The sequence below is a fragment of the Streptomyces sp. NPDC021224 genome (genome assembly GCF_044332905.1).
Classification (GTDB): Bacteria; Actinomycetota; Actinomycetes; order Streptomycetales; family Streptomycetaceae; genus Actinacidiphila.
On record NZ_JBIRPW010000011.1, the window covers coordinates 156,086 to 212,684 of the forward strand.

Consider the following 56,599-nt stretch of genomic DNA (forward strand, 5'->3'; position numbering starts at 1 on the left):
GGGGGTTCCTGGGGGGGGGGCCCCCCGGGGTGGGGGGGGGGGGGGGGGGGGGGGTTTTTTGGGGGGGGGGGGGGGCCCCCCCCCCCCCCCCGGGGGGGGGGGCCCCCCCCCCCGCCCCTGGTGCGTACCCCGCGCGGCACGCGTCAGCTCCTACGCCGCGGAGCGGCCGCGCTCGCGGATGGCGAGTGCCATCAGGCCCGCCGCCAGGCACAGCACGCCGGCCACGGCGAAAACCACGTTCGTGGCGTGCACGAACACCGCCGCCGCCGCCGCGGCCCGGTCGCCGCCACCTCCTACGGTCACGGCGCCCCCGGCGCCTTCACGTACGACGATCGTGCTGTAGAGCGCGAACCCGAACGACGTCCCCAGTTGCTGCGCAAACCGCAGGGACCCCGTCGCGACCCCCAGGTCCGCCGGGTCCACCGAACTCTGCATGTACTGCAGGCCCAGGCCGAGCGACTGCCCGACGCCGATGCCGAGCACGAAGCACCCGGCGCCGATGAGCCAGTAGCTGGTGCCCGTCCCTATCCCGCCGAAGGCGATGAGGACCGCGGCCTCGAACGTGCCCGCCGCCACCAGCAGGTACTTGAACTTGCCCAGCGTGTTGACGATGAGCCTCGCGACCGGCACGGACGCCAGGACGCCCGCGGCCGTGCACGCCGTGAGCAGTCCGGCGTGGCCGGTGCTGAGGCCGCGGCCGACCTGCAGGTAGCCGTTGACGTAGAACAGGCCGCCCGCCACGCCCGTCCCCGCGACCAGGGAGACGGGCATCATCATCCGGAAGACGGGGTTGCGCAGCAGGGTCAGTGAGACGAGCGGTTCGGGTGCGACGAGGCTGCGCCACACGAAGCAGCTCGCGAGGAGTACCGCGCCCGCGGCCAGCGCGGTGACGACGCCCGACGTCCACGCGTAGCGGCTGCCGCCCCACTGGGCGACCAGCAGCGCGCACGCCCCGAAGCCGCCGAGCAGTGCGGCGCCGAGGAAGTCGACGCGGCGCCGTACCGGGCGGGCGGGCAGCCGCAGCACGAGGGCGAAGACCACGAACGCGACGGCGGCGACGGGCAGGTTGAGCAGGAAGACCCAGCGCCAGTTCAGGCTGTCGGAGATGAGGCCGCCGAGTGTCGGCCCGAGGGCGAGGCCGATGCCGAACATGACCGCCGCGCCGATGCCGACGGCGCTGGAGGGTTTGACGGTACGGTCCGGGTCGCTGTCGTCCCTGTCGTCGAAGAGGGTGCCGGTGACGACGAGGGTGATCGCGGTGAGTCCGCCCGCGCCGAGCCCCTGCACGGTGCGGGCGGCGATGAGTTCGGTGAGGGTGCGGGACAGGCCGCAGCCGAGCGAGCCGACGGTGAAGAGTCCGAGCGCGGTGAGCAGCAGCGGCTTGGCGCCGTACTCGTCGGCGAGCCTGCCGTACAGCGGTACGACGATGCAGTCCGCGAGGGCGTAGCACGAGGTCAGCCAGGGCAGTTCGGCGATGCCGTGGACCGGGTCGAGGTCGGCGACGGTCTTCCACGCCACGGCGGACACGATGTTGATGTCCAGGATCGCCAGCAGCAGCACGGTGATGGCGGCCGCGCCCACCAGCCTGACCTGGCGGGTGCTCATCAGCAGGACCGGCCCGTCGTGGACGGGGGCCCAGGTGTTCTTGTCTCCCATGCGATTTACACTAGGTGTAAAAATGCTCGGAGACAATCTATGCAGTGAGTGCAATAATCAACCCGGGCGAACATTGCCGGTAGGATCCGGCCATGGCTGACGAACTGGGGCTGCGGGAGCGCAAGAAGCTGCGGACGGGCGAGCACATCTCCGAGACGGCGGTCGCGCTCTTCCTGCGGGACGGCTTCGACGGGGTCTCCGTCGCCGATGTCGCCGCCGCCGCGGAGGTGTCGAAGAAGACGGTCTTCAACTACTTCCCGACCAAGGAGGACCTGGTCTTCCACCCGCTGCGCGACCACATCGACGAGCCCGCGCGCGTCGTCAGGTCCCGGCGGCCCGGCGAGTCGCCGGTGGCGGCGCTGCGGCGGCACTTCCTCGCGGGCCTGGCCGCCGGGGACCCCAGCACCGGGCTCGCCGACTACCCGGAGTTCCTGGCCTTCCAGCGCATGGTCATGGCCGCGCCCAGCCTGAAGCTGCGGCTGATGGAGCAGTGGATCCTGAGCGAGGACAGCCTCGCGGAGGCGCTCGCCGAGGTCCTCTTCGCCGGGGACGGGGGTGTCGCGGGCGACCCGTCCCGGGGCATCGTGCCGCGCGCGCTCGCCGGTCAGACCCTCGCGGTGCAGCGGGCCCTGACGGTACGCAACCTGGAGCGGATGCTCGCGCGGGAGCGGGACCCGGACGCCCTCGCGCAGGCCACCGCGGAGGCGGAACTGGCCTTCGGGCTGCTGGCGAAGGCCTTCCCCTGACCCGGTCGGCGGGCGGGTCCGCTCAGTCGGCGAGCGTGTCGAGCAGGGCGGCCAGCTCCGCCGGTCCCTCGACGTGGGCCAGGTGCCCCTGGCCGGGCAGTTCGTGGACCGCCGCGCCCGGTACGAGCGCCCGGACGTCCTCGAACGCCGTCCCGTACGGCGGCAGGCCACGGTTGCGCGCGCCGACGATCAGGTCGACGCGCTCCGCCCGCCCGCCCAGGGCCCGCGGCTCCTCGGCGTTCAGCGCGGCGACCTCGGCGTACAGCGGCTCGCTGAGCCGGCGCAGCAGCTCCCAGGTGGGGCGGTCCGCGCGCAGCGCCTCGACGTAGGACGCGGAGAAGCCGGAGATCCGCCGGTTGACGATCTCCACCGCGCGGTCCAGGTCACCCGCCGCGTCCGCGGCCTTCAGCTCCTCCAGGGCGTCCGCGCCGAACGGCCGGACCACCGGCTCGTACCCGATCAGCCGCCGCACCGGGCGTTCCTCGGCGGCCAGCAGTGCGACGAGCGCCCCGTAGCTCCAGCCGAAGACCGCCCCCGGCTCGCCGAGCGCGTCGAGGACGGCGGCCAGGTCGGCGACCTCGGTACGCAGCGAGTAGTCGCCGGTCAGCGGCCCGGACGGGGTGCGGCCGCGCCGGTTGACGATCGCAGTCGAGGGCCATGCGGTGAGCGCGCCCACCACGTCCCGCCAGCCGGCGGCGTCGCTCATCACGCCGGGGAGCACGAGCAGCGCGGGCGCGCCCGGCTCCCCGTACACGTCGACCGTGACCCAACTGCCGCCGGACACCGTGACCTTGTGCCGTATCGCGTGCTCCATGCGGCCATTGTGCTGCACCCCTGCCGTGGCCGTGACGGCGGGAGGGGCGTTGACGTGGGCCGAAGGAGTTGCGAAAGTTGTCGCAACATCGGCGTCGGGAGGGCGGCCAGCATGGGCAGCGGTACGGATGGCGGGGCGTTCGGCGGCACGGGCGGCGGCGCGTCCGCACCCCCGCGGGCCGCGTCGGCGCGCGCGGAGATGCAGGCGTACGCGCGGGACCTGGCGGAAGCGCTGCCGCCGTACGCGAGCCCCGGCGGGGCCAGGATCCGGCTCGGCGTCAACATCGCCCACCACCCCGACACCGCCGCCGACTTCGAGGGCTACGCCCGCCCCCTGTGGGGCCTGGCCCCGCTCGCCGCGGGCGGCGGCGACTTCGCGCACTGGGACCTGTGGGCGCGCGGCCTCGCCGCCGGCACCGACCCCGCCCACCCCGAGTACTGGGGCGAGCCGCGCGACATCGACCAGCGCACGGTGGAGTCCGCCGCGCTCGGCTTCGCCCTCGCCCTCGCGCCCGACAAGCTCTGGGACCCGCTCAGCGGCGCCGAGAAGGACCGCGCGGGCGCCTGGCTCGCCCGCTTCGTCGACGCCCGCACCCCGGACAACAACTGGAACTTCTTCCCCGTCATGGTCTCGCTCGGCCTGGACCGGGTCGGCTACGCCCACGACCGCGACGCCCGGCACGCCCGCCTCGACCGGCTGGAGACCTACGCGCTCGCCGACGGCTGGTACGCCGACGGCCCCACCCCGCAGCGCGACTACTACATCCCCTGGGCCATGCACTTCTACGGCCTCATCTACGCCACCCTCGCCGGTGACGAGGACGCCGACCGCGCCACCCGGTTCCGGCAGCGCGCGGGGGAGTTCGCCCAGGGCTTCCGGCACTGGTTCGCCGACGACGGCTCCGCCGTGCCCTACGGGCGCAGCCTCATCTACCGCTTCGCACAGGGCTCCTTCTGGGGCGCCCTCGCCCACTCCGGCTCCGACGCGCTGCCCGCGGGCGAGGTCAAGGGCCTGCTCATGCGGCATCTGCGCTGGTGGCGCGACCGTACGGAGAGCATCGCCCCTGACGGGCTGCTCAGCATCGGCTACGGCTACCCGCAGCCCGCCGTCGCCGAGCAGTACAACGGGCCCGCCTCGCCGTACTGGGCGATGAAGGCCTTCCTGCCGCTCGCGCTGCCCGCCACCGACGCCTTCTGGACCGCGGACGAGCAGCCGCTGCCGGACGATCTGCCCGGCACCCTCGTCCAGCCGCCCGCGGGCGCCGTCCTGTCCCGCTCCGGCGGTGACGTCACGCTGCTCAGCGGGCTCCAGCAGAACACCTGGGCGCGCGGCGGCCCCGCCAAGTACGCCAAGTTCGCCTACTCCACGCGCTTCGGCTTCAGCCTCCCCGCCGGTGACCTCGGGCTCGTCCACGGGGCGTACGACTCCGTCCTCGCCGTCAGCGACGACGACGGCGAGCCCGTCCACTTCCGCGTCCGCGAGACGTGCGAGGAGTTCGAGGCCTCCGCCGAGGACGGCACCGTCCGCAGCACCTGGCGCCCCTGGGCCGACGTCGAGATCACCACCTGGCTCACCGCCGCCGGACCCTGGCACCTGCGCACCCACCGCATCCGCACCGGGCGCGCCCTGCACACCGCGGAAGCGGGCTTCGCCGTCGACCGCGACGGTACGGGCACGCGCCGCGAGACCGCCGAGGGCCGCGCCCTCGCCGCCGGACCCACCGGCGACCTCAGCGCCCTCGCCGACCTGCCCGAACCGGGCACCGCACCGCGCGAGGGCCACGTCGTCGAAGCGCTCCCCGGCACCAACGTGCTGGCCCGCCGCACCGCGATCCCCACCCTGCTGGCCCACCTCCCGGCGGGCGAGCACTGGCTGCGCTGCGCCGTCCTGGGGGCCGGGCCCGGGCAGGCGTCGGCCTGGGAGGCCGAGCCGCCCGCCGCGCGGCACTGACCGTCACAGCGCGAGGGGGTGACCGGTCGTGGCGTCCACGTGGTCCGGCACCTCCTCGTGGCTGTCGCCGACCGTGAGCGTGCCGGTCGGCTCCAGCACCATGATCGACGCGCCCTCCGCCGAGGACGGGCAGTGCTCGACGCCCCGGGGCACGGTGAAGACCGACCCCCGGGGCAGCACCACCGTGCGCTCGCCCGCCTCCTCGCGCAGCGCGATGCTCAACTCCCCGTCCAGGACCAGGAAGAACTCGTCCGTGTCGTGGTGCGCGTGCCACACATGCACGCCCCGCACCTTCGCGACCCGCACGTCGTAGTCGTTGACCCGCGTCACGATCCGCGGGCTCCACATGTCGTCGAAGGAAGCGAGAGCGGCGGCCAGGGCGGTGGGTTCAGTCGTCATGCCGATCATCCTCGGGGAGCGCGAACCGCCGCGGCAGTGCTAGGAATCGCACATGCCGCAAGGATCCTCGCACCGGGTCGTCGTCCTGGTCGACGACAACTCCAACCCCTTCGAACTCAGCTGCGCGATCGAGATCTTCGGCCTGCCCAGACCCGAACTCGGCCGCAATCTCTACGACTTCACGCTGTGCGCCGCCCGGCCGCAGACCCGCATGCGGGACGGCTTCTTCACCCTCGGCGGTGTCGCCGGACTCGACGCCGCCGACACCGCGGACACGCTCATCGTCCCCAACCGGCCCGACGTCGAGGCGCCCCGCCCCGCGCCCGTACTCGACGCGATACGCCGCGCGCACGCGCGCGGAGCCCGGATCGTCGGCTTCTGCAGCGGCGCCTTCACCATGGCCGAAGCAGGCATCCTCGACGGGCGCCGCGCCACCGCGCACTGGCGCTGGGCGCACCTCTTCCGCGCCCGCTTCCCCGCGGTACGGCTCGAACCCGACGTGCTCTTCGTCGACGACGGCGACATCCTCACCGCGGCGGGGAGCGCCGCCGCGCTCGACCTCGGACTGCACGTCGTACGCCGCGACCACGGCGCGGAGATCGCCAACGCGGTGAGCCGGCGGCTCGTCTTCCCCGGCCACCGGGACGGCGGACAGCGCCAGTTTGTCGAACGCCCCGTGCCCGAACTGCGCGACCAGTCGCTCGGACCCGTCCTGGCGTGGGCCCTCGAACACCTCGACGCGCCGCTGACCGTCGCCGACATCGCCGGGCGCGCGGCCGTCAGCCCCGCGACGCTGCACCGCCGCTTCCGGGCGCAGCTCGGGACGACGCCGCTCGCCTGGCTCACCGGCGAGCGCGTCGCCCTCGCCTGCCGGCTCATCGAACGCGGCGAGCCCCGCCTCGACGTCGTCGCCCGCCGGGCCGGCCTCGGCACGGCCTCCCACCTCCGCGAGGTGCTCCGCCGGGTGACGGGACTCTCCCCCTCCGCGTACCGCTCCCGCTTCGGCGCGGCGTGAGGCCGCCCCGGGCTGCCCCTTGCGGTGGTCCGCGCGACCGTCCGCCGGTGGGTGGTTGCGCGCGCAGCAGTTCCCCGCGCCCCTGGTGTGTTGCCCTGCGCGGCATGGGCCAAGCGTTTCAGGGGCGCGGGGAACTGCGCGACAAGCCCCCACCGGGGGAAAGGCGATATGCCGCGCCAAGTGGCAATCACCTGGGGGCGCGGGGAACTGCGCGCTCAGCTCACCACCGGGGGATGGCCGCGCGGGCCACCGCAAGAGGCACCCCGGGGCGGAGGGGGCGGGGCCCGGAAGGGCCTGGTCGCGGCGGGCCGGGTGCGGGGACGGGCACGGCAACCGCTAGCGTCGGGGTATGAATGACTTCCGCGCCACCGGCGCCATCAGCGCCGGCCTCGCCACCGTCGCCGACGACGGCACCGTGCTCGACACCTGGTACCCCGCCCCGCAGCTCACCGCGGAGCCGGGCCCCGCGGGCACCACGCGGCTGACCGCGGACGAGGCCGCCGAGGCCCTGGGGAGCGCGGCGCCCGCCGCGCTGGGCCCCGACCCGCGCCGCGGCGTCGAGGTGATCGCCGTCCGTACCGTCATCGCGTCCACGGACGACAAGCCCCTCGACGCGCACGACGCGTACCTGCGGCTGCACCTGCTCAGCCACCGCCTGGTCCGCCCGAACCAGCAGAATCTCGAAGGGCTCTTCGGCGTCCTGGCCAACGTCGCCTGGACGTCGATCGGCCCGGTCCCGGTGCCGCGGCTGGAGGCGGCCCGCCTCGCCGCCCGCACCGAGGGCCTGCACCTGTCGGTGTACGGCGTGGACAAGTTCCCCCGGATGACGGACTACGTCGTCCCGTCCGGCGTGCGCATCGCCGACGCCGACCGGGTCCGCCTCGGCGCGCACCTCGCGTCCGGCACGACCGTGATGCACGAGGGCTTCTGCAACTTCAACGCGGGCACCCTCGGCTCGTCGATGGTGGAGGGCCGCATCTCGCAGGGCGTCGTGATCGGCGACGGCTCGGACATCGGCGGCGGCGCGTCCATCATGGGCACCCTGTCCGGCGGCGGCACGCAGATCGTCTCGGTCGGCGAGCGCTGCCTGCTGGGCGCCGAGTCGGGGCTGGGCATCGCGCTCGGCGACGACTGCGTGGTCGAGGCCGGCCTCTACGTCACCGCCGGTACCCGTCTGACGCTCCCGGACGGGGAGATCGTCAAGGCCGTCGAGCTGTCCGGCGCGGACAACCTCCTCTTCCGCCGCAACTCCACCACCGGCAAGGTCGAGGTCCTCCCGCGCACCGGCTCGTGGGGCGGCCTGAACGCGGTCCTGCACAGCCACAACTGACCCGCCCGCCGCGCCCGCGGCCCGGTCCCACCGCCCGCCGCCGGGCCGCGCCCGCGCGGCCGCACGGGGGTGGTGTTCCGGTTCGCGGGCGGGCCGGGGCGGTCCCACCCCCTAGGCTGAGGGGGAGCAGGGCGGTGCGGGTCGCCGCCGACGATGTGGCCGAACGCCGAAGGGGAGCCGTCCCGATGTCCGCAAGTCCTTTCGTCCTGCCGCCGGTGCGGCTGCTTCCCGCCGGTGATCTCGCCCGGTCGGCGCTGGACGTGCCGCTGCTGGCGCGGGCGCTGCGGCTGGCCCGGTGGGCCGGGTCCGAGCGGGCGGTGGACGCGATGGGGGAGCTGCTGGAAGCGGATCTCGTCGCCGCCGCCGAGGAGTTGGGGTTCTCCGCGGAGGATTCCGACGTGCTCGGTGAGACCGCGCAGGCGTGGGCCGCCGCCGTCGACTCCGGGCTGCTCGCCCTGGAGATCGAGGAGGAGGCCGAGGAGTCCACCCCGCAGGGTGAGGCCGCCGGGCGCGCGGTGCCGGGCGAGTCCTTCGAGGCCGTCGCCGCCGGTGAGGTGCAGGAGGTGCTGGACGCGTGGCTCGCGACCGCCGAGTCCGCGCTCGCCGAAGCCGCCGCCCCCGACCTGGAGAGCCTCTACGACGCCGAGGACGGTGAGCCGCCCGCCGACCGGCCCGACTGGGACCCGGAGGAGGAGGCCGACTTCCTCGACACGGCCCTCGCCAACCTCTACACCCTCGCCGCCCTCGACGACGGCACCGAATCCGTGCAGGGCGCCGTACCGCTGCCCGTCCTCGCCGCGTCGCTCGTCGTGCCCGACGAGATGGAGCAGCCCAGCGACGCCGTCCTCGAAGAGGTCACCGAGGTCATGCTGCGCCTCGACGACCACTTCCGGCTGCTCGCCCCGACCGGGCTCGTCGACTACCAGCCGCTCGACGACGCCCTCATCGAGGACGAGGACGAGCCCGGAATCCCCGAGTCCGGCGGTGACCTCGACCCCGACGAGATCTCCCGCTACGGGCTCGTCCGGCTCACCCCGCTCGGCGTCTACGGCCTGCGGCAGCTCCTGCTGGACGCCGGCGCGTCCGCCCCCGTCGTCGGCGACCTCGCCGAGGCCTCCGGCTCCGAACTCCTCGACGCGCTCGCGAGCTACCCCGACCAGCTCGCCCGGGCCGAGGCGGAGGGCTGGCTCGCCGACCGCAAGCCCGCCGAGGCGGCCCGCGAGCTGCTCGCCGCCGCCCGCGGCACGGACGAGGGCGGCCCCTCCCGGCGCCTCATGTGCCAGCAGACCCTCACGCTCGTCGGGGCCGGCGCCGAACCCGCGCTCCGCGAGGTCCTCGACGACCGCCAGCTCGGCGGGCTCGCCCGCGTGTGGCTCACCGAGAGCGGTGCGGGGGATGTGCCGGCGCCCGACCCGGAGATGGTGTACTGGCTCACCGTCGACACGCTGGCCGCGCAGCTCGCCGCGGGCGACGACCACGAGCTGCTCGCGGAGCTGGTCGCCGATCTCGTCGCCCGGCACGACGGCTTCTTCGACGCGGCCTGGCGCGTCGACCACCCCGCCGCGGCGGATGTCCTGGAGGCGATGGGGCAGTTGCACCCGGATCGCCGGGCGGCGAAGGCTGCGCGCAAAGCGGCGTTCAAGGCCCGCTCGCGCGAGGCCCACTGACCTCGCCCCGCGGGGCGCCGCCCCCTCCTCGGAGGATGAGCGTTCTCCGCCGCGCGGATGCGGAAGTCGCTGCGGCTGCGCCGCCGGGCAACCATCAGGGGCGCGGGGAACTGCGCGGCCCGCCCCCCACCGGCCGGTGGTCCGGATCGGACCGAAGAGACCCTTTGGGTCGGTATCCGACCCGCGCCCCCGGTGGGGGCTGGGGGCACCTCCCAGGCGAAGCTCTGGGGGAGCGCAGTTCCCCGCGCCCCTAAAAACGCTCGCCCCGCGGCGCGGTCGTGCCCTGAAACGCGTGACCAGCGGCGCAGCTGCGCCCTGGAAACGGGAGCCCGCTGCTGCCCCCGGCAGTAAACGCTCGCCCCGCAGCGCAGCCGTGCCCTGAAAATGCGTGCCCGAGGCGGAGGCCCCCCGGCGGGGGCGGCTCGGCCCGCGGCGTACGCGTGCCCTGAGGGCGGGTGCCCGCGGCGTACGCGTGCCCTGCGGGCGACGGCCCTGGACGGTAGCGCTGGCCCCACGCAGGGGGGACTTGAATCGGGCTTTGCGAATTCTTGGGGTCACCATGAAGCAGACCCCCACCGTACGCGCAGCGTTCATGCGGGGTTGGCCCCCGGCGGGAACCGTGGCGGCCGCAGGCAAGAGGACGCACGCGGCGCGCGGGTGCCGCGGAGGCGAGACAAGGGGATCACCGTGCCGCTCAGCCGCAGGGATTTCGTTCAGCGTTCGGCGTTCACCGGGGCCGGCATCGCCCTGGCGGGTGCCGTCGACGTACTGGCCACCGCTCCCGGCGCGCTCGCGTCGGACGCGCACGGCCACGACGGTCACCACGGCCACGGCCACGACCACGGGCACGCGCCCGAGCTGGGGTACGGGCCGCTGAAGTCCGACCCCGCGGGCCTGCTCGCGCTGCCCGCGGGCTTCTCGTACCGCGTCGTGACGCGTACGGGGACGACGACGCTGGACTCCGGCGAGACGACGCCGTCCAATCACGACGGCACCGCCGCCTTCGCGGGCAGCCGGGGTGCGACCCTGCTGGTCAACAACCACGAGATCGGCGGCCCGCTGGCGAAGGCGCCGTATCCCGTGCCGCATGCCGCGGACCTGGTGTACGACCCCGCGGCCGCGGGCGGCTGCACGGTCGTGGAGGTGCCCCAGCACTGGCGCGGTGACGAGGGCGGGCGTGGCAAGGGCCACGCGGACGCGGTCGGCGAATGGGTCGGCATCGCCGGCACGTCCACCAACTGCGCGGGCGGCGCGACCCCGTGGGGCACGTGGCTGACGTGCGAGGAGACCGAGGACCGGGCCGGTCAGAACGGCATGACCAAGGACCACGGCTACGTCTTCGAGGTCGATCCGCACGACCGGCACGCCAACCGTCACCCCAAGCCGATCCGGGCGCTGGGGCGTTACGCGCACGAGGCCGTCGTCGTCGATCCCAAGCGCGGCCACATGTATCTCACCGAGGACGCCGCCGGTCCCAACGGCCTGCTCTACCGCTGGACTCCGCCGCACGGCTTCCACCACGGCCGCGGCCGGCTCGCGACGCTCGGCGACACCGACGGCGTGCTCCAGGCCTTCCGCTGCTTCGACGCCAAGGGCCACTTCGTCGACGACCTGTCGCGGGCGACCGTGATCGGCACCCGCTACGGCGTGGACTGGGTGGACGTCCCGGACCGTGACGCGAAGACCACCTCGGTGCGCAAGCAGTTCACCGAGGGCCAGGTCACCCGCGCCCGCAAGCTGGAGGGCATGTGGTGGGCGGACGGCGGCACGTACGTCGTCTCGTCCTTCGCGCGCGAGGAGAGCCCGGTGCGGCACGACGGCGCCGTGTGGTTCTACGACCCGGCCCGCCGCACGCTCACCCTCAAGGTGCTGCTGGGCGTCAACACCGCGCCGGAGCAGGACGGGGCGTTCGACGGCCCGGACAACATCACCGTCTCGCCGTACGGCGGCCTGATCATCGCCGAGGACGGGGTGGGCGTGCAGCACCTGTTCGGCGCCCTCGACGACGGCCGGACCTACCCGCTGGCCCGCAACGAGCTGAACATCGGCACCGAGGAGGAGCCGGAGTTCAGCGAGTTCACCGGGGTGACCTTCTCGCCCGACGGCGGCACGCTCTTCGCCAACATCCAGACCCCCGGCATCATGGTCGCGATCACCGGCCCGTGGCGCCGCCGGCGCGCCCGGGGCTGACCGCGCCGAACGACCGACGGCCGCCCCGGAGTTCGCCGCCGGGGCGGCCGTTCGCGTGCCCGCCGCCGGGTCACGCCACGCCGCTGACCCGCCGCAGCATGTCGAGGAACTGCGCCCGTTCGGCGGGGGAAAGGGGTTCCAGCAGCCGGTCGTTGGCCTCCTGGCCGGCCACCGTGCAGGCGCGCAGGCGCTGTTCGCCCGCCGCGGTGAGGCGCACCGCGTTCTTGCGGCGGTCGGCCGGGTCGGGCGCGCGGACGACGAGGCCGGCCGCCTGGAGGTCGTTGAGGACGCCGACCACGTCCTTGGGGTCGAGGGCGACGGCCCGGCCCAGTTCGGCCTGGGCGACCGGTCCGAGGTCGGCGAGGGCCGACAGGACCACGTGGTGCCACATCTTCGTGTCGTGCTGCGCGAGCGCGTCCGCGACCAGTGCCCGTCCGCGGGCCGCCGCCCGTCCGAGCAGCCAGCTGGGGAGGCCGCGGATGCTGCTGGGGGCCTGCGGGTTCTCCGTCATGCCCGGCAGCATACGAGAAAACGTTGGACATCCCCACGGTTTTCTGGATACCGTTGGGACATCCAATGGATTTCACCGGTCACGACGGTCGTCACGACGGTCGTACACGACTGTCACCACGGGGGTCGATCGCGCATGCGGCGCATACGGTACGGACACGGCGGCGAGCAGGACGGCGGGCTCTTCCTGGAGGAGGTCCCGGTCCCGGTGCCCGCGCCCGGCGAACTGCTGGTCGAGGTCGCGGCGGTGGGCGTCACGCTCCCCGTCGTGCGCAAGGTGCGCGCGGGCGGCCCGCCGGTCCCGCTGGGCGGCGAGGTCGCGGGCGAGGTCGTCGGGGTGGGCGAGGGCGTGACCGCGTTCGCGCCCGGCGACCGCGTCACCGGCCTGTGCTTCGGCCACGGCTACGCCGACCAGGCGCTGCTCGACTCCGCGATGGCGGTGCGGATCCCGGACGGCGCCACCGCGCGCGACGCGGTCGCGCTGGTGCGCAGCGGGGTCGTGGCGCTCGGTGTGCTGGCGGCGGGGCGGGTCGCGGCGGGCGAATCGGTGCTGGTCACCGCGGCTGCGAGCGGGGTCGGCCATCTCGCCGTGCAGCTCGCCCGGTTGCGGGGTGCGCGGCGCGTCGTGGGGGCGGTGGGCGACCCGGCGAAGGCCGCTTTCGTCCGCTCGCTCGGCGCCGACGACGTGGTGGTCTACGGGGACGAGAGCTGGGGCGAGCCGTACGAGGCCGTACTCGACGCGGTCGGCGGGGAGTTGCTGGGGCCCGCGGTGCGCGCGCTCGCGCCCGGCGGGCGGCTCGTCGCGTACAGCTCGGGCGGCGGCACGATCGAGGCCTACGACCTGCTGGCGGGCGGCAAGTCGGCGATCGGCTTCCAGATCGCGCTCGTGGCGAGGACCCAGCCGGAGCGGTACGCGGGCTGGGTGCGGGAGTTGTGGCGGCTGTTCGCGGAAGGGGCGCTGCGGCCCGCTGTGCACGGGGAGTTCGCGCTCGCCGACGCGGCGCGGGCGCACGCGGTGATCGAGGCCCGGGGGAACCGCGGCAAGGTCGTGCTCGTGCCGTGAGGCTTCTGGGGTGTCACGGCCGCCCCGGGTACGCCGCCGGGGAGGCCGTGACGTGTCTGCCCCGTGTCAGCAGCCGTTCAGGATCGAGCTGAGCTTGGTCTTCTCGGCGCTGTCCACGGTGAGACCGTAGTAGTGCTTGACCTGCACCCACGCGCGCGCGTACGTGCACTGGAAGGACGCCTGCGGCAGCCACTCGGCCGGGTCGCGGTCGCCCTTGGAGCGGTTGGAGGACGCCGAGACGGCCAGCAGCTGCGGGCGCGTCACGTCGTTGGCGAAGGCCTGCCGCTGCGCGGTGGTCCAGGCCCAGGCGCCGGAGCCCCAGGCCTCGGCCAGCGGCACGAGGTGGTCGATGTCGAAGGAGGACGCGTTGGTCGTGGTCGCCCCGTCGTAGACGCTCGTCCAGGTGCCGGACGTCGCCTTGCAGGAGCTGTCGGTCGTCACACCGCTGCCGTCCCGCTTCAGGACGTACTCGCGGGTGTCGCAGGTGCCCGAGATGGTGATCCAGGTCGGGAAGAGGTCCCGGTCGTAGGTCGAGGCGTGCGTCTCGGCGGTGGCCGTCATCCCGGAGAGGTAACTGCGGGCGGTGGAGGCGGCGATGGGAGTGGGCAGGGCGGCCGAGGCGCTGCCGCTGCCGGCCAGCAGGGCGGTCGCGGCGAGCGCGGCGGTGGCGGCGGTGGCGGCTATGCGGCGGGCGAGGCGGTTAGCGGGCATGGCTGAGCGCTCCCGTGACTAGGGGGGTTGAGGGTGAGGGGGCGTACTCACACCAGCGTCCCGGCCCGGGGTCTATGCGGGTAGATGCTCAGCGGTAAAATTTAGGTGGCCATGACACTACGGGGGGTGTCCGGGCCCCGGCGCACAACCGGACGGTCCAGTTCCGTAAGTGGAATCGGACCGTCCGGTAGGTGTGGCGGCGCGTCAGGAGCGCCGGGGCGCGGGCGCGTTCGGCGGGGCTCGCCGGGGTGCGCGGGCGCCCTCGCGCCGCACGCCGGAGCGCTTGGGCGCGGGCCGCTCGGTGCGGAGCCTTTCGGCGCGGCCCCGCGTCCGTCAGAGCGCGGCGGCGCCCGGCTGGACGAGGGCCCGGGCGGTCTGCCCGTCCGCGAAGGTGCCCAGCGCCGTCATCTCCCACTCGCCCGAATACTGCCGGACGAGCTTGGCCATCAGCACGCCCGTGCGCGGCTCGCCGCCGGTCAGGTCGAAGCGGACCAGCTCCTCGCCGGTGGAGTCGTCCAGCAGCCGGCAGTACGCCTTGGCGACCTGGTCGAAGGTCTGCCCCGAGTAGGAGTTGACGGTGAAGACCAGGCCGGTCGCGTCCTGCGGGAGACGGCCGAGGTGGACGACGATCGTCTCGTCGTCGCCCGAGCCGTGGCCCGTCAGATTGTCGCCGGAGTGCTTGATCGCGCCCTTCTGGGCCTTCTTGTGCCCGAAGTAGCACGTCTCCAGGTGGTTGCGCTGCGGACCGTAGACGATGACCGACGCGTCCAGGTCGATCGCCGGGCCGCCGTAGGCGGGCTCCCAGCCGAGGCCCATCCGGACGGAGGAGAGCAGCGGCTTGCCCGCCTTGACGAGGGAGACCGTCTCGTTCTTGCGGAGGTTCACCCGGCCCTTGTCGAGGTTGATACGGCCGGGCGCGGCCGGCGGCGCGGGCGGCATCGCCGGGGGAGCGGACGGCGGGGGCGGCAGATGCGTGGCCGCCGGGCCTGCGGGCGGCGCCTGCGGTGCTTGCGGTGCTTGCGGTGCTTGCGTGGGGGGCTCCTCGACGCTCACGCCGAAGTCGGTGGCGATGCCCGCGAGCCCGTTCGCGTACCCCTGCCCCACGGCGCGCACCTTCCAGGCGCCGCCCCGGCGGTAGACCTCGACGACGACCAGGGCCGTCTCGGGCCCGAGCCCGGTGGGGGAGAAGGTGGCGATCACGGCGCCGTCGTCGGCGCCGCGCACGGTGGCGGTCGGCGTCGTCCCGGCGAAGGCGCCGCCGCCGTCGATGCTCGCCGTGACGACGATCTTCTCGATGCCGGCGGGCACCGCGCCGGTGTCCACGGTGATGGCGTCGGGCGCGCCGCCCCCGCCCGCGCGGTGCGTCACCCCCGGGCCGCCCTGCGGCTGGTTGTAGAAGACGAAGTCGTCGTCGGAGCGCACCTTGCCGTCGCCGGTGAGCAGCAGGCCCGAGACGTCCAGCCGCACCGGCGCGCTGACCTCGACGGTCACACGGGGCACGGACAGCGGCACATTCGAGCCGGGGGTCATTACGGTCATGCCCGCACTAACGCGTCAGCGGCCTTTGCGGTTCCATTACCCGCACCCGTCCGGGTACGACCCTCCCTACGCCGTGAGGCCGCCCCCTGCCGCCGCGCGGACGAACCCGGCGAACGCCTCCGCCGGGAAGAGCAGGGCCGGACCGTGCGGGTCCTTGCTGTCCCGGACCGCCCGGCTGCCGTCGGGGAGGACGGCGACCTCGACGCAGTCGCCGTTGTTGCCGGAGCAGGAGGACTTGACCCAGTCCAGTCCGATGCCCTCGCGCTCGCTCACGCCCCAGCGCCGAGGGCCCCGCGCTGGTCTTCCAGGCGTCGGCCTGGGCCGCGTTCGTCGCCGACGTCAAGGCGGGCCGTATCGCCGGAGGGGCACCTCGGCGCGGCGGGCCCGCCCGGTGTGGCGGAAAGCCCGCGCCCCGGTCCCGGGGGGTGGGAGCGGGGCGCGGGGATCAGGGGCCGGGTTGCCGGGTCAGTCCCACCAGCCCACGTCGTAGACGGTGTACCAGTCGCTGCCCGACTGGTAGGCGGGGACGTTGACGCCGACCATGCCCTCCTGCATGTTGTTGCAGTTCCAGTTGTAGACGTCGGTGTAGATGTAGAGCCGGACCTGGCCCTTCCACCACCAGCCGGTGAAGTGGTTGTCAGTGGTGGGTGTCGAGAAGCAGTGGCTGACGGTGTTGCCGTTCTGGTCCGGGCCCACGACGTACACCGAGTAGACCATGTGCTCGCTGTCGTAGAACCTGAGCTGCTGGCCGTTGGTCCCGGCGGACGCGGTCCCAGCACTGCTGACGACGGTGGCGGCCATGATTCCCAGCGTTACCGCGACGGAGGCTGCCCATGTGCCGAGGGATTTCCTTTTCATCGTGCTTCCCCATTTTTTTCTCGCCGGGGGCCGTGGTCGCCACGGCTGGCGCATGGCCGGCTCCCGGTTCCGGTCGGTCCCGAGCCTAGGGACGGGGGGATCTTGCAGGTGTGCCGCGCGTGCAGTGCTCCTTGACGATGCGTGCAGGGGCGGGTGACGGCGCGGCCACCCGCCGGGCCGTCACGCGCGGGGTGGGCCGGACTGCTCCGCCGCCGCGCGGTAGGCCTGCGGGGTCGTGCCGTACGCGGCGCGGAAGGCGCGGCTGAAGGCGGCCGCGTTGCCGAAGCCCCAGCGGGCGCCGATGACGTGGACGGGGTGGCGGCGCAGCTGGGGGCGGGCCAGGTCGGCGCGGCAGCGCTCCAGCCGGCGGCGGCGGATCGAGGCCGCGACGCCCTCGCCGCGCGGTCCGCGGGCGTGCTCCTGGAAGAGGGTGTAGAGGCCGCGCAGCGAGATGTGGTGGTGCTCGGCGATGACCCGCGGGGTCAGGTCCGGGTCCGCGAGGTTCTGCTCGATGAAGGCGTCGATCCGGCGGAGCAGGACGTGGGTCCTGGTGGCGGCGGGCGGTTCGGCCTCGGTGCCGAGCTGCTGGACCAGGCACGAGGTGGCCAGCTCCACCGCCATGCCGCCGAGCCGGTCCAGGTCCTGGGCGCGGACGTCGGGGGCGTTCCCGGCGACGGCGAGCAGGAACTGCGCGAGGACCGCGCCCATGCCCGCGTCACCGCCGACCCGGCGGGCCAGCAGCCGGTCGACCTGGCGGCCGGCCAGCGGCAGGTCCGCCTTGGGTATCTGGAGGACGAGCGCCTCGACGCCCGCGCCGTCCAGGCCCGAACGGGACTCGTAGGGCCGGGAGGTGTCCCACAGCACCATGTCCCCGGAACGCAGCTCTGCCTCACCGCCGCTCTGCGCGTACCAGGCCGAACCCCGGGTCACCAGGCCCAGTTGGTACTGCTCGGGGTCCCCGCGGCGGATCAGCGCGGGGGTGCGCCGGGAGTGGAGTGGCGAGAAAGCGAACCGGGACAGCTGTGCGGCGCCGAGGTCCAGGAACGCGCCCTCGGCGTGGAAGGCGGCAAGGTCGGGGGCGGAGAAGGCCGAGGGCATGAGGGAGTTGGAGATCGTCTCCACGAACCAGTCGAACCTGTCCGGCGCCGGCACGTCCACCGCCGTCACCCCGTGCCACATCCCCCGACCCCCGTCCTTCGCTTCCCCGTCCCGGGCGCGACACTGCCCGGACGACTACGCAGTCTGCCCGACGGGCCCGGGCTTTCCCCGGACCCACCGGGTGTGACCTGGCGCTCAGTTCAGCATGGCCTCCACCAGGTCGGCGGCCCGCGCGGTGCCGCCCTCGGCGCCGGCGGCGGCCCGCAACTCCCCGCTGCGGCGGGCCACTTCCGGGTCGGAGGTCAGGGCGAGCAGGGCGGAGCGCAGCGCGGGCGCGGTCGCGTCGGCGGTGTCGAGGCGGCGGGCGACGCCCAGTTCGACCAGGCGGTCGGCGTTCATGAACTGGTCGGCGGCCTGCGGTACGGCGATCATCGGGACACCCGCGAGCAGCCCCTCGCTGCACCCGCCCATGCCCGCGTGCGTGACGAACGCGTCCGCCTGCGCCAGGACGGCCCGCTGCGGGACCCAGGGGTGCACCTCGGTGTTCGCCGGGATCGGGCCGAGGGCGGACACGTCGGTGTGCCGGCCGACCGACAGGACGACGTGCCAGCCGGGCAGGTCGCCGTACGCGGCCAGGCACCGCCGGTAGAACTCCGGCTGCCGGGTGAACGCCGAGCCCAGCGACACCAGCAGGACGCGGGCCGCGCCCGCCGGGCGGGTCCAGGTGCCGGCGTCCTCCGCCGCGTCGAAGCACGGGCCGACGAAGGTCACCGCCCCGGTGTCGACCCGGTCGGCGTGCGGCTGCATCGCGCGGGTGATGAGCGCGAGCGCCCGTGCGGGGTGGCCGCAGAAGGCATCCACGTCGGCGGTGACCGCCCCGCACTCCGCGAGCCAGCGGGCGAACCGCTCCCGGTACGCGGCCGCGCCCGGCAGTTGCCGCAGGTGGACCGCGACGTCCTGCTCGTAGCCGTCCCAGCCGACGAACGTCGGCGACAGTTGCATCAGCGGCCGCCCCTGCGCCTCGGCGAGGGCGCGCGCGGCGTAGGCGCCGATGTCGTACAGGTAGAGGTCCGCCGGGTCGGCGTCGTAGAAGGCGCGCAGCCGGGGCAGCGCCTGCTCCGCGTCGTCGAGGAAGAGGGCCGCCGCGGCGATGGGGTCCTCGGGCCAGTTGTTGTCGGCGAAGGGCAGCACGGAGGGGCAGGACACCGGTTCGGCGCCGGTGGCGGCGACCAGGTCGGCCACGGCGGGGTCGTTGGCGTACGTCACGCGGTGGCCGCGTGCGACCAGCTCGCGGATGACGGCGAGGCTGGGCAGGACATGGCTGACGAGGGGGACACCGATCATCGCGACATGGGCGCGGCGACGGGACATGGATGATCAACTCGCTTCAGGTCTACGGCGGATGGGCACGGCACGCCCGCGCGCCGGCCCCTCGACCGGTCGTCCGGGAGCGGGCCGCGCGCATGCGGGTGTGCGACGGGGAGCCGGGGCGCTGCCCCGCCCCGCGTCAGCCGTAGAGCTGGTGCATGAAGAACATGCCCCGGAGCGTAACCGTGCTCCGGCGAGGGCGCACGCGGATTACCGGGGCGCGGCCGCCTCCAGCTCGGCGACGCTGCCCGACATGATCGTCCGGACGTGGGCGGTGATGTGGTCGAGGGGCCAGTCCCACCAGGCCACCGCGAGCAGCCGGGCGACGTCGTCCGCCGGGTGGCGGGTGCGCAGGAGGCGGGCCGGGTTGCCGCCGACGATGCCGTAGTCGGGGACGTCGGCGGTGACGACGGCGCCGGTCGCGACGATCGCGCCGTGGCCGATGCGCACCCCGGGCATCACCGTGGCGCCGTGGCCGAACCAGACGTCGTTGCCGACGACGGTGTCGCCGCGCGAGGGCAGGCCGGTGAGCAGGTCGAAGTGCTCGGCCCACGAGCCGCCCATGGTGGGGAAGGGGAAGGTCGAGGGGCCGTCCATCCGGTGGTTGGCGCCGTTCATGATGAACCGCACTCCCGTGCCGAGCGCGCAGAACCTGCCGATGACGAGCTTCTCCGGCCCGTAGTGGTAGAGGACGTTGCGGGTCTCGAACGCGGTCGGGTCGTCCGGGTCGTCGTAGTACGAGAACTCCCCGACCTCGATCAGCGGGGATGTCACCAGCGGTTTGAGCAGCACCACCCGCGGCTGTTCCGGCATCGGGTGGAGGACGGTCGGGTCGGCGGGTACGGGCAGGGGCACGGTGTTTCCTCGTCGTTCGGCTGCGGGGGTCCGCACCATGATCGCCAGGACGCGTGCCGCGCGACACCCGTTTACGGGGCCGCCGGGTCCGCGGGGCGGGGGAGTAGCGTGGGTCAGATGCACACCTTGCAACCTGCGGCGTCAGTTGTGTGGGATCCGGGCGGCGGTCAGGGGGTGCGGCAGCTCGGCGAGTTGGGGCTGGCGCTCGTGCTCTCGACGCTCATCGGGCTGGAGCGGGCGGTCCAGCAGAAGAGCGCGGGGCTGCGCACGCACACCCTGGTCGGTGTCGGGGCCGCGCTCTTCATGGAGGTCTCGCAGCACGGCTTCGGCACCGTGCTGGGCCACGACGGCGTGGTGCTGGACCCGTCGCGGATCGCCGCGCAGGTCGTCAGCGGGATCGGCTTCATCGGCGGCGGGCTGATCTTCGTACGCCGGGACGCCGTACGGGGGCTGACGACCGCGGCGACCATCTGGCTGACCGCCGCCATCGGCATGGCCTGCGGTGGCGGCCTGGTGCTGCTCGCGGTCGCGGCGACCGCCGCGCACTTCCTGGTGGTGCGGGTCTTCCCGCTGGTCACCGCGCGCTTCCCGGCGGTCGCCGGACCCGGGCAGACGGACTTGCGCATCTCCTACCAGGTCGGCACCGGTGTGCTCGCGCGCATCCTGGAGCGGTGCACGCAGGCCGGTTTCCGGGTCGTGGAGGTGCGCGTCGACCGGGCGCCGTGGGCCGACCGGGAGGACGGGCGGGGCGGCGCGGGCGCGGCGGAGGTCGCGCTGTCGGTGGAGGGCACGGGTGACGTCCCGTTGCTGGTGACGGAGCTGTCCGAGATGCCGGGCGTCGTCGGGGTGTCCTCGCCCGCCGAGGACTCCGACTACTGACGCCCCCCCGGGGGCTCAGTACGGCCAGATGGGCGGCTCGGTGCAGAAGGCGCCGCCCAGGTGGGCGTGCGCCGGGTCGTCCGGGTCCAGCTCGCCCTGCTCGGCGATCAGCCGCGCGGCGAAGACCTCGGAGTCGTCCTGCGGCTCGTAGCCGAGGGCGCGGGCAGGGGCGAGGTCCCACCACAGGCGGGTGTTGGCGGAGCTGCCGTAGACGACGGTGTGGCCGTTGACGTCGGCGGTCAGGGCGGCGTGCAGCAGGCGGGCGCCGTCGGCGGGGCTCATCCACACCGACAGGGCCCGTACGGTGGCGGGTTCGGGGAAGCACGAGCCGATGCGGATCGAGACGGTCTCGATGCCGTGCCGGTCGGCGTAGAGCTGGGCCAGGTCCTCGCCGAAGCACTTGGACAGGCCGTAGAAGGTGTCGGGGCGGCGCGGGGTGCCGATCGGGATGAGCGGGTCGTCGCCCTGCGGGCGCGGGGTGTAGCCGACCGCGTGGTTGCTGGAGGCGAAGACGACGCGGCGCACGCCCTCGGCGCGGGCGGCCTCGTAGAGGTTGTAGGTGCCCTCGATGTTGGCCTTGAGGATCTTGTCGAAGGTGGACTCCAGCGAGATGCCCGCCAGGTGCACGATCGCGTCCACCCCGCGGACGGCCTCGCGCAGCGCCTCGGTGTCGGCGAGGTCGGCGGTGATCGCGCCGGGCTCGCCCTCGACCGGCAGCATGTCCAGGAGCCGCAGCTGGTAGCCGTAGGAGGGGAGCAGGCCCCGCATGAGGGTGCCGAGGCCGCCGGCGGCGCCGGTGAGCAGAATGGTGCGGGGAGCGGTCATGGCGGGTCTCTCCTCGGTCTCACCGGCCGCTGGGGCCTGGGGGTGCGCGGGTGGTACGGGGGCGGTGCGGTGCGGTCCGCGGGGGTGCCGCGGGCGGCCCCGGACGGCGCCCGGCGAGTATATCCGTGGCCCTGGTTCATGGATATGGACATCGATCAGGCTGCCCCGGACCCTTCTGACCTGCGTCCGTCGGCTTGACCCGCGCACGGATGCTCGCTTAGCGTGGCAGCGTTCACGAATATGGACGTGAATCAGATGAGCGCACAGATCCGGACCTTCAGGGGGACCAGATGACCGCACCCTCACTCGCCGAGCGTCTCGACGGCCTGCTGTTCTTCCCCGTGACGGCCTTCGGTCCGGACGGCGCCCTGGACCTCGACGCCTTCCGGGCCCATGTCCGCGCGGGGGTGGACGCCGGTGCGGCGGCCGTCTTCGCCTGCTGCGGCACGGGCGAGTTCCACGCGCTCACCCCCGCCGAGTTCGGCGCGTGCGTGGCCGCCGCCGTCGAGGCGGCCGGCGGGCGCGTCCCGGTCCTCGCGGGCGCGGGGTACGGCACCGCGCTCGCCGCCGAGTACGCCGCCCTCGCCGAAGCCGCCGGCGCCGACGGGCTGCTGGCCATGCCGCCGTACCTGGTCGTCCCCGACCAGGAGGGCCTGCTGCGGCACTACACCGCGCTCGCCGCCGCCACGAGCCTGGACGTCATCGTCTACCAGCGCGACAACGCCGTCTTCACCCCCGGCACGGTCGTCGAACTCGCCAAGGTGCCCAACATCATCGGCCTCAAGGACGGTTACGGCGACCTCGACCTGATGCAGCGCATCATCAGCGCGGTGCGCACCGAACTGCCCGCAAGCGGCTTCCGCTACTTCAACGGCCTGCCCACCGCCGAACTCACCGGCCCGGCCTACCGCGGCCTCGGCGTCACCCTCTACTCCTCGGCCGTCTTCGCCTTCTCGCCGGAGATCGCGCTGGCCTTCCACCGCGCCCTCACCACCGGCGACGACGCCACCGTCGACAGGCTCGTGGACGGCTTCTACCGCCCGCTGGTCGACCTGCGCAGCAAGGGCCGCGGCTACGCCGTCTCGCTCGTCAAGGCCGGGGTGCGGCTGCGCGGCCTGGACGTCGGCGAGGTCCGCCCGCCGCTGAGCGAACCCGCGCCCGCGCACATCAAGGAACTGGCCGAACTCATCGAGCGCGGCACCGCGCTGCTCGGGGAGCGCTGACATGCGTGCCTCCGCCTTCGTCTACCCCTGGGACGTCAACGGCGACCCCGCCGCCGCCGAGCGCATCGCCGGACTCGGCGTCGCCCAGGTGACCCTCGCCGCCGCCTACCACTCCACCCGCGCGCTCACCCCGCGCCACCCGCGGCACCGGGTCGTCACCGCCGAGCACGCCGCCGTGCTCTACCCGCCCGACGAACGCCGCTGGCAGGACCGCGAACCGCGGCCCTACCCGGCCGGTGCGTGGGCGCCCGGCGACGCGTGGGGGAGCGCCGCCGAGGCGCTGCGCGCGGCGGGCCTGGAGGTGCACACCTGGGTCGTGCTCGCGCACAACTCCCGGCTGGGCGCCGAGCACCCGGACACCTCCGTCGTCAACGCCTACGGCGACCGCTACCCGTGGGCGCCCTGCATCGCGCAGCCCGCCGTCCGCGGCTACCTGCTCGACCTCGCCGCCGAGGCCGCGGTACGCCCCGGCGCCGCGGGCACCGAACTGGAGTCGCTCGGCTGGTACGGGCTCGCGCACCTGCACGCCCACGACAAGATCGGCGGGGTGCCGCTCGCCGACGCCGGGCAGTACCTGATGTCGCTGTGCTTCTGCCCCGCCTGCCGCGCCGGTTACGCCGGACTCGGCGCCGACCCGGACGAACTCGCCGCCGCCGTAAGGGCCGCGCTCGCCCCCGTGTGGGCCGGGGAGGCGGACGGCGCCGCCGGGATCGAGGCGCTGCTCGGCCCGCGGTGGACCGAGCTGACGCTGAACTGGCGTACCCGGACCGCCGGTTCGCTCCAGGAGCAGGCCGTGGCCGCGGTACGGGCCGCCGCCGCGCCCGGCTTCCAGGTGCTGCTGCACGCCGACCCGGTGCCGTACCGCTGCGGCGCCAACGCCGGGGTGGACGTCCCGCGGATCCTGGCCCAGGCGGACGGCCTCGTGCTGCCCTGTCCGGGCGGCCCGGCGGGCGCCGCGGGGCGGGCGGCGGTGCTCGCGCCCGTCGCCGCGGAAGCCGGGACGGACACGGTGGTGGCCGCCAACTTCACGATGGTGTCCGGCATGGGCGGCAGCCCCGGCACGCTGGCCGCCGACGCGGCGCACGCCGCCGAGCTGGGCGCGACCCAACTGCGGCTCTATCACGCGGGGCTGGCGAGCCAGGCGGATCTGGCGGCGGCCCGCGCCGCCCTGCACACGGGTTGATCGTGTGCAGGGCGGGGGATGACCGGGGAGCGGCGATCATGGGGGTACCGCCGCGCCCCGGAGCTTCTCCTGAGGGGGAAGCGTGCTGGGCCGTGCACCCCCAAGTCGCCGCCGGGGCGCGGGAGGTTGCCGTGGATCGGCAAAATATTTCCGGCAGATTTCCCCGCACCGCGGTTGCGCCGTCCGCGCCCTCGCGCAAGTGCCGCCACAGGTGCCGAACACCCCCGAAACGCCCGCGGCCGGGTGCCCGCAGCGGTCAGAATCCGCCGCCGACGGTCACCGGACCGCCCGACGCGTAGCCGACGGTGGCGGTGTAGCGGTCGCCGTCCGTACCGCCCTGCCCGGGGTCGTGGGTGAACTGCCCGGCGAAGGTGTACGTGTCCGCCGGGAGGGTCTGGCCCGCCGCGAGCGTCCAGCGGTAGACGATGACGTCCGCCTCCGTCGACACCTTGACGCTCACCTGCGTGGCGTCGGTCCACGACGCCGAGTACGTCTCGCCGTTGACCCGGGCGATCCGCAGCTCCACGGTCAGCGAGGTGATGGGCTTCTGCGACGTCAGCGTCACGTCGCTCTCCGTCCAGTACGAGTCGCTGTTCGACCCGAGCACACCGTTGGACTGGAGCGGCCCGCTGCCCTGCGGCAGGCCGGTGCCCCCCGTCGAGGGCGCGCCGGAGGAGTGCGGGGGTGAGCCCGGAACGCTCGGCGGCGGTGCCTGGAGCGGGGGCGAGACGGTCGCGCCGTGGCCCGAAGTGCTGTGCGGTCCGGGTGACTTGTGATGCGTGGGGGCCGTGGTGGGGTGCCGCTGGACGGGCACCCGGTGCTCGCCGCCGGTGGCACCCGGGGCGGTCGGGGAGGGGCGTCCGGTGTCGGCGCTGTCCGACGTCACCGAGGAGTGGCCCGGCTGGCTGGCGCCGGTGACGGCGCCCACCGCGAGGCCGCCGATGCCGATCGCGCCCGCCACGGCCGCGGTCACCGCGGTGACCCGCATCCACGGCGCCGCCGTCGGCCGGTCGTGGCCGCGCGCCGCGGACTCGGGCACGTCGTTGCCGGTGCCGTCGGCGGCCATCGCGTGCTCGACGCGGGCCAGCATGCGTTCCCTGTCGGGCCGGTGGGCGTGCGCGGCCTCCCGCAGCCGCTCCGGCAGATCGGTCATCACAGTCCCCGTCCCGTACGAGTACGAGTACGAGCCACATGACCCGCCGCACCCAGCAGTTGTGCCCCCGGACCCATGTCGCCCGGGGAGCCGCCCGCCGCGCCGACCGGGGTGTCCGGCCGTGCGGTGCGCGGCATCCGCGCCGGGCCCGCGGGACCGCTCGCGGCCGCCGGATCCGGCCCCTGCACCGTACCGGCTTCGGGTGGCCGGGGTTGCAGCAGCCTTTCCAACTCCGCGATGCCGCGGGACGTCTGGCTCTTGACGGTGCCCACCGAGATGCCCAGCGCGTCGGCGGTGTCCCGCTCCGACAGGTCGAACGCGTGCCGCAGCACCACGCACGCCCGCTTGCGGAACGGCAGCCGCTGCAAGGCCTCCCGCAGGTCCAGCACCGCCGGAAGGTCGGGCCCGTCGGTGCGTTCGGGCCGCTGCGACCAGAAGAGGGCCACCCGGCGCCGCTCGCGCACCGCGCTGCGGATCCGGGAGCGGGCGAGGTTCGCCACCACACCGCGCGCGTACGCCACCGGGTGCTCGGTCGTCCTGACCCGGTCCCAGCGGCGCCACAGGGCCACCAGCGCGTCCGCCGCGAGGTCGTCGGCGGCATCCGCCTCGCCCGTCAACAGGTGTGCCAGCCGGGAGAGTTCGGCGTAGTGCCGTTCGAAGAACGCGTGGAACGCGGCGGAATCGTCGTCGACGGCAGTGCCCACGGTCACCTCTTCCTGCCCGGACCTCCCCGCCACGGCGCGGCGAGAGCGTAGCAGCGGGAAGAGGCTCTGGGCAGAGGTTGGGAATCATCGATTCCCGGCGGTAACCGCTGGTGAACGCGGGGTGATGGAGCGTGCGCGGGGCGCTGCCGGAGGCCTGTGCCTCCGGCAGCCCGGACCGGTCAGACCGGCACGCGCTCGCAGCGCTGGACGCGGGTCACCAGGTGCAGCTCGAACTCGCCGGAGGCCGTCTCCGGGCGGGACCTGAGGTAGTCCAGGATCCGGGCGGTGGCCGCCTCCCGCCGGGCCGGTTCCATCACCAGCAGATGCGAGTGCGTCGCGGCGGTCGCGGTCAGCGTCTCGGCGGTGCGCACCATCACGTGCGGGAAGTCGGCGTCCTCGGCGGGGGAGAAGGCCGGGTGAGGGTCTATCCGCCGCCCCGGGCTCTTCTTCCAGCCGAGGAAGGACACCTGGCTCGGCGAGATCTCGCCGAGGCCCGCGATCCAGCCGACCCGGTCGTCGTCGGCGTTGGACAGCGTCGCCAGCACCCCGCCGGGCCGCAGCACCCGGGCGATCTCGGGCAGCGCGCGCTCCTGGTCGAACCAGTGGATGGCCTGGCCCACGACCACCGCGTCCACCGAACCGTCCGCCAGCGGTATCCGCTCCGCCGAGCCGGACAGCGCCGTGGCCCGCGGCAGCCGCTCGCGCAGCGCGCCCAGCATCCCCTCGTCCGGCTCCACCGCGGTGACCCGGTGGCCGAGCGCGAGCGCCTCGCGGGTCAGCTTGCCGGTGCCCGCGGCGAGGTCCAGCACGTCCAGCGGGCCACCGCCGCGCCGGGCCAGCACGGGCGCGAGGGCCCAGGTGACGGCCTCGGACGGGTAGCCGGGGCGGTGTTCGTCGTAGTCGGCGGCGACGGCGCCGAAGGAGGAGGCGCGCCGGGCGACCCACTCCCTGGTCTCGGCGTCCCCCTCGGGCGCCCCGAAGTCGCGTCCCGCGGCGCTGCTGTCGTTCCCGTTCGTCATGATCCCCATGTTCACGACCCTACGACTGCCGGGCGGGGCCGTGTCCGGGGGATCCGGGGCGTTCCCACGAAGGGGGCACCCTTGACGAGCGGGGTTTCGGGCCCGGTCCCGGGCGGCGGGGGAGGTCAGAGGCGGCGGGTGGCCAGCAGCAGCCGGTCGCGCGCGTCGAAGAGCGCGTCCTTGATCAGCTGTTCGTGCGTCGCCGTGAGCCGCGCCACCGGCACCGAGCAGCTGACCGCGTCCCGCGCCGGGGTGCGGTAGGGCACCGCGATGCCGAAGCAGCGCAGGCCCAGCGTGTTCTCCTCGCGGTCCACCGCGAAGCCCTGCTCGCGGATGACCGCCAGCTCCTCGATGAGCTTCTCGCGGTCGGTGTGGGTGTGCTCGGTGAGCGGCTCCAGCGTCTCCGGCAGCAGCCCGCGTACCTGCTCGTCGGTGTACGTCGCGAGCAGCGCCTTGCCGAGCGAGGTGGAGTGCGCGGGCAGCCGGCGGCCGACCCGGGTGAAGGGCCGCAGGTAGTGCTGGGACTGCCGGGTGGCGAGGTAGACGACGCTGGTGCCGTCCAGGCGGGCCATGTGGATGGTCTCGCTGGTGTCGTCCGACAGCCGGTCCAGGGTGGGCCGGGCGGCGGCCACGACCTCGTCGCCGTCGATGTAGGACGTGCCGACCAGCAGCGCGCGCACGCCGATGCCGTAGCGGGTGCCCGTCGCGTCGGTCTCGATCCAGCCCAGGTCCACGAGGGTGCGCAGCAGCATGTAGAGGCTGGACTTCGGGTAGCCGACCGACTCCTGCACGGAGGCGAGGCTGTGCATGCCGGGCCGCCCCGCGAAGAACTCCAGCAGCTCCACCGTGCGGACCGCGGACTTGACCTGGGAACCGGCTCCCTCGGCAGCAGCCATGCGCTCGACCCCTCTTGTTCGGCCGGGAGCGACGGACGTAGGCTCCCCTTGCAGGTTCACATCTAAAGACGCTGTTCAGTATAGAGAACAACGTACTGGTGCAGCAGTGTCGTGCGGTACGGAAATGTGGAGGTTATTCCGGTGGCAGTACCAGTCTGGAGCGTCGACCCGCGGAGCGGGAAGCAGCGCGAGCAGGTCGCCGTCGAGGCCACGGCCGAGGACGTGGACGCCGCCGTACGCGCCGCCGCCGCCGCGATCCCGGCGCTCGCCGACCGAAGCGTACGCTCCCGGCTGCTGCGTGCCGCCGCCGGGGCGCTGGAGGAGGCGGGCGAGCGCGTCATCGCCGCCGCCGACGCCGAGACCGCCCTCGGCGTACCCCGCCTCACCGGCGAACTCGCCCGTACCGCCTTCCAGTTGCGGACGTTCGCGGACGTCGTCGACGAGGGCGCCTACCTCGACGTGATCATCGACACCCCCGACCCCGACGCCAAGCCCATCCCGCGGCCCGACCTGCGCCGGATGAAGATCCCGCTGGGCGTCGTCGCCGTCTACGCCGCCAGCAACTTCCCGCTCGCCTTCTCCGTGCCCGGCGGCGACACCGCGAGCGCGCTCGCCGCGGGCTGCCCCGTCGTCGTCAAGGCCCACCCCGACCACCCCGCGACCTCCGCGCTGTGCGCCGAGCTGCTGCGCGGCGCGGCCGTCTCCGTCGGACTGCCCGCCGACACCGTCGTCCTCGTGCACGGCTTCGCCGCCGGTGTCGAACTGGTCCGCCACCCGCTCGTCGCCGCCGCGGGCTTCACCGGCTCCGTGCCCGGCGGCCGCGCGCTGCACGACGCGGCCGCCGCCCGGCCGCGCCCCATCCCCTTCCACGGCGAACTCGGCAGCCTCAACCCGGTCGTCGTCACCGAGGCCGCCGCCGCCGAACGCGCCGAGCAGATCGGCACCGGGCTCGCCGGATCCTTCACGCTCGGCGTCGGCCAGTTCTGCACCAAGCCCGGCCTCGTCCTCGCCCCTGCCGGGGACGACGGCGACCGGCTGGTGGCCGCCCTCACCGGCGCCGCCCGCGAGGCCGCGGCCGGGGTGCTGCTCGACGGCCGGATGCGCACCAACTTCCTGGCCGGCGCCGCCGCCCGCGCCGCGCTGCCCGCCGTGACCGCGCCCGTCGCCCCCGGCGAGGACGGCGAACTCGGCGTACGCCCCGGCTTCGTGACCCTCGCCGCCGCCGAACTCGCCGTGCAGGGCGCCCACGACGTCCTGCTGGAGGAGTGCTTCGGACCGCTGACCGTCGTCGTACGGTACGGCTCCGCGGACGAGCTGGCCGCCGTGCTCGACCGGCTGCCCGGCAACCTCACCGCGACCGCCCACCTCGGCACCGCCGAGGCCGCCGAACAGGGCGGGGCCGCCGCCGCGCTGCTCACCCGGCTCAGCGCCCTCGCCGGACGCGTCCTCGTCAACGGCTGGCCGACCGGCGTCGCCGTCACCGCCGCCCAGCACCACGGCGGGCCCTACCCCGCCACGACCTCCACCTCCACCTCGGTCGGCGCCACCGCGATCGAACGCTGGCTGCGCCCGGTGGCGTACCAGGACACCCCGCAGGCCCTGCTGCCCGCCGAGCTGCGCGACGGCAACCCGCTGGGCGTCCCCCGCCGGGTGGACGGCGAGCGCGGCTGAGCGGGCCGCGGCGTACGGGCCGGGTCCGCGGGCGCGGACCCGGCCTGGTTGGATCGGGCCCATGAGCACCACGAACACTGCGCACGAACCCGCCCTGCGCCCCGCGACCCGGGCCGACCTGCCCGCCGTCCTCGCCCTCCTCGCCGGGGAGGACGGCGTCGTCGACCCGGCGACCGTCGAGGTCACCGACGCCTACGAGCGGGCCTTCGCCACGATCGAGGCCGACCCGCGCAACGAGATCCTGGTCCTCGTGGACGCCTCCGGCGACGTCATCGGCTGCCTCCAGCTCACCCGCATCCCCGGCCTCGGCAAGGGCGGCGCCGAGCGCGCCCTCATCGAGGCCGTCCGCATCCGCGCCGACCTGCGCGGCTCCGGCCTCGGCCGCGCCCTCGTCCGCCGCACCCTGGACCGCGCCCGCGCCCAGGGCTGCGCCCTGGCCCAGCTGACCAGCAACAAGTCCCGCACGGACGCCCACCGCTTCTACACCTCCCTCGGCTTCACCGCGAGCCACGAGGGCTTCAAGCTGCCGCTCTAGCCAGCACCCGCGGTGCCGGCCGCCGCGCTTTCCGCCTGCTCCAGCCAGTCGGTGTACCAGCGGGCGAAGGTGAGCGGCGCGCCCGCGCCGTCGAGAAGCGGGGCGAGGTCCACGTCGTCCACCCGGTCGTCGGACCACACCGTCCCGCGGTGCGGCCCGCAGACCACCAGCCACTCGCGGCGCGCGCAGCCCAGGTGGCAGATCGTGACGGCGCCCGCGGTACGCCCGGGGGCGAACATGACGGCCTCCCACCGCTCGTCCCACGCCTCGTAGGCGTCGTCGAAGTCCTCGATCTCCGCGAACTCCTCCTCCTCGGGCCGCTCGGCGAGCAGCGCGGCGACGGTGTCCGGGTCCGGGCCCCGCTCCGGGAAGGGCACGGCGAACGCCGACAGGTCGGCGAGGTCCGCGCCGTCCCCCTCCCAGCGCCAGCGGCCCTGGACGCGCCGGACCGGGAAGAGGCCGTACGCGGGCCCGGCGCCGCCCGCCCCGACGTGCAGCAGGAAGGAGCGGTAGTCCGCCGGGAGCCGTATCCCCGCCTGGGCCTCCAGCTCGGCGACCTCGTCCTCGGTGAGCGGATCCTCCAGGACCCACCCGTGCCCGCGCGCCCCGAACACCCCGCCGCCGTCCGGGCCGCCGCCCGCCGCCGCGACCCGCTCCCGTACACCCGCCCACACGTGATCCGTCATGCCCGGACCGTACGCGCGGGCACCGACAGCGGGCCGGTCAGGTCACCAGGAGGTAGGTGCGGTGGTGGCGGGGGTCCGCGGCCTCGTCGAGCAGGGCCAGGGCGAAGTCGGCGTACGTGACGCGGGCCGCCGGGTCGGTGTGCGGGCGGTGCTCGTAGCGGCCGGTGGGCTCGGGGGCGTCGTGGACGAAGTCGCCCGCGGGGGCGAGGTAGAGCCAGTCCAGCGCCGCCGCCTCGGCCCGCAGCGCGGCCAGGCCCGCCGCGTGGGCCGCGCAGAACGGGCGGAACTCGTCCGGGAACGCGGGGGAGTCCAGCCGGCTGGTGCCGTCCGCGCCGGGCAGCACGGCGGACAGGCCCACCGTGACCAGGCGGTCCACCCCGGCCTCGGCCAGGCCCGCGGCCAGCGCGCGGGCCGCGGCGGGGAAGAAGGCCCCGGGGTCGGTGCCCTCGCCGTACACGGCCGCGGTGTTGAGCGCCGCGTCGTGCCCGGCCGCGAGCGCCGCGACAGCCGCCGGGTCGGTGACGTCCCCCGCGGCGAGCCGTACGCCCCCGGCGGCGAGCGCCGGGTGGCGCGACGGGTCGCGGACGACCGCCGTGACGCGGTGGCCGCGGTGGCGCGCCACGGCGACGGCCTCCCGGCCGGCCCGGCCGCCGGCCCCGAAGACGATGTAGTTGCCCATGGGCGGAATACCTCCTGCGGTTGCTCCTGCTGGAGCCGAGGGTGGAGTGGTGCTGGGCGACGCGACTGCGTGCCCGGGAAAGGTAGCCGCGGGGCCGGTTACCTCCCGGGTACCGCCGGACCCGTACCGCCCGACCCGTATCGCGCCCGCCGCCCCGCCGCCCCGCCGCCCCGCGGCACCACCGCCCCGCGGCACCACCGCCCCGCCGTTCGCACCGAAGGAGACAGCCCACATGACGCACCGCCGCCCGCCGCTGCCCGCGGACCTCTTCGACGAGCTGTGCCCTTCCTCGCTGCTGCCCTTCCGCTTCGGCGACAAGTGGGGGCCCCTCGTGCTCTCCTGCCTGGAGGGTGGCCCGCGGCGCTTCTCCGAGCTGCGCGTGCCGCTGCGCCGCGTCACCCCCAAGGTGCTCACGCAGTCGCTGCGCGGCCTGGAGCGGGACGGCTTCGTCACCCGCACCGTGCACGCCGACCCGCGGCAGGGCGTGGACTACGCGCTGACACCGCTCGGCCGCAGCCTGCTGGAGCCGCTGTCCGCCGCGTGCGCGTGGGCGGCCGACCACTGGGACGAACTGCTCGACGCCCGCGAGCGCGGCACCGCGTCCGAGCCCGCCGCCGGGTGAACCGGCGCGCGGCGGGCGTCAGTCGCGAGGGCGCAGCGCCACCGCCGTCGCCACGGCCGCGGCCAGCACCAGGCCCGCCGCCACCAGCAGGCTCGTCCGCATCCCGGGCAGGAAGCGCGGACCGGCCACCAGCGAACCGAACAGCGCGACGCTGAGCGCCCCCGCGACCTGCCGGGCGGCGTTCAGGACACCGGCCGCCACGCCCGCCTGCGCGGCGGGCGCCGCGCCCATGACGGAGGCGGTCAGCGCCGGGACGGCCAGCGCGCCGCCGACACCGATCGGCATCATCACGAACGCCACCAGCAGTGTGGGCGTGCCCGTGCCCACCGGGAGCAGGGCCAGCAGGCCCGCGGCCATGACGAGCTGGCCGGTGACCATCGGCAGGCGGGGGCCGAAACGGTTGGTGACGCGGCCGGAGACGACGTTCACCGTCGAGATGAGGAGCGTCATCGGCAGGAACATCAGGCCCGCCGTGAGCGCCGACTCGCCGCGGACCACCTGGAAGTACAGCCCCAGCACGAAGAACATGCCGAAGAAGCCCACGCTCAGCGCCGCGCCCGACGCCACCGAGGCGGAGAGGGCGGCGCCGCGGAACAGCCCCAGCGGGACGACGGGGTGCGGGTGCCGGGTCTCGGCCCGTACGAAGGCCGCCCCCGCGGCGGCCGCCACGCCCCCCGCCACCCAGCCGCGCGTCCCGCCCTCGATCACCGCGTACGTCAGCGCGCCCAGCGCCAGCACGGCCGTGACCTGGCCGGGGACGTCGAGGGGCGCCGGGCGGCGCTCACTGCGGGCGCTGCGGGCCAGCACCAGGGTCACGACGGCGAAGGGCAGGTTGACGTAGAAGACGAACCGCCAGTCCAGGGACGTGGTGAGCACCCCGCCGACCACCGGGCCGAGCGCCACCGCCGTCGAACCGCCCGTCGCCCACACCGAGATGGCGCGGGTGCGCCGCACCGGGTCGGCGTAGGCCTGCCGGACCAGCGCCAGCGAGGACGGCAGTATCACCGCCGCCGCCGTGCCCTGCACCACGCGTGCGGCGACGAGCACCGCGAGCCCCGGCGCCAGGCCGCACGCCAGGGACGACAGCGCGAAGACCACGACGCCGCCGGTGAAGGCGCGGCCCGCGCCGATCCGGTCCGACAGGGCGCCGGTGGACAGCATCAGGGCGGCGAAGGCGAGGGTGTAGCCGTCGATGACCCACTGGAGCGCGGACAGCCCGCCGTGCAGGTCGTCTCCGATCGCCGGGAGGGCGACGTTGACCACGGAGGCGTCGAGGGTGATGAGGAAGAAGCCGAGCAGGGCGGCGGCGAGGATCCGCCCGGACGCGGTCGGCTCGGCGGCGCGGGTGGCCGCGGCGGGGGCCCGCTCCCCGGTGGTGGAGGGGAGGGGACGGGCCGTGCGGGAGGTCTGATCCGGTGACATGACCACCAGCCTCGCGGCGGGCCCGGCGTACAGTAACTGGCCAGAATGCCAAACGACCGGAGGTTCTGGCCATGCCCGCGCAGCCCGCACCGACCAGGCACCCCGCCCCGACCAGGCAGCCCGCGCGGCCCGCGCCGACCGCGGTCGCCGCCGAACTCGCCGTGCCCGCGCCGCCGTCGGCGGTACCGGCTGCCGTGCCCGCCCGGCCGCGGCGGGTCGTGGTGATCGCCGCGCCGCCCGTGTCGATGTTCAACCTCGCCGTGCCCGACATGCTCTTCGCCCGCGTCGAGACCGACGGCCGGCCCGGCTACGAGGTGGAGCTGTGCACGCCCGACCCGGGGGCCGTCGCGACCAACGGGCCCGCCGAGATCGTCATCCGCCGCGGGCTGGACGCACTGGAGGGGGCCGACACCGTCATCGTCGCCGGCACCGGCCTGCGCGAGGAGCCCGACCCGCGCATCCTCGCCGCGGTGCGGCGCGCCGCCGAGGCCGGCACCCGCATCGCCTCGATCTGCTCGGGCGCCTTCCTGCTCGCCGAGGCGGGCCTGCTCGACGGGCGGCGCGCGACCACGTACTGGCTGCTCGCCGAGGAGTTCGGCGAGCGCTACCCCGCGGTGGACGTCCAGCCCGACGTGCTCTTCGTGCAGGACGGCCCCATGCTGACCTCCTCCGGCTACGCGGCCGGCATCGACCTGTGCCTGCACATCATCCGCACCGACTACGGGGCCGCCGTCGCCAACAGCGTCGCCCGGCACGCCCTGGTGGCGCCCGTGCGGTGCGGCGGGCAGGCGCAGTTCACCGAGACGCCGCTGCCCGCCGTGACCGGCACCTCCTTCGCCGACACCCGCGCCTGGGCGATGACCCGGCTCGACCAGCCGCTCACCCTCACCGACCTCGCCCGGCACGCCTCCGTCAGCGTCCGCACCCTCAACCGCCGTTTCCGCGCCGAGACCAGCGTCAGCCCGCTCCAGTGGCTGCTGCACCAGCGCATCCAGCGGGCCCGCGAACTGCTGGAGACCACCACGCTGCCCGTCGACCAGGTCGCCCGCGCGTCCGGCCTGGGCACCGCGGACTCGCTGCGCCAGCACCTCACCCGCCGCGTCGGCCTGACCCCCAGCGACTACCGCGCCGCCTTCAGCCGGCTGCCCGCCGCGTGAGGGAGGGCGCCGGACCCGTACAGTGCCCCCATGGGTGAGGTGCTGCACATCACGGGCCGGATCCTGACCGGGCCCGACGATGCGACCGACGAGCTGTGGGTGGTCGACGGCCGGATCACGTACGCCCGGCCCGCCGCCGAGGCCGTGACCGTACGCGGCTGGGCGCTGCCCGGCCTGGTCGACGCGCACTGCCACGTCGGCCTCGACCACTTCGGCGAGGTGCCGGACGACACCTCCGAGAAGCAGGCGCTCGCCGACCGTGACGCGGGCGCGCTGCTGCTGCGCGACGCGGGCTCGCCCAGCGACACCCGCTGGGTCGACGACCGCGCCGACCTGCCGCGCATCATCCGCGCCGGGCGGCACATCGCCCGCGCCCGCCGCTACATCCGCAACTTCGCGCACGAGATCGAGCCCGGCGACCTGGCCGCGTACGCGCGGCAGGAGGCACGGCGCGGCGACGGCTGGGTCAAGCTCGTCGGCGACTGGATCGAACGCGAGGTCGGCGACCTCACCCCGTGCTGGCCGAAGGACGCGCTCACCGAGGCGATCGCCGCCGCGCACGAGGAGGGCGCGCGGGTCACCGCGCACTGCTTCGCCGAGGACACCCTCCACGACGTCGTCACGGCGGGCATCGACTGCGTCGAGCACGCGACGGGCCTCACCGACGAGACGATCCCGCTGCTCGTCGAGCACGGGGTGGCCATCGTGCCCACGCTCGTCAACATCGCGACCTTCCCGGACCTCGCGGCCGTCGGCGAGGCCAAGTACCCCCGCTGGGCGGACCACATGCGCCGCCTGCACGCGCGCCGCCACGAGACCGTACGCAACGCGTACGACGCCGGGATCGCCGTCTACGCCGGCACCGACGCGGGCAGCAGCCTGCCGCACGGCCTCATCGCCGCCGAGGTCGCCGAACTCGTCACGGCGGGCCTGCCGGTGACGGCCGCCCTGTCGGCGACGACCTGGCAGGCGCGGGAGTGGCTCGGCCACCCGGGCCTGGAGGAGGGCGCCCCCGCGGACCTGGTCGTCTACGACGCCGACCCGCGCGCCGACGTCCGGGTGCTGGCGGCGCCGAGCCGGGTCGTGCTGCGCGGCACGGTGGTGGGCTGAACACCCGCGGGGCGGACGGGCGTCCGGCGCCGGGGCGCTGAACACGCGTCCGGTGGACGGGCCTTGGTGGGCCGGGCGGACGGGGTGCCGAACACCGTCGGGCAGGCGGGCGTCGAACGCCCCCTGTACGCCGTGGTGCTGAACACCCATACCGCACGCAGGACTTCGGGGCGGCCTCTACCCGACCGTACGCGAGCGCCGCGCACGCGCGGGCGCGCGCTTCGGCGTGCCCGGACACCGGCACGGGACGCACCCGGCGGGACGGGCCGCACGTCACGGCGGGTGCGTCGGGGCATGGGCGCTTAGTGGTGGTAGGTCCGCCCCGTCCCGCCCCGCTCGCCGGGGATCCCACCAGAAACCACCCTTTTGGGTGAACTGGCGTCGCGTAGCCGTGCATTCACTCTCAGTGCGTAAACATTACCCGGCAAGCCCCGGCCCGCTGTCCCCAACTCGCGTACGGCCGGGGGGAGTCCGATGTTCACCGATGTCTCCCGTGGGGGTCCCACACCGATGTACCGCACCACCAACACCTTCCCGCTGCCCGTCCGCCGCCGCGCCGCCGCCGTCGGAGCCGCCGTCGCCCTCGCCGCGGGCGCCGCGGCCTTGGCGCCCGGCGCGCAGGCGGCCCCGGCCGGCGACCCGCACGGCGGCGCGTCCACCGCCGCCGTGCTGCGCGCGGGCCTGGACGTGTCGCTGCTCGGCAAGGCGGTCGACGTGCCGGTGAACGTCGCGCTCAACGACGTGCACGCGCCCGCCGACGCGAAGAAGACCGCGCTGACGGTCACGGTCGGCCAGGGCGTGGAGAACGGGCACGGCATCAGCGTCCTGCGGGCCGACGTCGCCACCTCGCGGGCCACCGCCGACGCCCACGGCGCCGAGGGCTACGCCAACGTGGCGCACGCCCAGGTGCACGTGCCCGGGCTGCCGCTGCTGGCGCTCGTCAAGGCCGACGCCATCACCTCGACCGCGACCTGCGAGGCGGGCCGCAAGCCCGCCGCGCACTCCGAACTCGCGGGCCTGACCGTGCTCGGGCAGCGGATCAACCTCAGCGCGGTCGGCACGACCGAGCTGACCGTGCCCGGCGTCGGCCGCGTCAGCCTGGACCTCACGCAGACCACGACCACGTCCACCACCGCGGCCGCGACCGCGCTGCGGCTCGCGATCCACCTCAACCCGCTGAGCCTGGGCGTCGCCGAGGTCAGCGGCGAGATCACGCTCGCGTCGGCCACCTGCACCGCCCCGCACTCCGGCGGCACCACCACCGGCGGCTCGACCTCCGGCTCCACGTCGGGCTCCACGTCCGGATCCACCTCCGGTACGACCTCGGGCACGACGTCCGGTTCCACCTCCGGTACGACGTCGGGCAGCACGAGCGGCAGCACCAGCGGCTCCACGTCCGGCACCACGACCGGGACCACGTCCGGGAGCACCACCGGGACCACGTCCGGCTCCACCTCGGGCTCGACCTCCGGCAGCTCCGGCACCTCCGGCAGCACCACGTCCGGCACCTCCGGCTCGTCCGGCGCCACCGGCAGCGGCGGCAGCACCTCCGGCGCCTCCACCGGCGCGACGGGCGGGACCGGCTCGGCCGGCAGCTCGGGCAGCTCGGGCGCGGTCGTCCAGACCGGCCCCGGCACCGGCAACCTCGCCGAGACCGGCGCGAGTTCCAGCACCCCCTACATGGCGGGCGGCGCCGTGGCCCTGCTCGCGGCAGGCGCGGGCGCGTACCTGCTGACCGCCCGCCGCCGCCGGGGCGCCGGTGCGGCGGACCCGCGGGACTGACGCGCGGCCCGAACGTCACCGCCTCGCGATAGCAAGGTCACAACGGGGGAACGAAAGCCCCGGGGGCGGCGCCGGACCACCGGCGCCGCCCCGTAGGCTGTGCGGGCGGCCGGAACTCGTCCTCGGCCGGGGCAGGTCGGCGTACGTCGTGCGCAACCCGGCGCCGCGGACGGCGAGTTGCGCGGGGTGGCCGCGACGGCGGGCGCCGAGGTGCAGAGGCGGACGGGGCGGGAATGACTGACGGGCTTTTCGCGGGGCGCTACCAGCTGGCCGGGCTGCTCGGTTCGGGAGGCATGGCCCGCGTCCACCGAGCCCAGGACACCCGGATGGGCCGGACGGTCGCCGTCAAGACGCTGCTGCCGGACCTGGCCGACAACCCCGACGCGCGGCGCCGGTTCGCCCGCGAGGCGCAGGCCGCGGGCTCGCTCAACCACCCCGGCATCGTGACCGTCCACGACCAGGACGAGATACGCGACGGCGACGAGGTCGTGCCCTACCTCGTCATGGAGTTCGTGCCCGGTGGCTCGCTGTCCCAACTCCTGCGCCGCCGGGTGTTCTTCCCGCCCGAGCGGGCCGTGCGGATCGCCTGCGACATCCTCGACGCCCTCGCGCACGCGCACAGCCACGGCACCGTCCACCGCGACGTGAAGCCGGCCAACGTGATGGTCACACCCGAAGGCATCGTCAAGGTCGCGGACTTCGGCATCGCCCGCGTGCTGGACACCGACTCCCGGCTCACCACGACCGGTTCGGCGATCGGCACCCCGAGCTACATGTCGCCCGAGCAGATCAACGGCGCCGAGGTCGACGCCCGCAGCGACGTCTACGCGGTCGGCTGCGTGCTCACCGAACTGCTCACCGGCAAACCGCCGTTCACCGACGGCAACCCGATCAACCTCATGTACTGGCACGTCCACACCCCGCCGCCCGCGCCCTCGTCGCGCAACCCCGGGGTGCCGCCGGAGCTGGACGCGCTCGTGCTCGCCGCGCTCGCGAAGAACCCCGCCGACCGGCACGGCGACGCCGGGGTCTTCCGCGACCGGCTGCGCGCCTGGCTGGTCTCCGCCGGTCACGCGGTGCTGCTCGCGGGCCCGGCGATCCCGCCCTCCCTCGACACCGCGACCACCCCGCTGGCCGCTGCCAAGTCCCCCTACGGCTCGGGTGACGACGCCTCGGACGGGTCCACCTCGGGTGAGTCGTCCGCCGGTTCGGGCACCCCGCCGCCGCCCGCGCAGCCCCCGACGCCGCCCCCCTCGACCCCGCCGCCCGCCACGCCCCCGCCCTTCGGCAACGGCTTCGGCGCGGCCCCCGGCCCCAGCACCCCGCCGCCGCCCACCCCCGCCGAACACCCGGCGTACGCACCCACCGAGCACCCGGCCTACGCGCTGCGCCCGCAGGTGCCGCTCCCGCCGCCCTACCGCCCGGACACCCCGCTGCCCTTCAACGGGTCCGGCAACTCGGGGGAGTTCGACCCGTCCCGGCGTGCCCGGCGGCGCTGGATGACGGCCGTCGCGGCGGTGGCCGTGGCCGCCGTCGGCGTCACCGTCACGCTCCTGTACGGCCCGCTCGGCGGCAAGCACCACGACAACGCGGACCCCACCCCGACACCCACCCACCGCCCGACCGCCACCGGCAAGCCCACCGCGCAGCCCGCGATGCTCGCCCGGCACGGCGGCAAGGCCGGCACCGGCTACAACGGCGGACTGGACGGCGTGGTCAACGCCTTCGACCGCACGGGCGGCGACCTGCGGCTCGCGGCCGCCTACCCCGAGGACGCGATGCTCGACCCGGCGGCCGTCTACACCCAGCCGTCGTGGAACCTCCAGCGCCTCTACGAGCGCAAACTCGTCGACTACGCCCCCGACCCGGGCCCCGCCGGGCGCAAGCTCCTGCCGGACCTGGCCACCGACACCGGCACGGTCAGCAACGGCGGCAGGACGTGGACCTTCACGCTCAAGGCCGGTCTGAAGTACGAGGACGGCACCCCCATCACGTCGCAGGACGTCAAGTACGGCGTCGAGCGGACCTTCGACCGGGACGTGTTCATCGGCGGCCCCACGTACTTCGTCGAACTCCTCGACCAGGGCCAGCACTACCCCGGCCCGTACAAGGACTCCGACCCGGACAAGCTCGGCCTGAAGTCGGTGGCCACGCCGGACGCGCGGACCGTCGTCTTCACCCTCGCCGCGCCCTTCGCCGACTTCCCCTACGTGCTCGCGCTGCCGATGGGCGCGCCCGTACCCCGCAAGGCCGACACCGACGGCGGCAAGGGCTACCGCGACAAGCCGCTGTCCAGCGGGCCTTACAAGGTCGCGAGCTACACCGACGGCAAGTCGCTGCACATGGTGCGCAACACGCAGTGGAACCAGTCCACCGACCCCATCCGCTCCGCACTGCCCGACACGATCGACCTGTCGGTGTACAACTCGCAGGACGCGGTGGAGAACGCCCTCTTCTCCGGCCAGGCCGATCTCGACCTGGAGTCCCAGCAGCTGACGGCCGGGAACAAGGCGAAGGTCACCGCCGACAGCACGCTGCACGCGCAGACCGACCTCGCCTACGACAGCAGCACCCGCTACATCAGCCTCCAGACGGCCGTCGCGCCCCTCGACAAGCAGCCGTGCCGGGCCGCCGTCCAGTACGCCCTCGACCGCACGTCCGTCCGCACCGCCCTCGGCGGTGACCTGGCGGGCGACGTCGCCACCACGATGCTGCCGCCCACCACCGACGGCTTCGACCCCGACGCCCACCCCTACGGCAGCGCCGACGGCAGGGGCGACACCGCCAAGGCCCGCGAGCAGCTCGCCGCGTGCGGCAAACCGGGCGGCTTCAGCACCACGCTCGTCGGCGCCGCCAACAACCCGACGACGCTCGCGGCCATGCAGGCGATCCAGCAGTCGCTGAAGAACGCCGGGATCGCCGTCGTCATCAAGCAGATCCCCATCGGCGAGCTGTACAGCGACCTCGGCACGCCCAGCAAGGTCAAGCAGAACGGGTGGGGCATGGTCATGACCTCGTGGGCCGCCGACTGGCCCGACGGCGGCGGCTTCCTGCGCACCCTCGTCGCCCCCGGCAGCCCCACCAACTACGCCGGGGTCAACGACCCGGGCCTGGACACCGTCCTCTCCCGCGGCGAGAGCGCCGACGAACCGGAGAAGTCCACCGCGGCCTGGCGGGAGGCCGACGCGAAGGTCATGACCGACGCCGCGCTCGTCCCCCTCATCCACGGCCGCCACCTGGTCTTCCGCAGCAGCCGCCTCACCAACGTCTACGAGCACGAGGTCTACGGCGCCCCCGACCTGACGGCGCTGGGCCTGGCCGGCTGACGCGCCGGGTACGGCCCCGGCGGGTACGGCCCCGGCGGGTACGGGATCAGGTCCGTACCGCCGCGGTGAGCGCCGCGGCGAACGCGTCGGACGTCGCCTTGTCCCGCACCGCGACGCGCAGCCACTCCCGGCCCAGGCCCGGGAAGGTGTCGCCCCGGCGCACCGCCCAGCCGCGCGCCCGCAGCCGCTCCCGCACGGCCGCCGCGTCCGGCAGCCGCAGCAGCACGAAAGGCGCAGCCGGGGCCTCGCCCGCGACCGCCACGCCGGGCACCGCGGCCAGCAGCGCGAGCAGATGCGCGCGGTCCTCGGCCGTCCGCACGGCCGCCGCCTCGGCCTCCGCCAGCGCCGCGGGCTCCACGCACGCCTGCGCCGCCGTGAGCGCCGGGGCCGACACCGCCCACAGCGGCTGGGCCCGCTCCAGCGCCGCGAGCGGCTCGCGGCCGCCCAGCACGTAGCCGATCCGCAGCCCCGCAAGGCCCCATGTCTTGGTCAGACTGCGCAGCACCAGCAGCCCGGGGACGTCCCGGGCCGCCGCGAGCGACTCGGGCTCGCCCGGCACCGCGTCCATGAACGCCTCGTCCACCACCAGGATCCGCCCCGGCCGCGCCAACTGCCGCAGCACGGCCGCCGGATGGAGGACGGACGTCGGGTTCGTCGGGTTGCCGACCACCACCAGGTCGGCCCGCTCCGGCACCGCCGCGGGATCCAGCCGGAAGCCGTCCGCCGCCGTCAGCAGCACCCGTTCCACCGGGTGGCCCGCGGCCCGCAGCGCCGCCTCCGGCTCGGTGAACTGCGGGTGCACCACCACCGCGCAGCGCGGCCGCAGCGCCCGCGCCAGCAGCACGAACGCCTCCGCCGCGCCCGCCGTCAGCAGCGCCTCGCGCGGATCGTCGCGCCCGTGCCGCGCGGCGACCGCCGCCCGCGCCGCCCGCCCGTCCGGGTAACGCGCCAGGTCCGCGAGCGAGCCCGCGATCCGCTCCGCCAGCCACGCCGGAGGCGTGCCCGTACGGACGTTGACGGCGAGATCGACCAGGCCGTCGGCCGCCTCGCGGTCGCCGTGGTGGGCCAGGTCGTACGCCCCGGCCCCGTTCTCAGTGATGCGCATGCGCATGCCCGTGCGGGTGGGACGGGTCGTCCGGGTGGTGGTGCGGCTGCTGCGGGCGGCCCACACGGTCCTCGAAGCCGGGCATCGCCACCCGGTAGACGCAGGAGTCGCAGTTCATCCGCAGATCGCCCGCGACCGCCTCCCGGTAGCGCTCCAGCACCAGCGCCGCCAGCTCCGGCTCCGGCCCGAGGACGTCCGCGCAGCGCACGTCCACGGCGCCGTTGCCCGCCGCCCACGCGGCGGCCTGGGCGCGCACCCGGTCCGGCAGCACCCCGGCGAACAGGAAGTACGGCAGCACCACGACCGTCCGCGCGCCCAGCCGCGCGCAGCGCTCCAGGCCCGCCGCGACCGACGGCTCCGCGAGCGACACGAACGCCGTCTCCACGTCCGCGTAACCGCGGCCCTCCCACAGCAGCCGGGCCGCCTTGAAGACCTCGGCGTTCGCGTCCGGATCGGTCGAGCCCCGGCCGACCAGCAGCACCGTCGCGTCGGCCCGCGCCGTCCCCGTCGCCGCCAGCACCTCGTCCACCCGCCGCTCCAGCACCGCCAGCAGCCCCGGGTGCGGGCCCAGCGGGCGGCCGTACGCGAACGACGTCCCCGGGTGGCGCAGCTTCTCCCGGGCCAGCGCCGCCGGGATGTCGCCCTTGGCGTGCCCCGCCGAGACCAGCACCAGCGGCACCGCGGCGAAGTCCCGTACCCCGGCCGCGACCAGGGCCGCGACGCTGTCCGCGAGCGGCGGCGGCGACAGCTCGATGAAACCGCCGCCGACCGGCAGGTCCGGGTGCGCGGTCCCCAGCCCCTCGGTGAAGGACCGGAAGGCCTGCGCACCGGCGGCGTCACGGGTGCCGTGGCCGACGAGCAGCAGGGCGGGGGGCGGTAGGGATGTCACTGGTCGTTCTCCTCGATACTGCCGTAAGGGGTGTAGAGCAGCGCGTTGAGCGCGGCGGCGGCCACGGCGGAACCGCCCTTCTCCGAGACGTTGCTGATCGCGGGCAGGCCCGAGGCCCGCAGACGCTCCTTGCTCTCCGTGGCGCCCACGAAACCGACCGGCAGGCCGATCACCAGCGCGGGCGCCGCGTCCAGCGCGATGAGTTCCTCCAGGGCGGTCGGGGCGCACCCCACGACCCACACGGCGCCCGGCCCGACCTCCTCGAACGCCAGCCGCACCGCGTGCGCGCTGCGCGTCAGGCCGTCCGGCCCGGCCGTGGCGTCCTTCAGCCGGCACACCACCGGGCGCCCGGTGATCCCGGCCGCGACCATCCTCACGTCCGCGACCACCGGGGCCCCGGAGCGCAGCGCCGCGTGCGCCGCGGCGAGCTGCGCCTCGTCCATGACCAGCTCCTCCGCGTACCCGAGGTCCGCGCTCGCGTGCACCACGCGCTCCACCACCGCGCGGCGCAGCGGCGGCAGCGCGGAGGTGTCCAGCCGGGTGCGCAGGATCCGGTACGACTCCTGCTCGATCGGATGCACCACCCGCCGTGCGGGGACGGGCGGTTCGCCCGCCGGTTCGCCCGCCGGACGCGGGGGTGCGGACGGGCGCGGGGGCGCCGCGGGCTTCGGCGGGGCCGGGGGGCGGGGCGGCGGCGGGGACTGCCAGCGGTAGCCGCGCGGGGTCACCATGCGGCCCGCGACCACGCGGGAGGCGGTGTTGCCGACCGTCACGACGGTCATCATGTCGACCGTCGCCGGGTCGAGGTCCTTCAGCGTCGTGACCGTCACCTGCTCGCCCGGCCGGGACGCGGACCGCACGACCCCCACCGGGGTGGCCGGCGCACGGTGCGCCGCCAGCAGCTCCAGCGCCTTCGGCAACTGCCAGTCGCGGCCGCGGCTGCGCGGGTTGTAGAACGTCACGACCAGATCGGACTGCGCCGCCGCCCGCACCCGGTGCTCGATCACCTCCCACGGGGTGTGCAGATCCGACAGGCTGATCGACACATGGTCGTGCCCGAGCGGCGCCCCCAGCAGGGCCGCCGCCGCCAGCGCCGCGGTCACGCCCGGCACGCCCACCACGTCGATGTCGTCCGCGGCCTCCGCGAGCGCGGGCGAGGCCATCGCGTACACGCCCGCGTCGCCGCTGCCGATCAGCGCGACCGCGTGCCCCGCGCGGGCCTCCGCCACCGCCGTACGGGCCCGCGCCTCCTCCGCGCCCAGGCCCGACTCCAGCACCCGGGTGCCCGGCCGCAGCAGGTCCCGGACCTGGTCCACGTACTGGTCCAGCCCCACGACCACCGACGCCCGGCGCAACTCCGCCGCCGCGCGCGGCGTCAGCAGATCCCGGGCCCCCGGCCCGAGCCCCACCACCGCGAGCCGCCCGCGCGGCCTGCGCCGCGCCACCGCTGCCGTCGCCGTCGCCGACTTCCGCTTCTCGACGACGAGTCCGCCCCCCGGCCCGGCGGCCAGCAGCGCCGCCGCCTCCGCCACGGAGGGCGTCCCCACGGCGGCGAGCGGCGCGTCGGAGGGGTTCGGGACCTCGACCCCGGCGAGGTCCGCCGCCGCGAACGTCAGCAACGGCACGCCCAGCGCGCGGGCCGCCCCGACGATCCCCGCCTCGTCCTTCTTGGCCTCCACCGTCGCGAGGGCCCACACACTCCTCCGGGCGAGCCCGGCATCGGCCAGGGCCCCCTCGACGAGCCCCACGACCTCCTCGACACCGACCCCGCGCGACCCCCCGACCCCGACCACGAGCGACGGCGGCCTGACGTACACGACCCGCTCCCCGCGAGGCCGCACCTCGTCGGTGACCTCGACGACGTAGGATCCGGCGCCCTCTTCGGCGGCGGGCCGTGCCGCGGGAGGCGTTGCCGGGGCTTCGTCCGGCCAGGGGTCGAGGGGGAGGGGCGGGAGGGGCCAGGTGACGGGGCTCAGGAGGTGGACGGGGGCGCCGTCCAGGAGGGCCCGGGTCACCGCGGGGACCGCGCCCTCCACCGGGTAGGGGAGGGCGTCGAGGGCCGGTGTGCCGGTCGCGTCCGTCGCGGTGGTCACGACCGGCTCGGCCCCGAGCACCTCGGCGACCTCGGCGGCGAGCGCGTTCGCCCCGGCCGCGTGGCCGCCGAGCAGGGCGACGGTGTGCCGGTGCGCCTCGTCCACCGTCACGACCGCCGGATCACCGGTCTTGGACGTCAGCAGCGGCGCGAGCACCCGTACGGCCGCGCCCGTGGCGAGGAAGACCACGAGCGCGTCGCACTCCGCGAACGCCGCGGCCAGCCGTTCGCCCACCGGCCCGTCGTCGTAGCGGCGGGTACGGCCGGGCCACGCGGCGGCGAGCCGCTCGCAGCCGGTCCTGCCCGCCGCGGTGGCGTGGATGAGGCCGATCACGCGGATGCTCCTTCTTCTTCGCCGGGCCGAACGCCGGGCCGCCGTTCGGCCCACAGTACGAACACGGGGTTCGCCGCGGCGAGCCGTGCGACCCCGCCGGGCAGCGGCGCGAGCCGCGAGGACTGGAGCAGCACCCCGTCCGCCGCGAAACCCGCGGCGCCGAGCGCGGCACGTACCGCCGCGACCCGCTCGACCGCCGCGAGCGTCACCACGACCGTGCGCCGCGCCCGCGCGGCACACGCGGCGACCACGGCGCCGACGTCCTCCCCGCCGCCGCCGACGAACACCGCGTCGGGGTCGGGGAGTTCGCCGAGGACGCCGGGCGCGGCGCCGTGCACGGCGGTGACGTCCACGCCGTGCGCGGCGGCATTGGCCCGGACCCGGGCGACCGCGTCCGCGCATCTGTCGACGGCGACGACCGCCGCCCCGAACCGCGCGCACTCCACGGCCACCGAGCCGGACCCGGCGCCGACGTCCCACACCAGTTCGCCGGTGCGCGGCCCGAGCCGGGCGAGCGCGAGCGCCCGGACCTCGAACTTGCTGATCATCGAATCCCGGTGGGCGAACGCCTCCTCGGGCAGCGCCCAGCCCGCGGGCGCGGGCGCCGGGCCCGCCACGGTGACGGCGGGCCGGACCGGCAGCTCCGGACGCAGGCTCAGGACGACGCTCACGGCCCCGCCCCACTCCCGCCGCGCCGCCTCCCGCGGGGAGACGGTCACGACCGACTCGCCGTCCGCGCCCAGCCGTGAGGCCACCACGAGCCGCCGGTCCGCCCCGGCGCGGTCGAGCGCGGCGCCCAGTTCGGCGGGCCCTGCGCCGGGGCCGGTCAGCACCGCGGCCTTGCGGTGCGCGAGGCACACGTTGACCGCGGTCCGCAGCGCCCGCCCGTGCGCGCTCACCACGACCGCGTCGTCCCAGCTCAGCCCGACCCGGGCGAAGGCGGCGGCGACGGACGGCACGGACGGCCGCACGTCCAGCGCCGCGGCCCCCAACCGTTCGCCCAGCGCCCGTACGATCCCGAAGTGCCCCGGATCCCCGGACGCCAGCACCACGACCCGCCGCCCGGCGGCCGCGTACTCCGCGACGACGTCGAGGGCGGGCGCGAGCGGCCCCAGCACCAACCGCCGTGCCCCGGCGGGCAGTTCGGCGGCCTCCAGATGCCGCGCACCCCCGACGACCAGCGCGGCGTCCCCCGCGACGACCGGCGCAGCCCCGCCCGTACCGGCACCGAGGACGGTGACGAGCCCGGGAGCGACGGGACCCGGCGGAAGCGGCTCCGGACGACCGCCCCGCCCGCTCGCGGCGCCCGTCGCGCGCGGGTCGTCGCCCGCACCGTGCGCGTCGTTCCCGCTCCCGGCCGTACCCGCCCCGGCGCCCTCCCGCGCGGTCGCGCGCTCAGTCACGGGGAGTCCGCAGGTCGCGGCGGGCGGCCGGGTCCGCGCGGCGGAAGCCGTGGAAGTGGCCCGGGTGGTAGAGGTGGGAGCGCGTGCCGGAGGCGGCGAGCGCGGGGCCCACGAGGAAGAGCGTGTGCTTCCACAGGCGGTGCGCCTTGACCGTCTCCTCCAGCGTGCCCACCGTGCAGTGCAGCAGCAGCTCCTCCGGCCACGTCACCTGGTGCGCGACGATGACCGGCGTGTCCACCGGGTAGCCGCCCTCCAGCAGTTCGGCGGCCAGCTGGCCGCTGCGCGCGGCGGACAGGAAGACCGCCATCGTCGTGCCGTGCCGGGCGAACTCCCGGACCTCCTCGCCCGGCGGCATCGGCGTCTTGCCGCCGCCCAGCCGGGTGAGCACGACGGACTGCGCGACCCGCGGGATCGTCAGCTCCCGCCCGGCGCGCGCGGCGACCGCCGAGAAGGACGACACGCCGGGCACGATCTCCACCTCGACGCCCAGTTCGGCGCAGCGGTCCACCTGCTCCTGCGTCCCGCCCCACAGGGCGGGATCCCCGGAATGGACCCGCGCACAGCGCAGCCCCTCGCGGCCGACACGCTCGTAGACGGCGACGACGTCCTCCAGCGACATCCCCGCCGAGTCCAGGATCTCCGCCCCCTCCCGGGCGTGCTCCAGCACCGCCTCCTGCACGAGGCTCGCCGCCCAGATGACGACATCCGCCTCGGCGATGGCCTTCGCGGCGCGGAACGTCAGCAGATCGGCCGCCCCCGGCCCGGCCCCGACGATCGTGACCTTCCCGCTCACCGGCCGCCTCCGCTCCGGCGGACCACCGCGCCCCGCACCGCGCCGTTCACAGCTTTCCTCCTCGTGCGTCCCGCCGGGCGGGGGCGATCAGGGTCGACAGGTACGGCAGCGGGCCGCCGTCGGCCAGTTCCGCCGCGGGGCGGATGGACTCCCCGGGCAGGCCCAGCGCGCTGCCCCACACCGCGTCGGCGGTGCGACCGGTGGCGGCGAGGGCCGCCGCGACCTCGGCGGCCAGACGGCCGAACTTGTACGCCACGACCGTGCCGGGGCCCTCCAGCGCGGCCTTGAGCACGGCGGCGCCCGCCGTCACCGGGACCAGCGTCAGCGGCTCCGTCCCCTCGGTGAGGACCGCTCCGCTGCGCGCGGCGAGATCCTGCATCGCCGTGACACCGGGGACGGTCGCGACCGTCAGGCCGGGGACGAGGGCCGCGACGGTCTGGGCGAGGTAGGTGAAGGTCGAGTAGACGTTGGGGTCGCCGATCGTCGCGAACGCCACCGTGCCGTGCGTACGAAGCAGGTCCGCGACACGCTCGCCCGCCGCGTCCCACGCGGCCTCCCGGCGGGCCCGGTCGGCGCGCTCGTTCAGCGCGAAGACGACGCGGACGACGCGCGCGGGGTCCACGTAGTGCAGCACCGTCGCCTCGGCGCGGCCGGTCTCGCCGGTGTCCATCACCGGCACCACCACCGCGCCCGCGGCGCGCAGCGCGCCCACGCCCTTGACCGTGACCAGCTCCGGATCGCCGGGGCCGACCCCGACGCCGGTCAGGAGCTTGCCGTTCATGCGGCACACCTCTCGACGAAACGGGTCGCGAGCGACGGCTCGCCGGCCCAGTGCAGATGCAGGTAGGAGGCGTGCACGGCGCCGTCCACGAAGCCCTCGGTACGGCGCTCGGGGTGCGTGAAGCCCCACGCGGCGGCGGCGCCCGCCGCCGGGGTCACCGCCGTGCGGTGGAACTCGTGCCCGCGCACGCGGGTGCCCGCCGCGGCGAGCACACTGTCGCCGTCCAGCGCGACGGCCTCGCGGTAGCCCAGCGTGAGCGTGCCGGTCATCGCGGCGGAGGCGGGCAGGCGGCCGCACATGGGGTGGCCGTCGAGGTCACGGGCGAGGTAGAGCAGGCCCGCGCACTCCGCGGCGACGGGGCCGCGGAAGCGGGTGATCTCGCTGCGGAGGGCGGAGTTGGCGGACAGCTCCGCCGCGTAGACCTCCGGGAAGCCGCCGCCGAGGACGAGGCCGCGGGTGCCTTCGGGGAGGGCTTCGTCGGTGAGCGGGTCGAGGCTGACGACGTCCGCTCCGGCGGCGCGGAGCAGTTCCGCCTGCTCGGCGTAGGAGAAGCTGAAGGCCGCCCCGCGGGCGACGGCGACGACGGGGCGGGCGCGGGTGGGTTCTGCCCCTGACCCGCCCCTTCCCGAAACCGGGGTGCCACCCCGGCCCCCGCCCGGGGCTCCGCCCCGAACCCGGGTCCTCAAACGCCGGACGGGCTGGAATTCGCCTCCGCCCGGGGCCGCGGGCGGGGCAGAATCAAGCCCCTCCGGCGATTGAGGAGCGGGGTCCGGGGCGGAGCCCCGGTTGCGGGAGAGGGCGACCTCGGCCGCCGCGTCCCACGGCTCCGCCGTGAGCCGCGGGGCCGTGCGCGCCAGCGCGAGCAGCATGTCGAGGTCGCACGCCTCGCGCACCCGCGCCGCCGCCGCGCGGACGAACGCGCGGGCGGCACCGTCGCGCTCGGCGGCGGGCACGAGCCCCAGGTGCCGGGACGGCACCGCGAGTTCCGCCCCGCGCGGCAGCGCGCCCGCGCACGGGACGCCCGCCTCCTCCAGCGCGTCCCGCAGCATCCGCTCGTGCCGTGGCGAAGCCACCTTGTTGAGGACGACCGCCCCCACCCGCACCCGCGGGTCGAACGTCGTGAAGCCGTGCACGAGCGCGGCCACCGAGCGGGCCTGGGCGGACGCGTCGACGACGAGCACGACGGGTGCCCGCAGCAGCGTCGCGACCTGCGCGGTGGAGCCCAGCTCCCCGCGCCCCGCGGCGCCGTCGAACAGGCCCATGACGCCTTCGACGACCGCGAGGTCGCAGCCTTGCGCGGCGTGCCGGAAGAGCGGGGCGACACGGTGTTCGCCGCACAGGAAGGGGTCGAGGTTGCGGCCGGGTCGCCCGGTGGCGAGCGCGTGGTAGCCGGGGTCGATGTAGTCGGGGCCGACCTTGTGCGGGGAGACGGTGTGACCGGCGGCGGCGTACGCGGCCATCAGGCCGGTCGCGACCGTGGTCTTGCCGGATCCTGACGCGGGCGCGGCGACGACGAGACGGGCTACCACTCGATGCCCCTCTGGCCCTTCTGGCCCGCGTCCATGGGGTGCTTGACCTTGGTCATGTCGGTGACGAGGTCGGCGGCGGCCACCAGTTCGGCGGGGGCGTTGCGGCCGGTGATCACGACGTGCTGGGTGCCGGGCCGCTCGCGCAGCACCGCGACGACCTCGGCGGTGTCGACCCAGCCCCACGTCATCGGGTACGCGAACTCGTCCAGCACGTACAGCCGGTACGTCTGCGCGGCCAGGTCGCGCTTGACCTGCTCCCAGCCCTCCCGGGCGGCCTCCTCGCTGCTGTCGAGCGAGCGCTGCACCCACGACCAGCCCTCGCCCATCTTGTGCCAGGCCACCGTGCCGCCCTCGCCGGAGGCGCCGAGGACGCGCAGCGCGCGCTCCTCGCCGACCCGCCACTTCGCGGACTTCACGAACTGGAAGACACCCACCGGCCAGCCCTGATTCCACGCGCGCAGCGCGAGCCCGAAGGCGGCCGTCGACTTCCCCTTGCCCGTGCCGGTGTGCACGATCGTCAGCGGGCGGTTGCGGCGCTGCCGCGTCGTCAGGCCGTCGTCGGGTACGGAAGCGGGCTGTCCCTGCGGCATTACGCGGCCCTCCGGAAGTCCTTGACCAGGGACGACACCGTGTCGGCCCGCAGTTCGCCGAGGGTCACCGCGACCCCGCCGAGGTCGGCGGCGAGCGTGCCCGCGAGCCCGAGGCGGACCGGACCGGACTCGCAGTCCACGACGACCGCGGCCGTCCCCGTCGCCGCCAGCAGCCGGGCGGCCCGCGCGGCGTGCGCGAGCGGCTCGGGACCGCCGGTGGCCCGCCCGTCCGTGACGACGACGAGCAGCGCGCGCCGCGCCGGGTCGCGCAGCCGCTCGACGCGCAGCACGTCGTGCGCCTTCAGCAGGCCCGCGGCGAGCGGGGTGCGGCCGCCGGTGGGCAGCCGCTCCAGCCGCGCGGCGCCCGCGTCCACCGACGACGTCGGCGGCAGCGCCAGCTCGGCGTCCTTGCCGCGGAAGGTGACCAGGCCGACCTTGTCGCGCCGCTGGTAGGCGTCCAGCAGCAGCGACAGCACCGCGCCCTTGACCGCCGACATCCGCTGCCGGGCCGCCATGGAGCCGGACGCGTCGACGGCGAAGAGCACGAGATTGCCCTCCCGGCCCTCGCGCACGGCCTCGCGCAGGTCGTCGGCGCGCACCACGATCCCGGGGCCGCGGCGCCCACGCGCCCGCTGGTGGGGCGCCGCGGCCTGCACGGTCGCGGCCAGGTGCAGCTTGCCGAGGGCGCCGCGCGGGCGCCGCGCGCCGGTCGTACGGCCGTGCGCGGTACGGGCGCGGGAGCGGCGGCCGGCCGCGCCCTCACCGAGGCCGGGCACGGTCAGCGGCCGTACCCGGAAGGGCGTCTCGGCGGCGGCCGCGGGCTGTTCGCGGGGGGAGCCGGGGGAGGGGGCGCCCTCGGCGTCGGCGTCAGGGGAGCCGGGGGCGGCGGGGCTCTGCGCGGGGGAGCCGGGGGAGTCGGCGGCGTCCGCGGTGTCGGGCGGGCCGTCCGCGGGCTGCGGGGGGATGCCGCCGCCACCACCGGGGCCGTTGCCGTCGGGGTTCGGGTCGTCCGGGTCGTCCGGGTCCGCGTCGGGGTCCGCCTCCGGATCCGGCTCGGACTGCGCGGCGGCCTCGGCGAGCGCCTGGTCGAGGGTGTCCTCGTCCAGGCCGGGTGCGTCGAAGGGGTTGCGGCGGCGCCGGTGCGGCAGCGCGAGCAGCGCCGCCTGCCGGATGTCCTCGGCGAGGACGACCGTGCGGCCCGCCCACGCGGCGAGCGCGGTCGCGGTGCGGGCCATCACGATGTCGGCGCGCATGCCGTCGACCTCGAAGGCCGCGCAGGTGGCCGCGATCTGCCGCAGCACGGAGTCCCCGAGCCGCACCTCGGGCAGCAACGCCCTTGCGGCCGCGATGCGTTCGCGGACCTCCTGCTCCCGCGCCGCCCAACCGGCGGCGAAACCGGCGGGGTTTGCGTCGTACGCGAGCCGCCGCCGGACGACCTCCACCCGCTCGTCGGTGTCGCGGGACGCCGCGACCTCGACGGTCAGGCCGAACCGGTCGAGCAACTGCGGGCGCAGCTCGCCCTCTTCGGGGTTCATCGTGCCGACGAGCAGGAAGCGGGCGGCGTGCGTGACGGACACGCCCTCGCGCTCGACATGGCTTGCGCCCATCGCGGCGGCATCCAGCAGCAGATCGACCAGGTGGTCGTGCAGCAGGTTGACCTCGTCGACGTAGAGGATGCCGCGGTGCGCGGCCGCGAGCAGGCCCGGCTCGAAGGCCTTCACTCCTTCGGCCAGCGCGCGTTCGAGGTCGAGGGCGCCGACGAGGCGGTCCTCCGACGCACCGACCGGCAGCTCCACCAGCCGCGCGGGGCGCTCCAGGGCGCCCCCGTCCGCGGGGTGCGGGCCGTCCGGGCACGCGGGGTCGGCGGCGCCCGGCGCGCACGAGAAGCGGCAGCCGGGGACGACCCGGACGGCGGGCAGCAGCGCGGTCATCGCCCGCACGGCGGTCGACTTGGCGGTGCCCTTCTCACCGCGCACCAGCACGCCGCCCACCGCGGGCGAGACGGCGTTGAGCACGAGGGCGAGCCGCAGCTCTTCCTGTCCCACGAGGGCACTGAACGGGTACGTCACGCTTCCTCCTCCGCCTGGTCGCGGCAGCCTGCCGCGGTGGTGCTCGCCGTCGCCGGGCGCGGGTCCCTCGCGCCCGCCCTCCCCCTGCCCGCGCCGGGAGGACCCCCGGCCGAGCAGGACGACGGCCCGCAACGGGACATACCGGTTGTCCCACCGCAGGCAGGGACCCGTACCCGGGAACGGCGGGTGCCCCCGCGGCGGGCGGCCGCGCCGCCGGGAGCGGTGGACGCGCTCATGCCTCGCCGCCTTCCAGGTCGCCCTCCAGGGCGAGGTAGGTCTCGCGCAGACGCGCGAGCGTCTCCGGATCCGGGGCCGCCCACAGGCCCCGGTCCGCCGCTTCGAGCAGCCGCTCCGAAATCCCGCGCAGCGCCCACGGGTTGGACTTCCGCATGAAGTCCGCGTTCTCCGCGTCGAAGACGTATTCCGCGGCGAGCCGCTCGTACATCCAGTCGTCCACGACGCCCGCCGTCGCGTCGTACCCGAACAGGTAGTCGACGGTGGCGGCCATCTCGAAGGCGCCCTTGTAGCCGTGCCGCCGCATCGCCGCCATCCAGCGGGGGTTGACGACACGGGCGCGGAAGACGCGGTGGGTCTCCTCGCCGAGCGTGCGGGTGCGGATCTGGTCGGTGAGGGCGCTGTCGCCGACGTACGCCTCGGGGGAGGTGCCGGTGAGGTGGCGGACCATCGCGACCATGCCGCCGTGGTACTGGAAGTAGTCGTCGGCGTCGACGAGGTCGTGCTCGCGGGTGTCGACGTTCTTCGCGGCCACCTGGATGCGCCGGAAGGCGGCCTCCATGTCGCCGCGCGCGGCGCGCCCGTCGAGGCCGCGGCCGTACGCGTAGCCGCCCCACACCGCGTAGACCTCGGCGAGGTCGGCGTCGGAGCGCCAGTTGCGGGCGTCGATGAGCGGCAGCAGCCCCGCGCCGTACGCGCCGGGCTTGGAACCGAAGATGCGGGCGGTGGCGCGCCGCCGGTCGCCGTGCGCGGCGGTGTCCTCGTCGGCGTGCGCGCGCACGTAGTTGGCGTCGGCGTCCTCGTCGAGTTCGGCGACCGTCCGCACCGCGTCGTCGACGAGCGCGACGACGTGCGGGAAGGCGTCGCGGAAGAAGCCCGAGATGCGCACGGTGACGTCGATGCGCGGGCGGCCCAGTTCGGCGGCCGGGACGACCTCGAAGCCGGTGACGCGGCGCGAGGCGTCGTCCCACACCGGGCGGCAGCCCAGCAGCGCGAGGATCTCGGCGATGTCGTCCCCTTGCGTGCGCATGCAGGAGGTGCCCCACACCGTCAGGCCCACCGACTTTGGGTAGGCGCCGTGGTCGGCGAGATGCCGGGCGAGCAGCGACTCGGCGAGCGCGGAGCCGACGTCCCACGACAACCGGGACGGGATCGCCTTGGGGTCGACGGAGTAGAAGTTCCGCCCGGTCGGCAGCACGTTGACCAGGCCGCGGGTGGGGGAGCCGGAGGGGCCCGCGGGCACGTAACCGCCGCGCAGGGCCCGCAGGATGTGGCCCAGCTCGTCACTGGTGCGCTCCAGCCGCGGCACGACCTCGGTGGCGGCGAAGTCCAGCACCCGCAACGCTGCCGGGACTTCGGCGCCCAGCACCTCGCGTACGGTCGCGGCCGCGGCCTGCGGTGCCCAGCCGCGTGCCTCCATCGTCTCGGCGAGCCGCCGCGCGACCTGCTCCAGCAGGTCCACCGCGTCGGACGCGGTACGCGCCGGGCCGTCCGCGAGGGACGTCAACGCGGCCGGTACGGCGAGGGGTTCGCCGGGCGCGGCCAGCAACTCCTTCTCCACCAGCCCGACATGCTCGGCGAGAGCGGCCCGCAGGCCCGGCAGCGCGCCGCCCCTGCCGCCCCACACCTGGGCCGAACGCAGGACCGCCAGCACGAGGTTGACGCGCGCCTCGGCGAGCGGGCCCGCGCCCAGGATGTGCAGGCCGTCGCGGATCTGGACGTCCTTGATCTCGCACAGCCAGCCGTCGACGTGCAGCACGAAGTCGTCGAAGTCGTCCTCGCCGGGCTGCTCGTCGACGTGCAGGTCGCGGTGCAGCTCGGCGGCCCGCACCAGTTCCCAGATCCGGCCGCGGATCGCCGGGGCCTTCGCCGGGTCGAGATCGCTCACCAGGGCGTACTCGTCGAGGAGTTGCTCCAGCTTGGCGAGGTCGCCGTAGCTGTCCGCGCGCGCCATCGGCGGCACCAGGTGGTCCACGACGGTCGCGTGGCCGCGCCGCTTGGCCTGCGTGCCCTCGCCCGGGTCGTTGACGATGAAGGGGTAGACGAGCGGGATCTCGCCCAGCACCGCGTCCGGCGCGCATCCGGCGGACAGGCCGAGGCCCTTGCCGGGCAGCCACTCCAGCGTGCCGTGCTTGCCCAGGTGCACGATCGCGTCGGCGCCGAGGGTGTGGTCGAGCCAGCGGTACGCGGCCAGGTAGTGGTGCGACGGCGGCATGTCGGGGTCGTGGTAGATCGCGATCGGGTTCTCCCCGAAGCCGCGCGGCGGCTGGATGAGCACCACCACGTTGCCGAAGCGCAGCGACGCCAGCACGATGTCGTCGCCGTCCACGTAGAGCGAGCCCGGCGGTTCGCCCCAGTGCTCCAGCATCGACGCGCGCAGGCCCTCGTCCAGCCGGGCGAACCAGCCGCGGTAGTCGGCGAGCGGCACCCGGGCCGGGGCGGCGGCGAGCTGCTCCTCGGTCAGCCACTCCACGTCGTGCCCGCCGGCGGCGATCAGCCGGTGGATCAACTCGTCCCCGTCCTCGGGGTGTTCACCGGTGTCGTAACCGGCCGCCCGCAGTTCCCCGAGCAGCCGCACGGCGGAGGCGGGGGTGTCCAGGCCCACCGCGTTGCCGACCCGGGAGTGCTTGGTCGGGTAGGCGGTGAAGACCAGCGCGATCTTCTTGTCCGCGTTCGGTACGTGCCGCAGGGCCGCGTACCGGACGGCGATGCCCGCGACCCGCGCGGCCCGCTCCGGATCGGCGACGTACACCGGCACGTCGCCCTCGCCGCTCTCCTTGAACGAGAACGGCACGGTGATCAGCCGCCCGTCGAACTCCGGGATCGCCACCTGCATCGCCGCGTCCATCGGCGACAGCGCCGCGTCCGACTCCTGCCACGCCTTGCGCGAGGAGGTCAGGCACAGGCCCTGGAGCACGGGCACGTCGAGCCCGGCGAGCGCGCCGATGTCCCACGCCTCGTCGTCACCGCCCGCCGACGCGTCCGCCGCGACCGTGCCGCCGGACGCCAGCACCGTCGCCACGATCGCGTCCGCCCGGCCCAGCAGCGCGAAGAGCTCCGGATCCGCGCCGCGCAGCGAACCGCAGTACACCGGAAGGGCGTTGGCGCCGCGCGCCTCCACCGCCGCGCACAGGGTGTCCACGAAGGCGGTGTTGCCGGACAGTTCGTGCGCCCGGTAGAAGAGCACCGCCACCGTGGGGCGCGCCGGGTCGTGCCCGCCGTCCTCGCCGTGCACCCCGAACTGCGGCATGGCACGCGGCGGTTCAAAACCCTCGCCGCTCATCAGCACCGTGTCGGACAGGAAGCGCGCCAGCTCCGCCAGGTTCGCCGGGCCGCCCTCCACGAGGTAGCGCAGCGCCTCCGCGACGACGCCCGCGGGCACCGTCGAGAGCGCCATCAGCTCCGCGTCCGGCACGTTCTCGCCGCCCAGCAGCACCGACGGCACCCCGGACGCGGCGACGACCGCGAGCCCCTCCTCCCACGCCCGGCGCCCGCCCAGCAGCCGCACCACGACGAGGTCGGCGCCCGCGAGCAGCCCGGGAAGACCGGTGTCCGGATCCACCCGGGAGGGGTTGGCGATGCGGTAGTCGGCCGCCCCGCCGGTGGCGGCGCGGGCCGCGAGCAGGTCGGTGTCGGCGGTGGACAGCAGCAGAACGGTCGTCATGGTGCCCCCGGTGGGACGAAGGGGAGGCCGGCCGGAGCGCCGCCCTCGATGAGCCGCAGCAGCGCGGTGGTGTCCAGGTGCTCGGCGACCAGGTCGGCGAGCCGGTCGAGCTGCGCCTCGCGCAGCGCCGCGAAGTCGGTGTCCGGCGCGGGCACGAAGGAGCGGCCCGCGACGTGCGCGACCTCGCGCAGGAAGGCCCGGCGGAAGCCGTCGGATTCGAGCGAGCCGTGCCAGTGCGTGCCCCACACCGCGCCCACCCGCAGCCCGTCGAGGAACGGCTCGCCCCCGGCGCCGAGTTCGGCCACCCCGTGGTGGATCTCGTAGCCCTCGACGGGCTCGCCGTACGCCGAACCGGCGGGCCGGGCCAGCGTCTTGGCGGCGGCGAAGCGGATCCGGGCGGGCAGCAGTCCGAGGCCGCGGACCGTACCGGCCTTCGACTCGACGTCGTCCTCGATGCGTTCGGCGAGGATCTGGA

The 56,599-nt window shown here is 75.3% G+C and carries 46 protein-coding genes and 2 pseudogenes (1 of these 48 only partly in view); 17 read left to right on the forward strand and 31 right to left on the reverse strand.

Going from position 1 to position 56,599, the window contains the following annotated elements; genetic code table 11:
- Positions 1–150: 150 nt before the first annotated feature.
- Positions 151–1,656 (reverse strand): MFS transporter, encoded by a 1,506-nt coding sequence (locus ACH4PY_RS25870; protein ID WP_398187443.1) that lies wholly within the window; start codon positions 1,654–1,656, stop codon positions 151–153.
- Positions 1,657–1,748: 92 nt separating this feature from the next.
- Between ACH4PY_RS25870 and ACH4PY_RS25875 the strand changes: the two genes are divergently transcribed.
- Positions 1,749–2,402, forward strand: a complete 654-nt coding sequence (locus tag ACH4PY_RS25875; RefSeq protein ID WP_398187446.1) for a TetR/AcrR family transcriptional regulator — start codon at positions 1,749–1,751, stop codon at positions 2,400–2,402.
- A 22-nt stretch (positions 2,403–2,424) separates the two neighbouring features.
- Here the strand turns inward: ACH4PY_RS25875 and ACH4PY_RS25880 are convergent, their stop codons facing one another.
- Positions 2,425–3,216 carry an alpha/beta fold hydrolase gene (locus ACH4PY_RS25880; RefSeq protein ID WP_398187449.1) on the reverse strand — a complete coding sequence of 264 codons (792 nt, stop codon included), beginning with the start codon at positions 3,214–3,216 and terminating at the stop codon, positions 2,425–2,427.
- A 111-nt stretch (positions 3,217–3,327) separates the two neighbouring features.
- On the opposite strand from ACH4PY_RS25880, the gene ACH4PY_RS25885 reads away from it, so the two are divergent.
- A complete protein-coding gene (locus ACH4PY_RS25885; protein ID WP_398187452.1) occupies positions 3,328–5,166 on the forward strand; it encodes a DUF2264 domain-containing protein in 1,839 nt (612 codons plus the stop codon).
- A gap of 3 nt (positions 5,167–5,169) precedes the next feature.
- Here ACH4PY_RS25885 and ACH4PY_RS25890 read toward each other — a convergent pair whose 3' ends face one another.
- Positions 5,170–5,565, reverse strand: coding sequence for a cupin domain-containing protein (locus tag ACH4PY_RS25890; protein ID WP_398187455.1), 396 nt, complete (start codon positions 5,563–5,565; stop codon positions 5,170–5,172).
- A gap of 52 nt (positions 5,566–5,617) precedes the next feature.
- Between ACH4PY_RS25890 and ACH4PY_RS25895 the strand changes: the two genes are divergently transcribed.
- The 4 genes from ACH4PY_RS25895 (at position 5,618) to ACH4PY_RS25910 (ending at position 11,767) form a co-directional block, all read left to right on the forward strand.
- On the forward strand, positions 5,618–6,580 hold the full coding sequence (locus tag ACH4PY_RS25895; RefSeq protein WP_398187458.1) for a helix-turn-helix domain-containing protein: 963 nt from the start codon (positions 5,618–5,620) through the stop codon (positions 6,578–6,580).
- A 349-nt stretch (positions 6,581–6,929) separates the two neighbouring features.
- Positions 6,930–7,910: a 2,3,4,5-tetrahydropyridine-2,6-dicarboxylate N-succinyltransferase gene (gene dapD / locus ACH4PY_RS25900; protein WP_398187462.1), complete on the forward strand. Its 981-nt coding sequence runs from the start codon at positions 6,930–6,932 to the stop codon at positions 7,908–7,910.
- 185 nt (positions 7,911–8,095) lie between these two features.
- Positions 8,096–9,577 carry a hypothetical protein gene (locus ACH4PY_RS25905; protein ID WP_398187465.1) on the forward strand — a complete coding sequence of 494 codons (1,482 nt, stop codon included), beginning with the start codon at positions 8,096–8,098 and terminating at the stop codon, positions 9,575–9,577.
- Positions 9,578–10,264: 687 nt separating this feature from the next.
- Complete coding sequence (locus tag ACH4PY_RS25910) at positions 10,265–11,767, forward strand: alkaline phosphatase PhoX (protein WP_398187468.1); 1,503 nt, start codon at positions 10,265–10,267, stop codon at positions 11,765–11,767.
- 70 nt (positions 11,768–11,837) lie between these two features.
- On the opposite strand, the gene ACH4PY_RS25915 is transcribed toward ACH4PY_RS25910, so the two are convergent.
- On the reverse strand, positions 11,838–12,278 hold the full coding sequence (locus ACH4PY_RS25915) for a MarR family winged helix-turn-helix transcriptional regulator (protein ID WP_398187471.1): 441 nt from the start codon (positions 12,276–12,278) through the stop codon (positions 11,838–11,840).
- A gap of 135 nt (positions 12,279–12,413) precedes the next feature.
- On the opposite strand from ACH4PY_RS25915, the gene ACH4PY_RS25920 reads away from it, so the two are divergent.
- On the forward strand, positions 12,414–13,340 hold the full coding sequence (locus tag ACH4PY_RS25920; RefSeq protein WP_398187474.1) for a zinc-binding alcohol dehydrogenase family protein: 927 nt from the start codon (positions 12,414–12,416) through the stop codon (positions 13,338–13,340).
- Positions 13,341–13,406: 66 nt separating this feature from the next.
- Here the strand turns inward: ACH4PY_RS25920 and ACH4PY_RS25925 are convergent, their stop codons facing one another.
- The 7 genes from ACH4PY_RS25925 to ACH4PY_RS25955 form a co-directional block, all read right to left on the reverse strand.
- Positions 13,407–14,051, reverse strand: coding sequence for an HNH endonuclease family protein (locus ACH4PY_RS25925; protein ID WP_398187477.1), 645 nt, complete (start codon positions 14,049–14,051; stop codon positions 13,407–13,409).
- Positions 14,052–14,384: 333 nt separating this feature from the next.
- Positions 14,385–15,581, reverse strand: coding sequence for a TerD family protein (locus ACH4PY_RS25930; protein WP_398187659.1), 1,197 nt, complete (start codon positions 15,579–15,581; stop codon positions 14,385–14,387).
- A gap of 75 nt (positions 15,582–15,656) precedes the next feature.
- On the reverse strand, positions 15,657–15,863 hold the full coding sequence (locus ACH4PY_RS25935) for a DUF397 domain-containing protein (RefSeq protein WP_398187479.1): 207 nt from the start codon (positions 15,861–15,863) through the stop codon (positions 15,657–15,659).
- Between the two features lie 192 nt (positions 15,864–16,055).
- A complete protein-coding gene (locus ACH4PY_RS25940; protein ID WP_398187482.1) occupies positions 16,056–16,391 on the reverse strand; it encodes a hypothetical protein in 336 nt (111 codons plus the stop codon).
- Positions 16,392–16,628: 237 nt separating this feature from the next.
- The gene (locus ACH4PY_RS25945; RefSeq protein WP_398187485.1) at positions 16,629–17,606 is read right to left on the reverse strand and encodes a helix-turn-helix domain-containing protein; all 978 of its coding nucleotides are present in this window, start codon (positions 17,604–17,606) and stop codon (positions 16,629–16,631) included.
- Between the two features lie 135 nt (positions 17,607–17,741).
- The gene (locus ACH4PY_RS25950) at positions 17,742–18,917 is read right to left on the reverse strand and encodes a macrolide family glycosyltransferase (protein ID WP_398187488.1); all 1,176 of its coding nucleotides are present in this window, start codon (positions 18,915–18,917) and stop codon (positions 17,742–17,744) included.
- Between the two features lie 207 nt (positions 18,918–19,124).
- Positions 19,125–19,763 carry a CatB-related O-acetyltransferase gene (locus tag ACH4PY_RS25955; protein ID WP_398187662.1) on the reverse strand — a complete coding sequence of 213 codons (639 nt, stop codon included), beginning with the start codon at positions 19,761–19,763 and terminating at the stop codon, positions 19,125–19,127.
- Positions 19,764–19,886: 123 nt separating this feature from the next.
- Here ACH4PY_RS25955 and ACH4PY_RS25960 point away from each other — a divergent pair, with 123 nt between their 5' ends.
- Positions 19,887–20,648, forward strand: a complete 762-nt coding sequence (locus ACH4PY_RS25960; protein WP_398187492.1) for an MgtC/SapB family protein — start codon at positions 19,887–19,889, stop codon at positions 20,646–20,648.
- Between the two features lie 15 nt (positions 20,649–20,663).
- Here ACH4PY_RS25960 and ACH4PY_RS25965 read toward each other — a convergent pair whose 3' ends face one another.
- Positions 20,664–21,473, reverse strand: a complete 810-nt coding sequence (locus tag ACH4PY_RS25965; protein WP_398187495.1) for an NAD-dependent epimerase/dehydratase family protein — start codon at positions 21,471–21,473, stop codon at positions 20,664–20,666.
- Positions 21,474–21,763: 290 nt separating this feature from the next.
- Between ACH4PY_RS25965 and ACH4PY_RS25970 the strand changes: the two genes are divergently transcribed.
- Together ACH4PY_RS25970 and ACH4PY_RS25975 are read left to right on the forward strand one after the other, a co-directional pair.
- A complete protein-coding gene (locus tag ACH4PY_RS25970) occupies positions 21,764–22,696 on the forward strand; it encodes a 5-dehydro-4-deoxyglucarate dehydratase (protein ID WP_398187498.1) in 933 nt (310 codons plus the stop codon).
- A gap of 1 nt (position 22,697) precedes the next feature.
- Positions 22,698–23,879 (forward strand): hypothetical protein, encoded by a 1,182-nt coding sequence (locus tag ACH4PY_RS25975; protein WP_398187501.1) that lies wholly within the window; start codon positions 22,698–22,700, stop codon positions 23,877–23,879.
- Between the two features lie 256 nt (positions 23,880–24,135).
- Here ACH4PY_RS25975 and ACH4PY_RS25980 read toward each other — a convergent pair whose 3' ends face one another.
- The 4 genes and pseudogenes from ACH4PY_RS25980 to ACH4PY_RS25995 form a co-directional block, all read right to left on the reverse strand.
- Positions 24,136–25,032, reverse strand: a complete 897-nt coding sequence (locus tag ACH4PY_RS25980; protein ID WP_398187504.1) for a hypothetical protein — start codon at positions 25,030–25,032, stop codon at positions 24,136–24,138.
- Between the two features lie 206 nt (positions 25,033–25,238).
- Positions 25,239–25,736, reverse strand: a pseudogene (locus ACH4PY_RS25985) (SigE family RNA polymerase sigma factor); the annotation flags it as partial.
- Positions 25,737–25,915: 179 nt separating this feature from the next.
- Positions 25,916–26,764, reverse strand: coding sequence for a class I SAM-dependent methyltransferase (locus tag ACH4PY_RS25990; RefSeq protein ID WP_398187507.1), 849 nt, complete (start codon positions 26,762–26,764; stop codon positions 25,916–25,918).
- Positions 26,765–26,880: 116 nt separating this feature from the next.
- The gene (locus tag ACH4PY_RS25995; RefSeq protein WP_398187509.1) at positions 26,881–27,651 is read right to left on the reverse strand and encodes an IclR family transcriptional regulator; all 771 of its coding nucleotides are present in this window, start codon (positions 27,649–27,651) and stop codon (positions 26,881–26,883) included.
- Positions 27,652–27,792: 141 nt separating this feature from the next.
- On the opposite strand from ACH4PY_RS25995, the gene ACH4PY_RS26000 reads away from it, so the two are divergent.
- Both ACH4PY_RS26000 and ACH4PY_RS26005 read left to right on the forward strand, forming a co-directional pair.
- Positions 27,793–29,322, forward strand: a complete 1,530-nt coding sequence (locus tag ACH4PY_RS26000; protein ID WP_398187512.1) for an aldehyde dehydrogenase (NADP(+)) — start codon at positions 27,793–27,795, stop codon at positions 29,320–29,322.
- Between the two features lie 61 nt (positions 29,323–29,383).
- Complete coding sequence (locus ACH4PY_RS26005) at positions 29,384–29,857, forward strand: GNAT family N-acetyltransferase (RefSeq protein WP_398187515.1); 474 nt, start codon at positions 29,384–29,386, stop codon at positions 29,855–29,857.
- Here ACH4PY_RS26005 and ACH4PY_RS26010 read toward each other — a convergent pair.
- Together ACH4PY_RS26010 and ACH4PY_RS26015 are read right to left on the reverse strand one after the other, a co-directional pair.
- A complete protein-coding gene (locus ACH4PY_RS26010) occupies positions 29,854–30,543 on the reverse strand; it encodes an SMI1/KNR4 family protein (protein ID WP_398187517.1) in 690 nt (229 codons plus the stop codon). The genes ACH4PY_RS26005 and ACH4PY_RS26010 overlap by 4 nt on opposite strands.
- 37 nt (positions 30,544–30,580) lie before the next feature.
- Positions 30,581–31,222, reverse strand: coding sequence for an NAD(P)-dependent oxidoreductase (locus ACH4PY_RS26015; RefSeq protein WP_398187520.1), 642 nt, complete (start codon positions 31,220–31,222; stop codon positions 30,581–30,583).
- Positions 31,223–31,454: 232 nt separating this feature from the next.
- On the opposite strand from ACH4PY_RS26015, the gene ACH4PY_RS26020 reads away from it, so the two are divergent.
- Entirely contained in the window at positions 31,455–31,844 is a 390-nt protein-coding gene (locus ACH4PY_RS26020) for a winged helix-turn-helix transcriptional regulator (protein ID WP_398187523.1), read from the forward strand.
- A gap of 18 nt (positions 31,845–31,862) precedes the next feature.
- Here ACH4PY_RS26020 and ACH4PY_RS26025 read toward each other — a convergent pair whose 3' ends face one another.
- The gene (locus tag ACH4PY_RS26025) at positions 31,863–33,266 is read right to left on the reverse strand and encodes an MFS transporter (RefSeq protein ID WP_398187526.1); all 1,404 of its coding nucleotides are present in this window, start codon (positions 33,264–33,266) and stop codon (positions 31,863–31,865) included.
- A gap of 71 nt (positions 33,267–33,337) precedes the next feature.
- Between ACH4PY_RS26025 and ACH4PY_RS26030 the strand changes: the two genes are divergently transcribed.
- The 4 genes from ACH4PY_RS26030 (at position 33,338) to ACH4PY_RS26045 (ending at position 40,641) form a co-directional block, all read left to right on the forward strand.
- Positions 33,338–34,423 (forward strand): GlxA family transcriptional regulator, encoded by a 1,086-nt coding sequence (locus tag ACH4PY_RS26030; RefSeq protein ID WP_398187529.1) that lies wholly within the window; start codon positions 33,338–33,340, stop codon positions 34,421–34,423.
- Between the two features lie 30 nt (positions 34,424–34,453).
- Entirely contained in the window at positions 34,454–35,533 is a 1,080-nt protein-coding gene (locus ACH4PY_RS26035) for an amidohydrolase family protein (RefSeq protein WP_398187532.1), read from the forward strand.
- 474 nt (positions 35,534–36,007) lie between these two features.
- A complete protein-coding gene (locus ACH4PY_RS26040) occupies positions 36,008–37,315 on the forward strand; it encodes an SCO1860 family LAETG-anchored protein (RefSeq protein WP_398187535.1) in 1,308 nt (435 codons plus the stop codon).
- Between the two features lie 233 nt (positions 37,316–37,548).
- Positions 37,549–40,641, forward strand: coding sequence for an ABC transporter substrate-binding protein (locus ACH4PY_RS26045; protein WP_398187537.1), 3,093 nt, complete (start codon positions 37,549–37,551; stop codon positions 40,639–40,641).
- A 46-nt stretch (positions 40,642–40,687) separates the two neighbouring features.
- Here the strand turns inward: ACH4PY_RS26045 and cobC are convergent, their stop codons facing one another.
- The 12 genes and pseudogenes from cobC to ACH4PY_RS26105 form a co-directional block, all read right to left on the reverse strand.
- Positions 40,688–41,746 (reverse strand): Rv2231c family pyridoxal phosphate-dependent protein CobC, encoded by a 1,059-nt coding sequence (cobC, locus tag ACH4PY_RS26050; RefSeq protein ID WP_398187540.1) that lies wholly within the window; start codon positions 41,744–41,746, stop codon positions 40,688–40,690.
- Positions 41,733–42,635 (reverse strand): sirohydrochlorin chelatase, encoded by a 903-nt coding sequence (locus tag ACH4PY_RS26055; RefSeq protein WP_398187543.1) that lies wholly within the window; start codon positions 42,633–42,635, stop codon positions 41,733–41,735. The genes cobC and ACH4PY_RS26055 overlap by 14 nt, the downstream gene beginning before the upstream one ends.
- Complete coding sequence (locus ACH4PY_RS26060) at positions 42,632–43,219, reverse strand: precorrin-8X methylmutase (RefSeq protein WP_398187665.1); 588 nt, start codon at positions 43,217–43,219, stop codon at positions 42,632–42,634. The genes ACH4PY_RS26055 and ACH4PY_RS26060 overlap by 4 nt, the downstream gene beginning before the upstream one ends.
- Before the next feature lie 138 nt (positions 43,220–43,357).
- A pseudogene (cobJ, locus tag ACH4PY_RS26065) lies at positions 43,358–45,115 on the reverse strand (precorrin-3B C(17)-methyltransferase); the annotation flags it as partial.
- Entirely contained in the window at positions 45,058–46,464 is a 1,407-nt protein-coding gene (gene cbiE, locus ACH4PY_RS26070; RefSeq protein ID WP_398187546.1) for a precorrin-6y C5,15-methyltransferase (decarboxylating) subunit CbiE, read from the reverse strand. The pseudogene cobJ and the gene cbiE, both read right to left, overlap by 58 nt.
- Positions 46,457–47,257 (reverse strand): precorrin-4 C(11)-methyltransferase, encoded by an 801-nt coding sequence (cobM, locus tag ACH4PY_RS26075; RefSeq protein ID WP_398187548.1) that lies wholly within the window; start codon positions 47,255–47,257, stop codon positions 46,457–46,459. The genes cbiE and cobM overlap by 8 nt, the downstream gene beginning before the upstream one ends.
- 46 nt (positions 47,258–47,303) lie before the next feature.
- Positions 47,304–48,038 (reverse strand): precorrin-2 C(20)-methyltransferase, encoded by a 735-nt coding sequence (gene cobI / locus ACH4PY_RS26080; protein ID WP_398187551.1) that lies wholly within the window; start codon positions 48,036–48,038, stop codon positions 47,304–47,306.
- Positions 48,035–49,567 carry a cobyrinate a,c-diamide synthase gene (locus tag ACH4PY_RS26085; protein ID WP_398187554.1) on the reverse strand — a complete coding sequence of 511 codons (1,533 nt, stop codon included), beginning with the start codon at positions 49,565–49,567 and terminating at the stop codon, positions 48,035–48,037. The genes cobI and ACH4PY_RS26085 overlap by 4 nt, the downstream gene beginning before the upstream one ends.
- Positions 49,561–50,157, reverse strand: a complete 597-nt coding sequence (gene cobO, locus ACH4PY_RS26090) for a cob(I)yrinic acid a,c-diamide adenosyltransferase (RefSeq protein WP_398187557.1) — start codon at positions 50,155–50,157, stop codon at positions 49,561–49,563. Before cobO ends, ACH4PY_RS26085 begins: the two co-directional genes overlap by 7 nt.
- Positions 50,157–52,226, reverse strand: coding sequence for a putative cobaltochelatase (locus ACH4PY_RS26095; protein ID WP_398187560.1), 2,070 nt, complete (start codon positions 52,224–52,226; stop codon positions 50,157–50,159). The genes cobO and ACH4PY_RS26095 overlap by 1 nt, the downstream gene beginning before the upstream one ends.
- Before the next feature lie 232 nt (positions 52,227–52,458).
- Positions 52,459–56,124 carry a cobaltochelatase subunit CobN gene (gene cobN / locus ACH4PY_RS26100; RefSeq protein WP_398187563.1) on the reverse strand — a complete coding sequence of 1,222 codons (3,666 nt, stop codon included), beginning with the start codon at positions 56,122–56,124 and terminating at the stop codon, positions 52,459–52,461.
- Positions 56,121–56,599 carry the 3' end of a cobyric acid synthase gene (locus tag ACH4PY_RS26105; RefSeq protein ID WP_398187668.1) on the reverse strand. The gene runs 1,003 nt beyond the window's last position, so only the last 479 of its 1,482 coding nucleotides appear in the window; its start codon lies beyond the right edge, outside the window — the gene reads right to left on this strand; it ends in the stop codon at positions 56,121–56,123. Before ACH4PY_RS26105 ends, cobN begins: the two co-directional genes overlap by 4 nt.

Excerpts from the sequence above, each read along its gene's own strand:
- ACH4PY_RS25990 (WP_398187507.1), bottom strand. The coding sequence starts at position 26,764 with ATGGGGATCATGACGAACGGGAACGACAGCAGCGCCGCGGGACGCGAC.
- ACH4PY_RS25940 (WP_398187482.1), bottom strand. The coding sequence starts at position 16,391 with ATGGCCGCCACCGTCGTCAGCAGTGCTGGGACCGCGTCCGCCGGGACC.
- ACH4PY_RS25960 (WP_398187492.1), top strand. The coding sequence starts at position 19,887 with ATGCACACCTTGCAACCTGCGGCGTCAGTTGTGTGGGATCCGGGCGGC.
- ACH4PY_RS25890 (WP_398187455.1), bottom strand. The coding sequence starts at position 5,565 with ATGACGACTGAACCCACCGCCCTGGCCGCCGCTCTCGCTTCCTTCGAC.
- ACH4PY_RS25970 (WP_398187498.1), top strand. The coding sequence starts at position 21,764 with ATGACCGCACCCTCACTCGCCGAGCGTCTCGACGGCCTGCTGTTCTTC.
- ACH4PY_RS25895 (WP_398187458.1), top strand. The coding sequence starts at position 5,618 with ATGCCGCAAGGATCCTCGCACCGGGTCGTCGTCCTGGTCGACGACAAC.
- ACH4PY_RS26035 (WP_398187532.1), top strand. The coding sequence starts at position 34,454 with ATGGGTGAGGTGCTGCACATCACGGGCCGGATCCTGACCGGGCCCGAC.
- ACH4PY_RS26020 (WP_398187523.1), top strand. The coding sequence starts at position 31,455 with ATGACGCACCGCCGCCCGCCGCTGCCCGCGGACCTCTTCGACGAGCTG.
- ACH4PY_RS25975 (WP_398187501.1), top strand. The coding sequence starts at position 22,698 with ATGCGTGCCTCCGCCTTCGTCTACCCCTGGGACGTCAACGGCGACCCC.
- ACH4PY_RS26025 (WP_398187526.1), bottom strand. The coding sequence starts at position 33,266 with ATGTCACCGGATCAGACCTCCCGCACGGCCCGTCCCCTCCCCTCCACC.
- ACH4PY_RS26005 (WP_398187515.1), top strand. The coding sequence starts at position 29,384 with ATGAGCACCACGAACACTGCGCACGAACCCGCCCTGCGCCCCGCGACC.
- ACH4PY_RS25905 (WP_398187465.1), top strand. The coding sequence starts at position 8,096 with ATGTCCGCAAGTCCTTTCGTCCTGCCGCCGGTGCGGCTGCTTCCCGCC.
- ACH4PY_RS25930 (WP_398187659.1), bottom strand. The coding sequence starts at position 15,581 with ATGACCCCCGGCTCGAATGTGCCGCTGTCCGTGCCCCGTGTGACCGTC.
- ACH4PY_RS26015 (WP_398187520.1), bottom strand. The coding sequence starts at position 31,222 with ATGGGCAACTACATCGTCTTCGGGGCCGGCGGCCGGGCCGGCCGGGAG.
- ACH4PY_RS25915 (WP_398187471.1), bottom strand. The coding sequence starts at position 12,278 with ATGACGGAGAACCCGCAGGCCCCCAGCAGCATCCGCGGCCTCCCCAGC.
- ACH4PY_RS25925 (WP_398187477.1), bottom strand. The coding sequence starts at position 14,051 with ATGCCCGCTAACCGCCTCGCCCGCCGCATAGCCGCCACCGCCGCCACC.
- ACH4PY_RS25995 (WP_398187509.1), bottom strand. The coding sequence starts at position 27,651 with ATGGCTGCTGCCGAGGGAGCCGGTTCCCAGGTCAAGTCCGCGGTCCGC.
- ACH4PY_RS25880 (WP_398187449.1), bottom strand. The coding sequence starts at position 3,216 with ATGGAGCACGCGATACGGCACAAGGTCACGGTGTCCGGCGGCAGTTGG.
- cobN (WP_398187563.1), bottom strand. The coding sequence starts at position 56,124 with ATGACGACCGTTCTGCTGCTGTCCACCGCCGACACCGACCTGCTCGCG.
- cobO (WP_398187557.1), bottom strand. The coding sequence starts at position 50,157 with ATGCCGCAGGGACAGCCCGCTTCCGTACCCGACGACGGCCTGACGACG.
- ACH4PY_RS25885 (WP_398187452.1), top strand. The coding sequence starts at position 3,328 with ATGGGCAGCGGTACGGATGGCGGGGCGTTCGGCGGCACGGGCGGCGGC.
- ACH4PY_RS25965 (WP_398187495.1), bottom strand. The coding sequence starts at position 21,473 with ATGACCGCTCCCCGCACCATTCTGCTCACCGGCGCCGCCGGCGGCCTC.
- ACH4PY_RS25870 (WP_398187443.1), bottom strand. The coding sequence starts at position 1,656 with ATGGGAGACAAGAACACCTGGGCCCCCGTCCACGACGGGCCGGTCCTG.
- ACH4PY_RS25980 (WP_398187504.1), bottom strand. The coding sequence starts at position 25,032 with ATGACCGATCTGCCGGAGCGGCTGCGGGAGGCCGCGCACGCCCACCGG.
- cobC (WP_398187540.1), bottom strand. The coding sequence starts at position 41,746 with ATGCGCATCACTGAGAACGGGGCCGGGGCGTACGACCTGGCCCACCAC.
- ACH4PY_RS26045 (WP_398187537.1), top strand. The coding sequence starts at position 37,549 with ATGACTGACGGGCTTTTCGCGGGGCGCTACCAGCTGGCCGGGCTGCTC.
- dapD (WP_398187462.1), top strand. The coding sequence starts at position 6,930 with ATGAATGACTTCCGCGCCACCGGCGCCATCAGCGCCGGCCTCGCCACC.
- cobI (WP_398187551.1), bottom strand. The coding sequence starts at position 48,038 with ATGAACGGCAAGCTCCTGACCGGCGTCGGGGTCGGCCCCGGCGATCCG.
- ACH4PY_RS25950 (WP_398187488.1), bottom strand. The coding sequence starts at position 18,917 with ATGTCCCGTCGCCGCGCCCATGTCGCGATGATCGGTGTCCCCCTCGTC.
- ACH4PY_RS26040 (WP_398187535.1), top strand. The coding sequence starts at position 36,008 with ATGTTCACCGATGTCTCCCGTGGGGGTCCCACACCGATGTACCGCACC.
- ACH4PY_RS25920 (WP_398187474.1), top strand. The coding sequence starts at position 12,414 with ATGCGGCGCATACGGTACGGACACGGCGGCGAGCAGGACGGCGGGCTC.
- ACH4PY_RS26030 (WP_398187529.1), top strand. The coding sequence starts at position 33,338 with ATGCCCGCGCAGCCCGCACCGACCAGGCACCCCGCCCCGACCAGGCAG.
- ACH4PY_RS26010 (WP_398187517.1), bottom strand. The coding sequence starts at position 30,543 with ATGACGGATCACGTGTGGGCGGGTGTACGGGAGCGGGTCGCGGCGGCG.
- ACH4PY_RS25875 (WP_398187446.1), top strand. The coding sequence starts at position 1,749 with ATGGCTGACGAACTGGGGCTGCGGGAGCGCAAGAAGCTGCGGACGGGC.